The 56159-nt window shown below is 58.9% G+C and carries 54 protein-coding genes and 5 tRNA genes (2 of these 59 running past the window's edge); 40 read left to right on the top strand and 19 right to left on the bottom strand.

The genetic code is table 11. The features are described 5' to 3' along the window. The 6 genes from FHT97_RS01175 to FHT97_RS01150 form a co-directional block, all read left to right on the top strand. On the top strand, nucleotides 1-835 hold the 3' portion of the coding sequence (locus tag FHT97_RS01175) for a glycosyl transferase (RefSeq protein ID WP_183859319.1). 11 nt of this gene lie to the left of the window's left edge; 835 of the gene's 846 nt are visible here — the last part of the coding sequence; the start codon falls outside the window, past its left edge; the stop codon is at nucleotides 833-835. A 386-nt stretch (nucleotides 836-1221) separates the two neighbouring features. Continuing rightward, entirely contained in the window at nucleotides 1222-2526 is a 1305-nt protein-coding gene (locus tag FHT97_RS01170; RefSeq protein WP_114712245.1) for a L,D-transpeptidase family protein, read from the top strand. Between the two features lie 177 nt (nucleotides 2527-2703). Beyond that, nucleotides 2704-4002: a serine hydroxymethyltransferase gene (glyA, locus tag FHT97_RS01165; protein ID WP_183751450.1), complete on the top strand. Its 1299-nt coding sequence runs from the start codon at nucleotides 2704-2706 to the stop codon at nucleotides 4000-4002. 9 nt (nucleotides 4003-4011) lie between these two features. Continuing rightward, nucleotides 4012-4488 (top strand): transcriptional regulator NrdR, encoded by a 477-nt coding sequence (gene nrdR / locus FHT97_RS01160; protein ID WP_007531462.1) that lies wholly within the window; start codon nucleotides 4012-4014, stop codon nucleotides 4486-4488. Between the two features lie 3 nt (nucleotides 4489-4491). Continuing rightward, the gene (gene ribD, locus FHT97_RS01155) at nucleotides 4492-5601 is read left to right on the top strand and encodes a bifunctional diaminohydroxyphosphoribosylaminopyrimidine deaminase/5-amino-6-(5-phosphoribosylamino)uracil reductase RibD (RefSeq protein ID WP_183859317.1); all 1110 of its coding nucleotides are present in this window, start codon (nucleotides 4492-4494) and stop codon (nucleotides 5599-5601) included. Continuing rightward, nucleotides 5601-6221 (top strand): riboflavin synthase, encoded by a 621-nt coding sequence (locus tag FHT97_RS01150; protein WP_183751446.1) that lies wholly within the window; start codon nucleotides 5601-5603, stop codon nucleotides 6219-6221. The genes ribD and FHT97_RS01150 overlap by 1 nt, the downstream gene beginning before the upstream one ends. Here the strand turns inward: FHT97_RS01150 and FHT97_RS01145 are convergent. The 3 genes from FHT97_RS01145 to FHT97_RS01135 form a co-directional block, all read right to left on the bottom strand. Further along, nucleotides 6184-6720: a GNAT family N-acetyltransferase gene (locus tag FHT97_RS01145; protein ID WP_183860708.1), complete on the bottom strand. Its 537-nt coding sequence runs from the start codon at nucleotides 6718-6720 to the stop codon at nucleotides 6184-6186. The genes FHT97_RS01150 and FHT97_RS01145 overlap by 38 nt on opposite strands. 26 nt (nucleotides 6721-6746) lie before the next feature. Further along, a complete protein-coding gene (locus FHT97_RS01140) occupies nucleotides 6747-7244 on the bottom strand; it encodes a cupin domain-containing protein (protein WP_183859315.1) in 498 nt (165 codons plus the stop codon). A gap of 98 nt (nucleotides 7245-7342) precedes the next feature. Then, complete coding sequence (locus FHT97_RS01135) at nucleotides 7343-7693, bottom strand: hypothetical protein (protein ID WP_183859313.1); 351 nt, start codon at nucleotides 7691-7693, stop codon at nucleotides 7343-7345. Nucleotides 7694-8026: 333 nt separating this feature from the next. Here FHT97_RS01135 and FHT97_RS01130 point away from each other — a divergent pair, with 333 nt between their 5' ends. The 3 genes from FHT97_RS01130 to FHT97_RS01120 all read left to right on the top strand — a co-directional run bounded on the left by FHT97_RS01130 (nucleotide 8027) and on the right by FHT97_RS01120 (nucleotide 11312). Continuing rightward, on the top strand, nucleotides 8027-8482 hold the full coding sequence (locus FHT97_RS01130; protein WP_183859311.1) for a 6,7-dimethyl-8-ribityllumazine synthase: 456 nt from the start codon (nucleotides 8027-8029) through the stop codon (nucleotides 8480-8482). 3 nt (nucleotides 8483-8485) lie between these two features. Continuing rightward, nucleotides 8486-8968 (top strand): transcription antitermination factor NusB, encoded by a 483-nt coding sequence (nusB, locus tag FHT97_RS01125; RefSeq protein ID WP_183751440.1) that lies wholly within the window; start codon nucleotides 8486-8488, stop codon nucleotides 8966-8968. Between the two features lie 208 nt (nucleotides 8969-9176). Further along, nucleotides 9177-11312: a sodium-translocating pyrophosphatase gene (locus tag FHT97_RS01120; RefSeq protein ID WP_183859309.1), complete on the top strand. Its 2136-nt coding sequence runs from the start codon at nucleotides 9177-9179 to the stop codon at nucleotides 11310-11312. 69 nt (nucleotides 11313-11381) lie between these two features. On the opposite strand, the gene FHT97_RS01115 is transcribed toward FHT97_RS01120, so the two are convergent. Continuing rightward, a complete protein-coding gene (locus FHT97_RS01115; RefSeq protein ID WP_114712253.1) occupies nucleotides 11382-11918 on the bottom strand; it encodes an outer membrane protein assembly factor BamE in 537 nt (178 codons plus the stop codon). A 178-nt stretch (nucleotides 11919-12096) separates the two neighbouring features. Between FHT97_RS01115 and FHT97_RS01110 the strand changes: the two genes are divergently transcribed. The 7 genes from FHT97_RS01110 (at nucleotide 12097) to FHT97_RS01080 (ending at nucleotide 17386) form a co-directional block, all read left to right on the top strand. Next, on the top strand, nucleotides 12097-12687 hold the full coding sequence (locus FHT97_RS01110; RefSeq protein ID WP_183751433.1) for a ubiquinol-cytochrome C chaperone family protein: 591 nt from the start codon (nucleotides 12097-12099) through the stop codon (nucleotides 12685-12687). 11 nt (nucleotides 12688-12698) lie between these two features. After that, the gene (locus FHT97_RS01105; protein ID WP_114712255.1) at nucleotides 12699-13253 is read left to right on the top strand and encodes a DUF177 domain-containing protein; all 555 of its coding nucleotides are present in this window, start codon (nucleotides 12699-12701) and stop codon (nucleotides 13251-13253) included. A 103-nt stretch (nucleotides 13254-13356) separates the two neighbouring features. Beyond that, nucleotides 13357-14403 carry a phosphate acyltransferase PlsX gene (gene plsX, locus FHT97_RS01100; RefSeq protein WP_183859307.1) on the top strand — a complete coding sequence of 349 codons (1047 nt, stop codon included), beginning with the start codon at nucleotides 13357-13359 and terminating at the stop codon, nucleotides 14401-14403. 19 nt (nucleotides 14404-14422) lie between these two features. Continuing rightward, the gene (locus FHT97_RS01095; RefSeq protein WP_016553512.1) at nucleotides 14423-15394 is read left to right on the top strand and encodes a beta-ketoacyl-ACP synthase III; all 972 of its coding nucleotides are present in this window, start codon (nucleotides 14423-14425) and stop codon (nucleotides 15392-15394) included. A gap of 107 nt (nucleotides 15395-15501) precedes the next feature. Next, nucleotides 15502-15840 (top strand): integration host factor subunit alpha, encoded by a 339-nt coding sequence (locus FHT97_RS01090; protein ID WP_007531489.1) that lies wholly within the window; start codon nucleotides 15502-15504, stop codon nucleotides 15838-15840. 215 nt (nucleotides 15841-16055) lie between these two features. Further along, on the top strand, nucleotides 16056-16598 hold the full coding sequence (locus FHT97_RS01085; RefSeq protein ID WP_183859305.1) for a MerR family transcriptional regulator: 543 nt from the start codon (nucleotides 16056-16058) through the stop codon (nucleotides 16596-16598). Nucleotides 16599-16720: 122 nt separating this feature from the next. Then, a complete protein-coding gene (locus FHT97_RS01080) occupies nucleotides 16721-17386 on the top strand; it encodes an HAD family hydrolase (RefSeq protein WP_348649612.1) in 666 nt (221 codons plus the stop codon). A 6-nt stretch (nucleotides 17387-17392) separates the two neighbouring features. On the opposite strand, the gene FHT97_RS01075 is transcribed toward FHT97_RS01080, so the two are convergent. The 3 genes from FHT97_RS01075 to FHT97_RS01065 form a co-directional block, all read right to left on the bottom strand. Next, the gene (locus FHT97_RS01075; protein WP_183751429.1) at nucleotides 17393-17542 is read right to left on the bottom strand and encodes a hypothetical protein; all 150 of its coding nucleotides are present in this window, start codon (nucleotides 17540-17542) and stop codon (nucleotides 17393-17395) included. A gap of 170 nt (nucleotides 17543-17712) precedes the next feature. Beyond that, complete coding sequence (locus tag FHT97_RS01070; RefSeq protein WP_246712561.1) at nucleotides 17713-18141, bottom strand: CAP domain-containing protein; 429 nt, start codon at nucleotides 18139-18141, stop codon at nucleotides 17713-17715. A 184-nt stretch (nucleotides 18142-18325) separates the two neighbouring features. Further along, nucleotides 18326-18709: a hypothetical protein gene (locus tag FHT97_RS01065; RefSeq protein ID WP_246712543.1), complete on the bottom strand. Its 384-nt coding sequence runs from the start codon at nucleotides 18707-18709 to the stop codon at nucleotides 18326-18328. Between the two features lie 616 nt (nucleotides 18710-19325). Here FHT97_RS01065 and FHT97_RS01060 point away from each other — a divergent pair. The 3 genes from FHT97_RS01060 to FHT97_RS01050 all read left to right on the top strand — a co-directional run bounded on the left by FHT97_RS01060 (nucleotide 19326) and on the right by FHT97_RS01050 (nucleotide 20225). Then, a tRNA-Pro gene (locus FHT97_RS01060) sits at nucleotides 19326-19402 on the top strand. Nucleotides 19403-19619: 217 nt separating this feature from the next. Next, entirely contained in the window at nucleotides 19620-19835 is a 216-nt protein-coding gene (locus FHT97_RS01055; RefSeq protein WP_183751425.1) for a hypothetical protein, read from the top strand. A 177-nt stretch (nucleotides 19836-20012) separates the two neighbouring features. Beyond that, complete coding sequence (locus FHT97_RS01050) at nucleotides 20013-20225, top strand: hypothetical protein (protein WP_183751423.1); 213 nt, start codon at nucleotides 20013-20015, stop codon at nucleotides 20223-20225. A gap of 25 nt (nucleotides 20226-20250) precedes the next feature. On the opposite strand, the gene FHT97_RS01045 is transcribed toward FHT97_RS01050, so the two are convergent. The 5 genes from FHT97_RS01045 to FHT97_RS01025 are packed head-to-tail and all read right to left on the bottom strand — an operon-like array spanning nucleotide 20251 to nucleotide 25191. Continuing rightward, nucleotides 20251-20544 (bottom strand): helix-turn-helix transcriptional regulator, encoded by a 294-nt coding sequence (locus FHT97_RS01045; protein WP_183859302.1) that lies wholly within the window; start codon nucleotides 20542-20544, stop codon nucleotides 20251-20253. Further along, nucleotides 20541-21827 (bottom strand): O-antigen ligase family protein, encoded by a 1287-nt coding sequence (locus FHT97_RS01040; RefSeq protein ID WP_183859300.1) that lies wholly within the window; start codon nucleotides 21825-21827, stop codon nucleotides 20541-20543. Before FHT97_RS01040 ends, FHT97_RS01045 begins: the two co-directional genes overlap by 4 nt. After that, a complete protein-coding gene (locus FHT97_RS01035; protein ID WP_183859298.1) occupies nucleotides 21824-23383 on the bottom strand; it encodes an undecaprenyl-phosphate glucose phosphotransferase in 1560 nt (519 codons plus the stop codon). Before FHT97_RS01035 ends, FHT97_RS01040 begins: the two co-directional genes overlap by 4 nt. 56 nt (nucleotides 23384-23439) lie before the next feature. Further along, nucleotides 23440-24609: a glycosyltransferase family 4 protein gene (locus FHT97_RS01030; protein WP_183859296.1), complete on the bottom strand. Its 1170-nt coding sequence runs from the start codon at nucleotides 24607-24609 to the stop codon at nucleotides 23440-23442. A gap of 6 nt (nucleotides 24610-24615) precedes the next feature. Further along, nucleotides 24616-25191, bottom strand: a complete 576-nt coding sequence (locus tag FHT97_RS01025; protein WP_183859295.1) for a polysaccharide biosynthesis/export family protein — start codon at nucleotides 25189-25191, stop codon at nucleotides 24616-24618. A 193-nt stretch (nucleotides 25192-25384) separates the two neighbouring features. Here FHT97_RS01025 and FHT97_RS01020 point away from each other — a divergent pair, with 193 nt between their 5' ends. Next, nucleotides 25385-27529: a Wzz/FepE/Etk N-terminal domain-containing protein gene (locus tag FHT97_RS01020; protein ID WP_183859293.1), complete on the top strand. Its 2145-nt coding sequence runs from the start codon at nucleotides 25385-25387 to the stop codon at nucleotides 27527-27529. Here the strand turns inward: FHT97_RS01020 and FHT97_RS01015 are convergent, their stop codons facing one another. Together FHT97_RS01015 and FHT97_RS01010 are read right to left on the bottom strand one after the other, a co-directional pair. After that, nucleotides 27530-28729, bottom strand: coding sequence for a GNAT family N-acetyltransferase (locus tag FHT97_RS01015; protein WP_183859291.1), 1200 nt, complete (start codon nucleotides 28727-28729; stop codon nucleotides 27530-27532). Between the two features lie 118 nt (nucleotides 28730-28847). Beyond that, nucleotides 28848-29057 carry a DUF2842 domain-containing protein gene (locus FHT97_RS01010; protein WP_007801121.1) on the bottom strand — a complete coding sequence of 70 codons (210 nt, stop codon included), beginning with the start codon at nucleotides 29055-29057 and terminating at the stop codon, nucleotides 28848-28850. A gap of 113 nt (nucleotides 29058-29170) precedes the next feature. Between FHT97_RS01010 and FHT97_RS01005 the strand changes: the two genes are divergently transcribed. Both FHT97_RS01005 and FHT97_RS01000 read left to right on the top strand, forming a co-directional pair. Further along, nucleotides 29171-30274: a COX15/CtaA family protein gene (locus FHT97_RS01005; protein WP_183859289.1), complete on the top strand. Its 1104-nt coding sequence runs from the start codon at nucleotides 29171-29173 to the stop codon at nucleotides 30272-30274. A 186-nt stretch (nucleotides 30275-30460) separates the two neighbouring features. Next, on the top strand, nucleotides 30461-31294 hold the full coding sequence (locus FHT97_RS01000; protein WP_183859287.1) for an NYN domain-containing protein: 834 nt from the start codon (nucleotides 30461-30463) through the stop codon (nucleotides 31292-31294). Nucleotides 31295-31350: 56 nt separating this feature from the next. Here FHT97_RS01000 and FHT97_RS00995 read toward each other — a convergent pair whose 3' ends face one another. Further along, nucleotides 31351-34197 carry a ribonuclease E/G gene (locus FHT97_RS00995; RefSeq protein WP_183859285.1) on the bottom strand — a complete coding sequence of 949 codons (2847 nt, stop codon included), beginning with the start codon at nucleotides 34195-34197 and terminating at the stop codon, nucleotides 31351-31353. A gap of 636 nt (nucleotides 34198-34833) precedes the next feature. Between FHT97_RS00995 and FHT97_RS00990 the strand changes: the two genes are divergently transcribed. From FHT97_RS00990 to prfB, 3 genes are all read left to right on the top strand, one after another. Further along, a complete protein-coding gene (locus tag FHT97_RS00990) occupies nucleotides 34834-36099 on the top strand; it encodes an N-acetylmuramoyl-L-alanine amidase (RefSeq protein WP_183859283.1) in 1266 nt (421 codons plus the stop codon). Between the two features lie 242 nt (nucleotides 36100-36341). Then, nucleotides 36342-38789, top strand: a complete 2448-nt coding sequence (locus FHT97_RS00985; RefSeq protein WP_114712272.1) for a penicillin-binding protein 1A — start codon at nucleotides 36342-36344, stop codon at nucleotides 38787-38789. 99 nt (nucleotides 38790-38888) lie between these two features. Further along, nucleotides 38889-40020, top strand: a protein-coding gene (gene prfB, locus FHT97_RS00980; protein ID WP_141652299.1) for a peptide chain release factor 2 whose coding sequence is annotated in 2 segments (ribosomal slippage) — nucleotides 38889-38957 and nucleotides 38959-40020 — 1131 coding nt in all. Because the reading frame shifts where the segments join, the coding sequence is not laid out codon by codon here. A 95-nt stretch (nucleotides 40021-40115) separates the two neighbouring features. Here prfB and FHT97_RS00975 read toward each other — a convergent pair. Together FHT97_RS00975 and FHT97_RS00970 are read right to left on the bottom strand one after the other, a co-directional pair. Beyond that, nucleotides 40116-40631: a hypothetical protein gene (locus FHT97_RS00975; protein ID WP_183859282.1), complete on the bottom strand. Its 516-nt coding sequence runs from the start codon at nucleotides 40629-40631 to the stop codon at nucleotides 40116-40118. 3 nt (nucleotides 40632-40634) lie between these two features. Further along, the gene (locus FHT97_RS00970) at nucleotides 40635-41408 is read right to left on the bottom strand and encodes an NAD kinase (protein ID WP_183859280.1); all 774 of its coding nucleotides are present in this window, start codon (nucleotides 41406-41408) and stop codon (nucleotides 40635-40637) included. 197 nt (nucleotides 41409-41605) lie between these two features. On the opposite strand from FHT97_RS00970, the gene FHT97_RS00965 reads away from it, so the two are divergent. Further along, a tRNA-Thr gene (locus tag FHT97_RS00965) sits at nucleotides 41606-41681 on the top strand. Nucleotides 41682-42423: 742 nt separating this feature from the next. Here the strand turns inward: FHT97_RS00965 and rlmB are convergent. Beyond that, entirely contained in the window at nucleotides 42424-43314 is an 891-nt protein-coding gene (gene rlmB / locus FHT97_RS00960; protein WP_183751399.1) for a 23S rRNA (guanosine(2251)-2'-O)-methyltransferase RlmB, read from the bottom strand. Between the two features lie 207 nt (nucleotides 43315-43521). Here rlmB and FHT97_RS00955 point away from each other — a divergent pair. From FHT97_RS00955 to FHT97_RS00945, 3 genes are all read left to right on the top strand, one after another. Further along, a tRNA-Tyr gene (locus tag FHT97_RS00955) sits at nucleotides 43522-43606 on the top strand. 26 nt (nucleotides 43607-43632) lie between these two features. Beyond that, nucleotides 43633-43706 (top strand) — tRNA-Gly (locus FHT97_RS00950). A gap of 265 nt (nucleotides 43707-43971) precedes the next feature. Then, nucleotides 43972-44559: a hypothetical protein gene (locus FHT97_RS00945; protein WP_183859278.1), complete on the top strand. Its 588-nt coding sequence runs from the start codon at nucleotides 43972-43974 to the stop codon at nucleotides 44557-44559. Nucleotides 44560-44668: 109 nt separating this feature from the next. On the opposite strand, the gene FHT97_RS00940 is transcribed toward FHT97_RS00945, so the two are convergent. Next, a complete protein-coding gene (locus tag FHT97_RS00940) occupies nucleotides 44669-45178 on the bottom strand; it encodes a hypothetical protein (RefSeq protein ID WP_183751395.1) in 510 nt (169 codons plus the stop codon). Nucleotides 45179-45455: 277 nt separating this feature from the next. Between FHT97_RS00940 and tuf the strand changes: the two genes are divergently transcribed. The 11 genes from tuf to rpoB all read left to right on the top strand — a co-directional run. Next, nucleotides 45456-46631, top strand: a complete 1176-nt coding sequence (gene tuf, locus FHT97_RS00935) for an elongation factor Tu (RefSeq protein WP_016558834.1) — start codon at nucleotides 45456-45458, stop codon at nucleotides 46629-46631. 180 nt (nucleotides 46632-46811) lie between these two features. After that, complete coding sequence (locus tag FHT97_RS00930; RefSeq protein ID WP_183859276.1) at nucleotides 46812-47645, top strand: glycosyltransferase family 8 protein; 834 nt, start codon at nucleotides 46812-46814, stop codon at nucleotides 47643-47645. A 106-nt stretch (nucleotides 47646-47751) separates the two neighbouring features. Further along, a complete protein-coding gene (locus FHT97_RS00925) occupies nucleotides 47752-48645 on the top strand; it encodes an NAD(P)-dependent oxidoreductase (protein WP_183859274.1) in 894 nt (297 codons plus the stop codon). Between the two features lie 140 nt (nucleotides 48646-48785). Next, nucleotides 48786-48861, top strand: a tRNA-Trp gene (locus FHT97_RS00920). Nucleotides 48862-49050: 189 nt separating this feature from the next. Beyond that, nucleotides 49051-49251 (top strand): preprotein translocase subunit SecE, encoded by a 201-nt coding sequence (secE, locus tag FHT97_RS00915; RefSeq protein WP_132592284.1) that lies wholly within the window; start codon nucleotides 49051-49053, stop codon nucleotides 49249-49251. Between the two features lie 17 nt (nucleotides 49252-49268). Continuing rightward, on the top strand, nucleotides 49269-49799 hold the full coding sequence (gene nusG / locus FHT97_RS00910) for a transcription termination/antitermination protein NusG (RefSeq protein WP_016553540.1): 531 nt from the start codon (nucleotides 49269-49271) through the stop codon (nucleotides 49797-49799). A 169-nt stretch (nucleotides 49800-49968) separates the two neighbouring features. Next, nucleotides 49969-50400 (top strand): 50S ribosomal protein L11, encoded by a 432-nt coding sequence (gene rplK / locus FHT97_RS00905; RefSeq protein ID WP_183859272.1) that lies wholly within the window; start codon nucleotides 49969-49971, stop codon nucleotides 50398-50400. Nucleotides 50401-50404: 4 nt separating this feature from the next. Continuing rightward, nucleotides 50405-51103, top strand: a complete 699-nt coding sequence (gene rplA / locus FHT97_RS00900) for a 50S ribosomal protein L1 (RefSeq protein WP_113363768.1) — start codon at nucleotides 50405-50407, stop codon at nucleotides 51101-51103. A 329-nt stretch (nucleotides 51104-51432) separates the two neighbouring features. Beyond that, a complete protein-coding gene (gene rplJ, locus FHT97_RS00895; RefSeq protein WP_016553543.1) occupies nucleotides 51433-51951 on the top strand; it encodes a 50S ribosomal protein L10 in 519 nt (172 codons plus the stop codon). Nucleotides 51952-52009: 58 nt separating this feature from the next. After that, a complete protein-coding gene (gene rplL, locus FHT97_RS00890; RefSeq protein ID WP_183759279.1) occupies nucleotides 52010-52390 on the top strand; it encodes a 50S ribosomal protein L7/L12 in 381 nt (126 codons plus the stop codon). 257 nt (nucleotides 52391-52647) lie between these two features. Beyond that, on the top strand, nucleotides 52648-56159 hold the 5' portion of the coding sequence (gene rpoB / locus FHT97_RS00885; protein ID WP_183859270.1) for a DNA-directed RNA polymerase subunit beta. The gene runs 628 nt beyond the window's last position; only the first 3512 of its 4140 coding nucleotides appear in the window; it begins with the start codon at nucleotides 52648-52650; its stop codon lies beyond the right edge, outside the window.

The following is a 56159-nucleotide window of genomic DNA, read 5'->3' as shown; positions in this document are numbered from 1 at the left end:
TGTCTTGGCGGCGAGCGGTGGGGTGAAGCAGGTCATCTGCATCAGTTGGGGGACGAAATATGGTGCCCCCTTCATCAACCGTCTTTATGCCATGGTGAAGCGCAATATCACGCCTCCCTTCACCTTCACTTGCTTCACCGACAATCGCAGCGATCTAAATCCTGAGATCCTTTGCGAGGACCTGCCGCCGCTGGATGTCGAAAACATGCCGGTGAGAACGAAGGGTATTTGGCCCAAGGGGCGACTTTGGGGGCCGAAGCTTGGAAGTTTGAGTGGTCCAGTGCTGTTCCTCGACCTCGATCTGGTCATCGTCGGTTCCCTCGACTCATTCTTCGAGGTCGGCGGTCCTGACGACGTCATCCTGTCGCGCAACCAGACGACGCCGTTTGAACGCCTCGGACAGACATCTCTCTTCCGCTTTCCTGTCGGCAAGCTGGTTTCCTTGCAAGAAAAATTCCGTGCCGATCCCCAAGGGGTTGCTGACGAATATGAATTCGAGCAGCGCTTTGTGACGAGAAATGCGCCCGGCGGCGCGAAGTTCTTTCCGCGTCGGTGGGTGCTCCATTTCAGGCAGGATTGCCGCTGGCCATTCCCGCTCAATTATTTCCTGACGCCACGCCTGCCGGGTGATGCGCGGGTGATCCTGTTTCCACGCGACTTCCATCCGCAGTTCGCGGTCGAAGGACGGTTCGGGTTGAAGGGCCGCGCGGCGCCGCCGCTGGATCATATCCGACACATGTTCGACCCCGAACGAAGACGCAACAGGCCGCTGTTTCGTTATCTGCGCCACTACATCCGACCAACGCCTTGGGTGGCCGACCACTGGCGCGAGTAGGCACCTTCCGTCAACGCTGTCGTGACATCTTTGCAACGCATGGCAGGCAAGCATAATCGCCTGTATTCAAGCCGTTTTTTAGCCGCTATTAACCGCCACATTCTGTGGATCGATATGGTTTTTCCGCGTTGTCTGCGACCGACGGTTGAGTGTGGTGCGAGGCGACACGAATTGGCCATATTAGCATGTCAGCGGAAATGCACGGCAAAATGGCGCTTCCCCAATTGAGGTCCGATAACCTCGTGCTCCCTGCTCGCAATCCTGTGATTGCCGGCAGAGAGATTGTGTAATGCGCCGTGGCGACGGGTTGGTAGGGATTTGCGCTCTCGCAGGGATAGCGAAGGTCGTCGGTCTCTCAAGCAGCGGCAATTTAGTGGTTGGGATGAATGTCGAAGAAAATCGGAACTGAAGCTCTTTCTCGTCGGGCGTTTCTGACGTCTGCGGCAATGGTGGGAGCGGGCGCATTGGCTACCCCCGCACTCGCGCAGTCGGCGATCGATTCGCTCATTAATGCTCCGCAGCGCGGCGATTGGGATGACCAATTCGATGCAAAGGCGGCATCCCGTACGGCGACGGCCGTCGTTTCGAACACGCCGATTCTCGGACCGCAGTCGGTGCCCAGTATCCAGCAGGCGATCATGCAGTATCAGCAGATCGCCTCCGCGGGCGGTTGGCCTCAAGTGAGCCCAAGCCAGCAGCGCCTGCAGATCGGCGTGACGGACCCGGCCGTCCAGGGGCTTCGCCAGCGTTTGGCCATTACCGGCGACCTGCCGCGCGAGGCGGGCATGTCTTCGGCGTTCGATTCCTATGTCGACGGCGCCGTCAAGCGCTTCCAGGCGCGTCACGGCCTTCCGGCTGACGGTGTTATCGGCGAGTTCACCTTGAAGGCGATGAACGTTCCGGCCGATGTTCGCCTGCAGCAACTGAACACCAACCTCATCCGGATTCAGACCTTCCCGGAAGAGCTGGGACGCCGCCATGTGATGGTCAACATTCCGGCGGCTTACGTCGAGGCGGTGGAAGACGGCAGCGTTGCGACGCGCCACGCCGCGGTTGTTGGCCGGCTTAGCCGTCCGACGCATCTCGTTAACTCGAAGATCTACGAAGTTATTCTCAATCCTTATTGGACGGCACCGCGCTCGATCGTCGAAAAAGACATCGTGCCACTGATGCGCAAGGACCCGACCTACCTCGAGAAGAATGCCATTCGCCTGATCGATGGCAAGGGCAACGAGGTGGCGCCGGAAACGGTCGACTGGAATGCGGAGAAGGCGCCGAATTTCATGTTCCGCCAGGATCCGGGCAAGATCAACGCCATGGCGTCCACGAAGATCAACTTCTACAACAAGAACGGCGAGTACATGCACGACACGCCGCAGCAGGGTCTCTTCAACAAGCTGATGCGCTTTGAGTCCTCTGGCTGTGTCCGCGTCCAGAACGTTCGGGACCTGACGACCTGGCTGCTGCGCGAGACCCCGCCGTGGTCACGTCAGCAAATGGAGCAGGTCATCACGACCCGCGTCAACACACCGATCAAGCTTGCCGAAGAAGTGCCCGTTTACTTCGTCTACATTTCCGCTTGGGGCATGCCGGATGGCGTCGTGCAGTTCCGCGACGATATCTACCAGCTCGACGGCAATGCCGAGCTTGCGCTCGACACGACCGCCACCACGGAGCAGCCGGTTCAATGAGTCAGTTGGATCGCGTTTGATTTTCTCGAAACCGCGCCCCTCTGGCGCGGTTTTTTGTTGTCCTATCGAGCCTGGAACCCGCGGCGCGTAGATTGCCTAGCAAATGTCGTTCTCCGTATTGCCCTTGGCAGGGCAGGGCGCTAATACCTTCGCGCATTCCAGTTGAGGAGCCCGCCCATGACCAATGCTTCCACCCAGACCTTCTTCAATCGCTCGCTTGCCGATACCGATCCGGAAATCTTCGGCTCGATCCAAAAGGAACTCGGTCGCCAGCGTCATGAGATCGAGCTGATCGCTTCGGAAAACATTGTTTCCCGCGCGGTTCTGGAAGCCCAGGGCTCCATCATGACCAACAAGTACGCTGAAGGCTATCCGGGCAAGCGCTACTATGGCGGCTGCCAATTCGTCGATATCGCGGAAGAACTCGCGATCGAGCGCGCCAAGAAGCTCTTCGGCGTCAACTTCGCCAACGTTCAGCCGAACTCCGGTTCGCAGATGAACCAGGCTGTGTTCCTGGCGCTGCTGCAGCCGGGCGACACCTTCATGGGCCTTGATCTCAACTCGGGCGGTCACCTGACACACGGTTCGCCGGTCAACATGTCGGGCAAGTGGTTCAACGTTGTGTCCTACGGCGTGCGCGAAGGCGACAATCTGCTCGACATGGACGAAGTTGCTCGCAAGGCCGAAGAGCACAAGCCGAAGCTGATCATCGCCGGCGGCACCGCTTACTCCCGCATCTGGGACTGGAAGCGTTTCCGCGAGATCGCTGACTCGGTTGGCGCCTACCTGATGGTCGACATGGCCCACATCGCCGGTCTCGTTGCCGGTGGCCAGCATCCGTCGCCGTTCCCGCACTGCCATGTCGCGACTACCACGACCCACAAGTCGCTGCGCGGCCCGCGCGGTGGTGTCATCCTGACCAACGATGAAGATCTGGCGAAGAAGTTCAATTCGGCCGTATTCCCGGGTCTGCAGGGAGGTCCGTTGATGCACATCATCGCTGCCAAGGCCGTTGCCTTCGGCGAGGCGCTGCAGCCCGAGTTCAAGGACTACGCGGCCCAGATCGTCAAGAACGCCAAGGCGCTTGCCGAAACCCTGATCGCAGGCGGCCTCGACGTCGTTTCCGGCGGCACCGACAACCACTTGATGCTGGTTGACCTTCGCAAGAAGAACGCGACCGGCAAGCGTGCCGAAGCAGCGCTCGGGCGCGCCTACGTCACCTGCAACAAGAACGGCATCCCGTTTGACCCTGAAAAGCCTTTCGTCACGTCGGGTGTGCGCCTCGGCGCACCGGCCGGCACGACGCGCGGCTTCAAGGAAGCGGAATTCAAGGAAATCGGCAATCTCATCGTTGAGGTTCTCGACGGCCTGAAGGTCGCCAATTCCGACGAGGGGAACGCAGCAGTGGAAGCAGCCGTTCGCGGCAAGGTGGTCGACCTGACCAACCGCTTCCCAATGTACGATTACATCGGCTAAGGATAGCGCATGCGCTGCCCATTCTGCGGATCGGAAGACACACAAGTCAAGGATTCACGCCCGGCGGAGGACAATACGTCCATCCGCCGCAGGCGCATTTGTCCTGATTGCGGCGGTCGCTTCACGACCTTCGAGCGCGTGCAACTGCGCGAGCTGATGGTGTCGAAGAAGACCGGTCGCAAGGTGCCGTTCGACCGCGACAAGCTGGTGCGATCTTTCGAGATCGCACTGCGCAAGCGTCCGGTCGACCGCGACCGCATCGAGCGCGCGGTCTCCGGTATCGTTCGACGGCTTGAAAGCTCGGGCGAGGTCGAGATCAGCTCCGAGCAGATCGGCCTTCAGGTGTTGGAAGCGTTGAAGAGTCTGGATGACGTCGGCTTCGTTCGCTATGCCTCGGTCTATCGGGATTTCTCGCACGCCGAGGATTTCGAGAAGGTCATTTCCGAGATCAACGCCAAGATCGCCCGCGATCCCCTGGACAACTAGCTCATGAGCGCTTCGGAAGACGACGCGCGTTTCATGCAAGAGGCGATCCGCCTGGGTCTCCTGCATCTCGGCCAGACATCTACCAATCCTTCAGTCGGCTGCGTGATCGTGCGTGACGGTCAGATCGTCGGCCGTGCGGTGACGGCGGTCGGCGGGCGTCCCCATGCCGAACCGCAAGCCCTGGCCGAAGCCGGCGAACGGGCACGCGGCGCCACCGCCTATGTCACGCTCGAACCCTGCTCGCATTACGGCAAGACGCCGCCCTGCGCGGAGGCGCTGATTGCCTATGGTGTTGGTCGTGTCGTTATCAGCGTGACGGATCCGGATCCGCGCGTTTCGGGCAAGGGGATCTCCATGCTGCGCGACGCCGGGATTGAAGTCGAGTCCGGAATTCTCGAAGAGGAAGGCAGGCGTTCGCTCGCCGCGTACCTCACGCGCCAGACGAAGAACCGGCCCTATGTGACTCTCAAACTTGCTGTTTCTGCCGACGGTATGATCGGCAAGAGGGGTGAGGGGCAGGTTGCAATCACCGGTCCGGCCGCACGGGCCGAAGTCCAGAAGCTGCGTGCTGAAGCCGACGCGATTCTGGTCGGGATCGGTACTGCGGTCGCCGATGATCCTTTGCTCACGGTTCGCACGCCTGGCCTTGAGACGCGCTCGCCGGTTCGCGTCGTGCTCGATGAACATCTCTCTTTGCCGCTGGACAGCAAGCTGGTTGCAACTGCCAGGCAAGTGCCGTTGATCGTTGTCGCGACTGAGCCACCGCGCTTCGATAACAGCGAGGACAAGGCCTTTCTTGCGCGCCGCGACGCGCTGGATCAGGCGGGCGTCGAGGTGGTCCAATGCAATCCCAACCGTCTGGACGAGCTGCTGCCGGCGCTCGCGTCGCGCGGCATTTCCTCGCTTGTCGTTGAAGGCGGCGCGCGGACGGCGAAGCTTTTCCTCGATGCCGGCTATGTCGATCGCATCCTCCTCTATCAGGGCCCCGAGGTGATCGGGCAGGATGGTATTGAATCCCCGGTAACGAAGACCGATATGCCATCGGACCTCCTGCACAGGGGGACCTTCATATTTGGCGACGACCGCCTGGACGAATACGAAAGAGAGCTTTGATGTTTACCGGAATTGTCACCGACGTCGGCACGATCGAATCCGTTTCCGCGTTGAAGGAAGGCATCAAGCTGCGCGTCGCCACCGCCTATGATCCGGCGACGATCGACATGGGCGCCTCGATCTCGCATTCCGGCATCTGCCTGACGGTGACCGGCTTGCCTGGTGATGGTAGCAACGGCCGCTGGTTCGAGGTCGAAGCCTGGGAAGAGGCCCTGCGCCTGACGACCATCGGGACGTGGAAGGAAGGCAGCCATATCAACCTCGAGCGCTCGCTGAAGATCGGCGACGAACTCGGTGGCCACATCGTTTCCGGTCACGTTGACGGCAAGGCAGAGATCCTCTCCGTCACCGAAGAGGGCGATGCCACACGTTTTCGTCTGCGCGCGCCGCAGCATCTTGCCAAGTTCGTTGCGCCCAAGGGCTCGATCGCCCTGGATGGCACGTCGCTCACCGTCAACGCGGTCGACGGTACCGATTTCGATGTTCTGCTGATCCGTCACACGCTTGAGGTCACGACATGGGGTGAGCGCAAGGCCGGCGACTTCGTCAATTTCGAAGTCGACACCATGGCCCGCTATGCTGCTAGGCTGGCCGAGTTCCCGACCGCGAAAGCAGAATGACTTCTCCATTGTAGTTGCATCGTTGGACCTCGCGAAAGCCGAGCTTTCGCGCGAGGCGCAGCGAGGGGTCGTTCCCCGGATCGATGATGCATGTCATCGGTTTGGAGGGAAACCGTTCTTCTGCCCAGGCGATCAGGGCGGTCAGCGCCTCGCTGGCGTAGCCCCGGCCTTGCGCGAATGGCATAAGCCCCCAGCCAGTTTCCAACGTGCCTTCGGTGGAAACCGGCTGCATGTCCCGCTTCATGTCGAGGAAGCCCGCTTCCCCGATAAAACGCCGTGAGCGCTTTTCCTCGATCGCAAGAAATCCAAAGCCCATATGATGCCACATGCCTGCAACGCGCAGCAGCCGGGCCCAGGCTTGCTCACGGGTAGACGGCACGCCTCCGATAAAGCGGACGACGGCCTCGTCGCTCCACATCGTCTGGTAGGCCTCAAAATCGTCGACGGTATGTGCCCGCAGCAGCAGCCGCTTCGTCTCGATGGTCGGAATGCTGGTCATCATGAAGACGCTCTCTCGAATAGACGTCATGCGCCGGGTTCGCCGTCCCAATAGTCCAGATTACCGCTGCCTCTGCCCATGAAACGAAAACGGTTCGCTTCGTCGCGATTGGTCTTGGCGAGAAATTTTCCTGAATCGGGATACTCGACGATCTCGGTCTTCGCCTTGGTCGAGATACCGAGGTAGACGAGAGGCGTCGAACCCGTGTTGATGATCTGATGAGCGGTCTCTTGTCCTCCGGCGGGAGCGCCGAGCGTATCGCCCTTCCGGATGGGGTAGCGATCGGAGCCGAAGCGATACTCGCCGGCGCCCTCAATAATAAAAAACAGCTCGTCCTCTACATGATGATTGTGGAACGGACAGCTGGATTTGCCGGGCGGCACCTCGTTGTAGCTGATGCCGAGGCCGGCGAGACCGAGAAGCGAGCCGAACGAGGCGTCCGTGCCCTCGTACAGGTCTCCTTGCTTCCAATGCTCAAGCTTCAAATCGGCGATGTTGATCACGGGCTTCGATACGCTGGACATTGTCTTCCTCCTGTTTCCGGAGAAAAGGCACCATCCTGCGAGAAAATACAACCGCAAAGCATCATACCGGGCGACAGCTTGTGCCGCCGCCCTCGCGTTTATCGATAGTAGATGGTGAGACCGCCATCTACAGCCTGATCAACGTTGACGATGTTTCCGAGCAGCACGCCTTTGGCGTTGAGTTGATGCAGGAGCGGCTTGTTAACTGCAATGGCGGCGCGGATCATTTGGAGGTCATTGACGCTGCGTGCGGCAAAGGATTTCGGGTCACCGATATTTCCGGATCCGCCGTGATCGTAAACCTGCCGAACGTCGAGATTTGCGCCGCTGAAGGTTCGGAGGGTGCGCTCGATGCCTGATGGGGCGTTCATGTCGAGGCTTTCCGCACGGCTGGCGTCTGCGAAGGCAAGAGTAACGACTGCGGAGGCGATGGCGGCAACGCGATTCATGGAACTATCCTTTCATCTGCTCTGACGATCGGCCGTCGGCAATGGATCGTCAGCGTTACACAGCTGAAATTGGTAGCCGGATTGTCCGCCTTCAACCAATAACTATCTGGAATTTGGTTACAAATTGTTCATGCGGGTTGCCCTTCATTCGCCATTTTCGAGGCGCCGCACAACGGTGGCCTCAGGCCGATGTGTGCAGTGTCCATCATGTGCTTGTCGCGATTCCGGATTTCGCATCGGAGCCATGATCCGAATTTGCTTGCCATTCCGGTCGCGGCGTGTTTTGACCGCGGCCTGCCAAACAGTGAAGTCCTCTAGCTCCGAAGGTGAAGCATGGCGCGAGAAACCGCTCCCCACATTTTGATCGTTGAAGCACGCTTCTACGACGACATGGCCGATGCGCTGCTCGAAGGCGCGACTTTCGCCTTGAAAGAGGCCGGGGCAACCTATGAGGTGGTTACCGTCCCGGGTGCTCTCGAGATTCCAGCGGCAATTGCCATGGCGCTCGACGGAGCAGATAATGAAGGCACGCAGTACGATGGATATGTCGCTCTTGGCATGGTCATCCGCGGCGAGACCTATCATTTCGATATCGTCTCGAACGAATCTTCTCGCGCGCTGATGGATCTGGCCGTGAGCGAATCCCTTGCCATTGGCAATGGTATTCTGACTGTTGAGAATGACGATCAGGCTTGGTCTCGTGCCCGCCGTTCGGACAAGGACAAGGGCGGATTTGCCGCCCGTGCAGCTCTCGCGATGATCGAGCTGAAGAAGAAATTGGGTGCATAACGAATGAACAACGAAAACTCGGAGCGTCCCGTCAAGACTGCGAACCAGCGAGGTGCTGCGCGCCTTGCTGCCGTTCAGGCGCTCTACCAGATGGATATTGGCGGCACCGGCGTGCTGGAGATCGTGGCCGAATACGAGGCGCATCGCCTCGGCCAGGAACTCGACGGCGAGACCTACCTGAAGGCCGACCCCTCCTGGTTCCGCTCCATCGTGTCAGGCGTCGTGCGAGAGCAGCGTCGTCTGGACCCGCTGATCGCGTCCGCGCTGCAGGACGACTGGGCGCTGTCGCGTCTCGATAGCACCGTCCGCGCGATCCTGCGTGCCGGCGTGTTCGAGATCCTGGATCGCAAGGACGTTCCGGTCGCAGTCATCGTGACGGAATACGTCGAGATCGCCCAGGCCTTCTTCAGCGACGACGAGCCAAAATTGGTCAACGCTGTGCTTGACCGGATCGCGAAACAGGTTCGCGGCGAAGCCAAGAAATAGCGTTCTGGCGGGGCTGTTGCCCCGACCTCCAAAAACTCCCGGTTCCCATTGTGCTGCAAGGGCTTTTGGCGTTTGCGGGGCTTGACGCGCCGTTTTCCTCCACGCAATCTCCGCGCGGCGTTGCAGCATTTCTGTGGGAGGAAATCGAGTCGGCGTATTCGCAGCCGGAGAGGGAGTGAGCTCCGGCTCTTTTGGAGGAAAGAGCGAAATGAGCATTCTTTTAGGGGTAATAGCGTGCGGTCTGCTCTCGGTGGTGTATGCCATCTGGGCAACCCGGTCGGTGCTCGCCGCCGATCAGGGTAACAAGCGCATGCAGGAAATTGCAGGCTATATTCGTGAAGGCGCGCAGGCTTATTTGACGCGCCAATACAAGACTATCGCAATCGTCGGCATCGTCGTTTTCATTGCAGCCTGGCTGCTGCTCTCCGGCACGGCTGCAATTGGCTTCCTCATCGGCGCGGTTCTGTCCGGCGCCGCTGGTTTCATCGGCATGCACGTCTCGGTGCGCGCCAACGTCCGCACGGCGCAGGCAGCATCCCAGAGCCTGTCTGCCGGACTCGAGATCGCTTTCAAGTCGGGCGCTATCACCGGGCTTCTGGTGGCGGGTCTCGCGCTTCTTGGCGTGTCGATCTACTACTATGTGCTGACCGTCGTGCTTGGACACGATGGCAGCTCCCGCGAAGTGATCGACTCCCTCGTCGCGCTCGGCTTCGGTGCGTCGCTGATTTCGATCTTCGCCCGCCTCGGCGGCGGTATCTTCACCAAGGGCGCTGACGTCGGCGGCGACCTCGTCGGCAAGGTCGAAGCAGGTATTCCGGAAGATGATCCGCGCAATCCCGCAACGATTGCCGACAACGTCGGCGACAACGTCGGCGATTGCGCCGGCATGGCGGCCGACCTTTTCGAAACCTATGCCGTATCCGTCGTGGCGACCATGGTTCTCGCCGCAATCTTCTTTGCCGGCGCGCCCCTCCTACAATCGGCGATGCTGTATCCGCTCGCGATCTGCGGCGCTTGCATCATCACCTCGATCGTCGGCACCTTCTTCGTCAAGCTCGGCAGCAACGGCTCAATCATGGGTGCTCTCTACAAGGGCCTCATTGTCACTGGCCTGCTGTCGATCATCGGTCTTGGTGCCGCGACGTCGCTGACGATCGGCTGGGGCCCTGTCGGCACTGTCAACGGTGCGGAAATCACCGGCACGCACCTCTTTGTCTGCGGTCTGGTCGGTCTGATTGTGACGGCGCTAATCGTAGTCATCACCGAATACTACACCGGCACCAACAAGCGCCCGGTCAATTCCATCGCTCAGGCGTCGGTGACCGGCCACGGCACCAACGTCATCCAGGGGCTTGCCGTTTCGCTTGAATCGACGGCTCTACCGGCGATCGTCATCGTTGGCGGCATCCTGGCGACCTATCAGCTCGGCGGACTTTTCGGCACTGGCATTGCGGTTACCGCCATGCTCGGCATTGCCGGCATGATCGTCGCCCTCGATGCCTTCGGTCCGGTGACGGACAACGCGGGTGGCATTGCGGAAATGTCCCATCTGCCGCCTGAGGTGCGCAAGTCGACCGACGCGCTCGACGCTGTCGGCAACACGACGAAGGCTGTCACCAAGGGGTATGCGATCGGCTCGGCGGGTCTCGGCGCCCTGGTTCTGTTTGCCGCCTATTCCTACGACCTCAAGTACTTTGCCGCCAATGGCGACAAGTACCCATATTTTGCAGGCATCGGCGATATCTCATTCGACCTTTCCAATCCTTATGTCGTCGCCGGATTGATCTTCGGCGGCCTCATTCCCTACCTCTTCGGCGGCATCGCAATGACAGCCGTCGGTCGCGCGGCCGGCGCTATCGTCGAGGAGGTTCGCCTCCAGTTCAAGCAGAAGCCCGGCATCATGCAAGGAACGGAGAAGCCGGATTACGGCCGTGCCGTTGATCTACTGACCAAGGCGGCGATCCGTGAAATGATTATCCCGTCGCTGCTGCCGGTACTGGCGCCGATCGTCGTCTATTTCGGCGTGCTGCTCATTTCCGGTTCGAAGGCTTCGGCCTTTGCGGCGCTGGGTGCTTCGTTGCTTGGCGTGATCATCAACGGCTTGTTCGTTGCGATCTCGATGACCTCGGGCGGCGGCGCATGGGACAACGCCAAGAAGAGCTTCGAGGACGGCTTCGTCGACAAGGACGGGGTGCGTCACATGAAAGGCTCCGATGCCCACAAGGCCTCTGTGACCGGCGACACGGTCGGTGACCCCTACAAGGACACGGCCGGTCCGGCCGTCAACCCGGCGATCAAGATCACCAACATCGTCGCGCTGCTCCTTCTTGCCGTTCTGGCCTGAGGCTAACCGAGATCACTAAAAAACCCGCCGGAGCGATCCGGCGGGTTTTTCTTTGAGCATTCGCTCGCTCTAGCGCAAGCTGGCCGGGTTCTGAGGCGAAGCCGGCTGCGACGTGCCGCCACCGAAGAGGCCCTTGGCAGCGTTCGCGGCACTGCCGCCGGACAAAAGCTGCTGCAGGAAGGTGAAGTCCTTGCCGCCAGTCGGGGTGACACGCGTGATCGTATCAAAGACCTTGCCATCCTTGAGCGTGTAGTTCGCGCGACGCGTAACGATGCCGTCCTTGTCGAAATAGATCGCCAGAACGCTCTGGTCGACGACCTTCAGCTTTTGGAACGCCATGGAACGTTCGCGGCGCTGCGAGATGTAGTAGAAAACTTCGCCATCGAACGTTGCTGTTGTCGATGGTGTACCCAGGGACAGGAGAACCTGCTCGCGGCTCGATCCTTCCGGGACAAGATTCAACGACTGTTCGTCGGCCACATATCCGCCATTGAGGACAGTTCCTGTCTGGCAGCCTGAAAGTCCGGTGGAGGCAATCATGATGGCAATGGCGGCACTGCTGAGGAATTTTTTGTCAGACTTGAAATACCGTTTCGTCAACGACATCTACTCCTAAAAATATGAATGGCAGCCACAGGCCTCAGATCGCTGATGCAAAACCATTGTGGCCATTCCGGGGTGAGACATCCCGTTGGCTCGTGCGGACAGATGGGGTGCTGTCCCGAAAGTGGCCACCTTCGGCATTGCAATTCGCGCCTGCTTCGGTAAACCAGCTTTCAAAATCATGCAACAAGGCCGGACGCCGCTTGGCGTCCAGAATGAGGCCTTTCCGGAAAAAACGATGATCTTCGGGCTCTTTGGCAAGAAAAACAGCAACCAGGCAATCGTAGATCGGCAATATCAGGCACTGACATCCGCCGCCCGCATGCCGGAACTCTACGAGCGCCTGAATGTCCCGGATACGGTCATGGGGCGTTTCGAAATGCTCTCGGCGGTGATGATTCTCTTCTTCCGGCGCACACGAGCGTCCGGAACCAGCGGTCAGGAGATTGCCCAGGAAATCGTCGACGCCTTCTTCCAAGATATCGATTACTCCATCCGTGAGTTGGGAATTGGTGACAACAGCGTTCCCAAGCGCATGAAGAAACTGGCCGGTATGTTCTATGGCCGGCTGGAGTCCTACGCCCAGGCGATGGACAGCAGAGATGCCGAAGGACTTGCGACGGCGCTTGTTCGGAACATCCATCCCAAGGCCAAGGAGGCGGTTGATATGCGCGGCCTCGCAGATTGGATGTTTGCCGCCGAGGACTATCTTTTGTCCCAGTCGGAGGATGTGATTGCGACAGGTTCGGCGACGCTTCCGAAGGTTGCGTGAAGGAGGAGATGATGAGAAGCAAAAGAGATGATGTGCCGTTCTCCTACCTGGTAAATGTCGGCCACATATCAACCAATCCCGTCGAGGTGCGCCTGGAAGCGGACAAGCGGGAATTGGAGGATATTGCCAAGAGCTGGAATGTGCTTTCAGTCGACAGTTTCAAGGCCGAGCTCCAGATCGCGCGGTGGAAGCGCGACGGAATCCGCATCAAGGGCAGGGTTCAGGCGAACATTGTCCAATCCTGCGTCGTCACCCTTGATCCTGTGCCATCCGCAATCGACGAGACGTTCGAGCAGATCTTCGTGCCCGAGAATTCGAAGCTTGCGCGTCGCCCGGCCAATGATGCCGGTGAGATGGTGCTTGACCCCGATGGTCCGGACCTTCCCGAGAGCTTTACCGGCGATACAATCGATGCAGGTGAGGTGGTGACGGAATTCGCCGCCCTTGCGATTGATCCTTATCCGCGCAAACCCGGCGTGGAGTTCTCGGGTCACATCGAAGACACCGGCGAAAACGACAAAAAGCCCTCTGCTTTCGCCGTGCTCAAGGATTGGAAAAAGGACTGAACCCCGTTGGCTATTTGACACAATTCAGTTGTAAGCGACGGGAAAACCGGTATTTTGGCCGAAATTTCGCCCGCCGGAGGCGAAAAATAAGGATCAGGGACGCGTGATCAGAATTTCTATCGACCTCATGGGTGGCGACTTTGGTCCCCAGGTTGTCATCCCCGGCGCCGCTAAGGCACTGGAAAGACATCCCGATATTTCATTCGTGATGTATGGTTTGAAGGAACAGTGCGAGCCGGTTCTCGACAGGTTTCCGAATCTCAAGGAAAAGACCGTTTTCCACGACTGCGAGCTGGCAGTCCGCATGGATGAGAAGCCGAGCCAGGCGCTTCGCCGCGGTCGCTATGTCTCCACCATGTGGCGGACGATCGAAGCGGTGAAGACGAAGGAAGCGGACGTTGCCGTCTCGGCCGGCAATACTGGCGCCCTCATGGCAATGGCCAAGTTCTGTCTGCGTACGATGGCCAATATCGAGCGCCCGGCGATCGCCGCCATCTGGCCGACGCTGAAGGGCGAGAGCATCGTTCTCGACGTCGGCGCGACGATCGGCGCGGATTCGCAGCAGTTGATGGATTTCGCCCTGATGGGTGGGGCAATGGCCCGCGCGTTGTTCGAGATCGAACGCCCGACGGTCGGCTTGCTGAATGTCGGCGTCGAAGAGATCAAGGGGCAGGAAGAAGTCAAGGAAGCCGGGCGCTTGCTGCGCGAGGCGAACATCGACTCGCTCGAGTATTATGGCTTTGTCGAAGGAAACGACCTTGGCAAGGGAACCGTCGACGTCGTCGTGACCGAAGGCTTTTCGGGCAACATCGCGTTGAAGGCGGCCGAGGGAACGGCACGACAAATCGCTGAATATCTGCGCTCTGCCATGTCGCGCACGCTGCTCGCCAAGATCGGCTACTTCTTCGCCAAAGGCGCCTTCGATATGCTTCGCGAGAAGATGGATCCGAGTCGCGTGAATGGCGGCGTCTTCCTGGGCCTCAACGGCGTGGTCATCAAGAGTCACGGCGGCGCCAACGCCGAAGGCATCGCAGCCGCCATCGAAGTCGGCTACGACATGGCCAAGAATGGCCTCAATCAGAAAATAGAAAACGATCTTCAAAAGTATCATGCCAAGCGGCTGCCCCCGATCGGGCCGGAAGCCGCATGAGCGACGGGGTTTAAGCATTATGATCCGTTCAGTTGTTCGCGGGTTCGGAGCCGCACTTCCGAAACGCGTTATGACCAATCGCGACATGGAAGATGTCGTGGACACATCAGACGAATGGATTGTCCAGCGCACGGGCATCCGCCAGCGTTACATAGCCGGTGAGGGCGAAACAACATCGTCGCTCGGCGAAGCTGCTGCGCGCGCGGCGCTCGATAGAGCCGGTCTGACACCAGCCGACATCGATGTCATCATCTGTGCCACCTCGACGCCAGACAACACGTTCCCGGCGACCGCCGTCAACATTCAGAACCGGCTGGGCATGCACCATGGCTTTGCGTTCGACGTGCAGGCCGTTTGCACGGGCTTCGTCTATGCCGTGACGACGGCTGATGCCTACATCCGCGGTGGCCTTGCCAAGCGCGTGTTGGTGATCGGTGCCGAGACCTTCTCGCGCATTCTCGACTGGAACGACCGAACCACCTGCGTCCTGTTCGGCGACGGCGCTGGCGCGATCGTCCTCGAGGCGGCGGAAGGCGAGGGAACTACAGCCGATCGCGGCGTGCTGACGGCGCACCTGCGTTCCGATGGCTCCCACAAGGAGAAACTCTACGTGGATGGCGGCCCTTCGACGACGGGCACGGTCGGCAAGCTTCGCATGGAGGGCCGGGAGGTCTTCAAGTATGCGGTCGGCATGATCACAGACGTCATTGAGGCCGCGTTTGAGGCTACGGGCACGACTGCCGACGATCTCGACTGGCTGGTGCCGCACCAGGCCAACCGCCGTATTATCGACGGCTCCGCCAAGAAGTTGCATATCGCCCCCGAGAAGGTAGTCATTACGGTTGATCTTCACGGCAACACCTCTGCCGCGTCAATTCCGCTCGCGCTGGCAACGGCTGCTGGGGATGGCCGGATCAAGGAAGGCGATCTGGTCATGCTGGAAGCGATGGGCGGCGGCTTCACCTGGGGCGCAGCACTCCTGCGCTGGTAAGCCAAAAATCCAAAAAACTACCGACGAACAAGAGCTTGACCGTGAGGCGCAAGACAAATACTCTTTGTTCGCTTTCATAATATAATTGGCAAATGGGCGGGGAAACCATGACCGGAAAGACAGTGACGCGAGCAGACCTGGCGGAATCAGTTTTTCGTAAGGTCGGACTTTCGAGAACCGAATCTGCTGAGCTCGTGGAAACTGTCATTGACGAGATTTGTAACGCGATCGTCCGCGGCGAAACCGTCAAGCTCTCGTCCTTTGCAACTTTCCAGGTGCGCGACAAGAACGAGCGCATCGGCCGTAATCCGAAGACCGGCGAGGAAGTACCGATCTCTCCCCGCCGCGTCATGACCTTCAAGGCGTCCAATGTCTTGAAGACGCGGATTCTGAAGGCGCATACGCTGCGCAAGACCAAGCAGAAAGCTGCCAATCCGGCTTCTTGATCGAGCGCAGCACGGGGGCACTCCTCTCGTTAAGCGGCGACGAGTTCCAATATTTCCTGAACGATCTGTGCGGTATTCAAGACGTGACTTGAATTCGTGGCGTCAAACCGTTGAAATATGATGAGTCGCGGCTCGGTTCTGACGTTCGTGAGACATCAGCTGCGCTTATCAGCCGAACGGACGCGCGGCGCCCCAAGACCGCGTAGGGAGTAAGGATGTTGGATAAGAGCCCCGATGCTTTCCGCACCATCAGCGAGGTGGCGGACGACCTAGACCTTCCACAGCATGTCCTGCGCTTCTGGGAAACGCGGTTTCCGCAGATCAAGCCAATGAAGCGTGGTGGCGGTCGACGCTACTACAGGCCCGAGGATATCGATCTCCTGAAGGGCATCCGCCACTTGCTCTATGATCATGGCTACACCATCAAGGGCGTGCAGAAGCTTCTGAAGACCAATGGCAACAAGTTCGTCATTGCGATCGGCCATGGAGACCTTGCAAGCGTTCAGGCGCTGACAGGCGGTCAGCAGGACGGTGGCGATTCTGGCGAGCCACGGGTTGGAATGTCGGATGAGGATCAGGTTGTCGGTCGCGCGAAGCCGCCGATCACACGTCGCTTCTTCAATTTCGGCGCTGGCGATGAGGATTCGCCCGAAGTTTCGATCGGCAAGTCGAGCGTCGGCAAGGAGGACCGTGCTTTGCTGCAGGAGGCACTCTACGATCTTCTAGAATGCAAGCGCCTGTTGGATCAGGTTCGCTGATCGATTCGCCGCTACGCGTCAGCCACCCTACATGGGTTCGCAGCCCATTCTTTCGCGAGCAGTCCCGTATCGGAACCGCAGCGCCTCGTTCGATATTCAGTCAGCCTCAAGGAAAATCTCTCGTGACCGCGTCTCATTCAGTTCCCGGCAAGTACTATGACGCCTTCCTGTTCGATATGGATGGCACCCTCCTGAACTCTATTGCCGTAGTCGAACGTGTCTGGAGTGAGTGGGCCGTGCGGCACGGCTTCGAGCCGGAGGTTTTTCTCAAGACGATCCACGGCATTCGGGCATCCGACGTCATCCGCCAGTTGGCGCTACCAGGCGTCGATCCGGAATATGAGGCAAGCCAATTGCTGAAAGAGGAAATGGACGATGTGGGAGGCATCGTCGCGATCCCAGGTGCCGTCGATTTCCTGAACAGCATTCCGCCGTCGAAGTGGGCGATCGTAACCTCAGCGCCGATCGAACTCGCGAAGCGCCGCATGACGGCGGCTGGCATTCCGACGCCGGTGGTAATGGTGAGCGGGGAAGAAGTGGCAGCCGGAAAGCCGAGCCCCGAATGCTATTTGCTGGGCGCCAAGCGCCTCGGCGTTGATCCGACAAAGTGCCTGGTGTTCGAAGATGCCGTTGCCGGAATTCTCGCCGGCGAAGCAGCCGGAGCCGACGTGACTGTCATTACCGAAACGCACACGACGCCGTTTGCAACCCCACACTTTTCAATCCCGGACTACCGCGGCTGGCGTGTGGACGTCGGTCCCGACGGCCGCGTTGCACTGCTCGAATAGACGCTGCTACTGCTTGCGCTGCGGCGCCTGCTTTACCATGCGCTCGTAGGCGGCAAGCATCTTTGCCTTCACCGAACCCAGTGTCCCGAGTTCGTGCCCGCAAGTGAAGCAGACAAGGACGTCGGTGTCGACCGGCTCGGGTCGTTCGAATTTCATTCGGGTGTTCCTGCACTTCGGGCAGGGGATCTCAATCTGCATGTTTTCGTCCAGAGTCTCGCGTTTTGCAGGTCTCTTATTCGGGCCTGCTTATTCGAGCAAGCCTTTTCGACCGACTGCTCACACTTGCAGCTTCTCGCCTTCGTGGACCGGTCAAGGTCGATGTAACGCTACTGGCAAGCGAAGAAGGTCGAGTAGCCTGCGACAACCGACACCCCCGCATATCGCAGGTTGGGTCGAAGCAGGTTTGTGTTGTGGCCCGGCGAACGCCTCCATCCGGAAAACAGCTGCTGCGGGGTCAGATATCCATGACCGACGTTCTCTGAACATACGATGCTGAGCCCAGCGGCCCTGGCTTGCGCCGATCGCTGTCGAAAGCCGTCGTGGCTGATGTGTCGCCGCGTTGCCTGATACTGGCTGTGCTGCCGCGCCAAGGCTTTCAACGTGCCATTCGCAGCCAAGGGAGATAGGCCACGGCTCGTCCTGTAGGAATTGATCAAAGCCAGTGTCTGAGCACCGAAATCGCCTGTAGCAGACGGCGGCTGCGCCGCACCTAGGCATGCCAAACTTAGAAGCGCAACTGCTAATGCCTGTAGCATTTTCATGGTCGGATTTCTCCTGGTGGCAACGACTCGCCTTTGGCGAGCCGCTGCAAAGGAGACACAACGAGAGCGATCCTGGCAACCCGCAACAACGAATTAGGTCACGCAATGGAATTCGATCGGACATATGCAGGCAGCTGGCCGAGATCGAATGCCGTCGGAGGTATTCGAAGGATGAGCTTCAGATGATGACGCCGTTCTGTCGGCACAAATCGTTGAAGTTTGTCTTTGCGTTGCCTTGGGCGGTGAGAGTAAACGAGAAGCCGGCTCTCCCCGCCGGGCTGGTGTTTCTCAAAACGCCAGCGAAGGGCTCCCCGCCGGTAAAGGCGCCAGCCTTGTTTTTGGAGTTTACTACACCGCAAACGGAGACGACCCCCGGCTGTGTCTGCGTTGCCATTATGCTGGCGAACGTCGCAGTGGTGGGATCTTTAAGAAACTTTCGAGTTCCGTCCTGAACGGCGGCCGTCTCACCCTCTGAGAGCGTGTAGGGGATTGGTTGGTCGCGCGGAGTGACCGCCGCGCAAGAACTAAGCAGCAGTACCCCAGCCATCACGATCTTCCTCATGTCGTCCCCCAAGTGAATCGCGGAAATTTAGTGGTTTCGCTCATGGAGGATTCTATTAAGTAATTGCTAAGGCAAGCCATGATTTCGATGTATAGAGATTGTGTCTCAGCTGGAATTCCAGACGCTGTTGCGTCATCGGAATTCGTGGTTCCCTCAGCGAAGTCCTCATCCCGAAAGCCATTCATCTACGAAGGAACCGCCTCGATCGCGGGATTGCTGCTCGAATCCCAAGCCACCTCTACGGTACCTGAGGTCTGAAACATCGTGAGACGAAGGTCCGATGTTCGTCCGCTTATTAGAATCTATATTTCTCCCCACTGGCGTCAGTTTTTCTGCTGCTGGAGAACTGGAGGGCTGGGGCATCCGGTTCGCATGATCGAAGGACGGAAAGCGGAGAGCGAGCAACAACGCTCTCCGCTAGTTTGTTTGTTTTCATCGGACGCCGCATCAAACCTCCGGCCCGCCCAAATCGATTTCACAGCGATCAGAAACGAATGGCGTCAAGCATGCCCGCCTTTTTTCCACACCGCTCTTCCCGTAATATTTCCTGACGATCGATTTTTCCCTTGCACCAGAAATCCCAAAAGACTAACAGGATCAGGCCGTTTCGGCAGGTCGGGGCGTAGCGCAGCCCGGTAGCGCACTTGACTGGGGGTCAAGGGGTCGCTGGTTCGAGTCCAGTCGCCCCGACCATTTACACTAACCTTCGGCACCCCCAGAAGCCGGAAGGTATCTCTCCAACTCATGACTAGTCTTGTAGAAGAATGATGCGTCGAGCGGCACAACCGTGCTCTTCTGACTGCCTACCAATCTTTGCCAGACCTATTGCTGTCAGAAATTTGTCTTGGTAGCTCGAAAAAATATTAGTTTTCGATAATATACATCCGGCAAAAACATTGGTGGGTGACGGATGGCCAACCGCGAGACGAGCGAAACATGCAGGGAAACCCTGTCTGAGCCCTTTGCGACACTTGTCGAGAAGGCTACATCCTCGGGCTGGCCAGAGCACGAAGTTGCGCTGGCACTGAGCGATTTGGCCGAAGCCTATGTCTTCAAAGTCACCGCCAGGGTCATCATTGAGGGCTCGATCCAGTCAGAGCTTGCCTCAGAGCGGCTGAAAAACTGAGGCTGCAGCTTTTGGGACAAGCGCGTTGGTTCGCGTCATCACATATATGTTTCAAGCCGAAATGTTCGGTTGATAAATCGCCGGTCGGCGCGCATAGTGACCGCATCGTCGGCTATGGATGGGCGCCCGACGACAACGTTCCTGGTATCGACAGCCCCTGACGGGACCCGTGGCTTCATGCTTAAATCCCCAGTTCTTCCACGTGACCTGCCGCTTTTCTCGGACGATCTCGATCTTCTGTCCGGGGTGCTTGACGATGTCTGCAAAGACCGGAGGCTCGAGCGAAATACCTCGGCTGCCGAGGCCATCGGTGCGCTTCTGATCCAACTCTACCGGCAGGGGGTCAAGGATCAACGCAAGCTTGCGGCGCTCGCCAAGGCCTATTTGTAATTTGGAGCTTTGAACTACCGATGAGCTAGTCGTCGTTTGCAGCGTTGAGGTTTTCCGGGCGGATACCCTCATCGACTCCGGTTCGCGCTCTCAGCCTGACGCCCGGTCCACCTTCGTCATGATTGCCACTGGCAATGAAGATGATGCCTGCTGCCTCCAGCGCTTGCTTGATCGCGAGCAGCGCATGCGGCTCGCCGCCCTGCTCGTCGCGCTCCATCGTTTCGACTGTAGCAACAGGCAGACCGGATGCGGCTGCCAGTTCCTCGATGCTCATTCCGGTCATGGCGCGGGCGCCGCGCATTTGAGTCGCTGTTATCATAGATGAGAGACTAGCGCGCCGTCGCTTGTTCGCAAGCCCGATATGCGGCGCGCACCCGCAGGATTGCGCTTATGGCGCTCCTCCAGCGCCGCGCAACCCCACACGATGCCGAAAAGCAGGTAGACATGCCGCCAGTGGTCAATGTCGATGACGTTACCGATCGCGGCATGGCCAAGCACCCCGATCCAGGCGATCATCAAATACGGCTGCCAGGGACGATCCCTGAGAAGGTTTTTGAATCCGAGATAGATCGTGCAGCAGAGCATGGCGACATAGCTGACAAATCCGAGCCAGCCATAGCTCGTTAGCGACTTCAGCCAGATGTTATGTTCGTCCTCCGGAAACATCGTACCGAAGACCAGCGGCCCGATGCCGAGGGGACGCTCCATCATCATCGTAAAGCCGATGCGGTGACGATCGAAGCGGCCGAGGTGCTCACCATCGTATTGCTGTACCAGCTGGGCTCGCGACGAGAAGAGCGCATTGACCTTCGGGAACTGCAAAGCAACGACCAGCGACGCTACCAGCAACATGATTGCAGCGAGAGACAGGATCAGGATGCGCAGGCGGAACGCTCCGCTGCGCTCCTTGAGCAGCATACAGAAGACTAGAATGACAATGCCGAGAAGGAAGAGGCCCCAAGCCGCGCGCGAGAAAGACAGAAACACACCAAGCGCAAGGATCAGCAGCGCGAAGGCCTTGATCGGTGCCGTTCTCAACTTGCCAGCAAGAATGCCGTGGACGAGATAGAGCGACGGTGGGACCAAGAACGGACCAAAGACGTTCGGATCCTGGAAGGCGCCCTTGGCGCGATCGTAGAGCGTGAAAACCTCCGCCCCTGGAAAGGCGTGAAAGTAGCCGAGAATTCCAAGGAGTGACGTGAAAACGGCGGCGAATGCCCAGGCATTGAAGATCAGCGGCAGACGCCGATGGCTTTCCTCGACAATTGCCGCATAAAAGATAGCCGTCAGTGCGAGGAAACTCGAGACCGCGACATACATCGGTCCGGTCCCCAGATCCTTCATCTGCGTCAACGACAGCATGCCACCGACGTTGAAAGCAAGTAGCAGAGCCAGAAGCGGCGCTGTGAATCGCGAAATTCTGAGACCAAGGATGAACCATATGCCGAGAAGCGCAGCCATCCAAAGTTCGTAAGGCGCCGGCTCGTTGATAACGAAACCTGAGAGAAAGACCCCGAAGGCGACCATTGCGGAACCAATGAGGCGCAGGGTCGCCCGCTGTGGCTGAGCAACGCGCGAATGTGTCGCCTCGACCGCGCTCAATAGGCGTTTTCCGTGTTGAACAGCCGGAAAGGCGTGAGAAGGAGGATCTTCAGGTCGAACCACAGCGACCAGTTCTCGATGTAGTAGAGGTCATAGGCCGTGCGGAACTTGATCTTGTCGTCATGGTCGACCTCTCCCCGCCAGCCATTGATCTGCGCCCAGCCGGTGACGCCTGGCTTCACGCGATGGCGGGCGAAGTAGCCCTCCACGACCTCACCGAAAGGACGATCCTTCGCCTGGGCAAGCACGGCATGCGGACGCGGCCCGACAAGCGACAGATCGCCCGTCAGCACATTGAAAAGCTGGGGCAGCTCGTCGATCGAACTCTTGCGGATGAAGCGTCCGACTGGCGTGACGCGCGGATCGCCTTTGGTGACGGCGGCGCGGCCGGTGGGATCGCCCTTGTCGGCGTACATCGACCGGAATTTGAAGATGTTGATGATCTCGTTGTTGAAGCCGTGGCGCTTCTGTCTGAAAAAGACAGGCCCCTTGGACGTCAGCTTGATGGCAATTGCGGTTGCCAGCATGATTGGCCAGAGAAACGCCAACGCGAGCAGTGCAAAGAAAATGTCGAAACAGCGCTTGGCGACCGAGTCCCAGTCGCGGATCGGTTTGTTGAAGATGTCGAGCATCGGGACGGAGCCGATGCGTGAATAGGCGCGGGGACGGAAACGCAGTCGATTGGCGTGGGCGGCCAGCCGGATATCGACGGGTAGCACCCAGAGCTTTTTCAACAGTTGCAGGATACGGGCCTCCGCGCTCAGCGGAAGGGAAATGATCAGCATGTCGATGCGCGTGATGCGGACGAACTCGACGAGTTCCGCGACCGTTCCAAGCTTCGGATAGCCGGCGACCATGATCGGTGACCGTTTCTCACCGCGGTCGTCGAAGATGCCGCAGATTCGGATGTCGTTGTCGGCTTGCTGTTCGAGGACGCGGATCAACTCTTTTGCCGGTTCTCCGCCACCGACGATCACCGCCCGGCGCTCCATGACGCCGTTGCGCGACCAGTTGCGGATGCCGTAGGCAATCAGGAAGCGAGCGGCAAGCAGGAAGATTGCACCGGCAATGAACCAGGCGATGTAAGCCTGCACCTGTGGCCATCCGACATTTCCAAAGAGCACACTGGCCGCCGTGCCGATCATGAGGACCAACGTCCACACACCAAAGACGCGGGGGAGCAGTCGCATACGGGTGCGTAGCGCCGGGATGGAATAGGTATCGGCCGTCTGGAGTCCAAAGACAAGTAAAGCCGCAATAGCAGCGGCGGCGGTGGCTCGCGCTGAAAGGGTCTCCGCGCCGCTCCCGGGCCAGAGAAGATAGACAAGCAAGCCGATCAGAAACTGCGACACAAATTCGAACAGTCGGAACTGACCGATGATGATGGCCGGCGAGCGGTTTCCGGCGCTGAATTGCTCGGCGATCTGACGCGCATAGGTATTGATCGGCTCCGGCCGAACCTTCTCATCCGCGTCTTCGCCGCGCCGATTGATGTCAGAAACCTGCTTGCGCAGCGCCTCCAGATCAAACTGATCGCTCTTCTCTGCCTTGTTCATGAGGCTACCGCCGCTGGTTATCAAAACGGCATTAGCAGAAAGCCCCTAAGAAACTTTTACGAAGCAACCGCAACAGCTTGCTTGGATTCGGAATCGAGGAGGTCGTGGTACAGTTTCAGGACATCGTTGGCCATAACGGAGGCCGAAAAGACCGATTTGACTCGTTCCGTCGAGGGCATGGCCGCATCGTGCCAGCCGGGGATGCGAATTGCATCAGCCATGACGCGTGCAAGGTCGTCGGCATCCTCGGGGTTGACGAGGGCGAGGCTGTCTCTTCCCAAAGCCTCAGGAATACCGCCGACGCGCGTGGCAATGATCGTCTTGCCGGCACCCAAGCCCTCGAGGACGATGTAGGGCATGGCTTCCGCCCGAGACGGAACAACGAGATTTTGGGACATGGCGAAAGCCTGTTGAACGCGCATTGCCGGCAGCATGCTGATCCGCTTGCCCAAGCCACGCTCGATCATCATATCGCGGTACCTGTCGCGATCCGGTCCGTCGCCGATCATTACGGCCGACAGCGGACGACCGAGGATGCGCTCGGCTTTCGCGAAGGCTTCCACAAAGAGATCGGGACCCTTAAGGTCCCGAAGCATGCCGACATAGATGTAGTGGACAGCATCCGAACGGGTCGGGATGAGTTCGAAGTCCCGCTCGGCGATCCCATTGTAGATCAGTCGGGTTTCTGTTCGCGGTCGCCCGACCTTCTTCGTGTAGGAATCACGCTCGTATTCGCAGATGAAGACGAGGGCGTCGGTGAAATACTCCTGCAAGCGCTCCATGCGGAGCACGAATTGCCCGACGAACGATCTGCGGGAATAATGCAGGCTCCCGCCATGCGCAGTATAGAGGCGGGCTACGCGATACCTGTTCACCCGCAGGGCTGAGCCGGCAAGCCGCGCGAGCACACCGCCTTTGGCGCCGTGACCGTGCAGCACATCCGGCCGCAAACTTTTGATGTTCTTGTACGTATCCCAGATCACCCCGATGTCGGAGAAGCTGACGTGCCGCCGCATGGGCATGCGCGTCAATCCCATCGAAAGAAAGGGACGAATGTCATCGAACAGGCGATCTTCGTGCTCGCCGCCCGTCGAGCTGTCGCAAAGGATTCCAACCTCGTGTCCCGCTTTGCTGTGCTCCAGTACGAGGTCGCGGACATGCCGGAAAATTCCGCCGACCGGTGACCTGAAGCAATGGAGGATGCGGAGAGGGCGCTGTTCGGTCATTGAGGATCAGAACAGTCGTTCACGAACGTAGATCGTGTCACCGGCGATGATCGCCGACGAGATGTTGACGCGACCGGTGAGTACCTGCCCGTTAATCTTGCGGGTCACGTCGACGGCGCCTTGATTGGCACGCGAGCTGAAGCCGCCGGCAACGGCGACGGCGTTCTGCACCGTCATCCCGGGGACGTAGGCATATTGGCCGGACTGGCCGACTTCCCCCATAACGAAGATCGAGCGGTAGCGGTCGACATCGATCGTGACATCGGGATCACGCAGGTAGCCTTGCCGGAGTTTCTGGGCAATCTGGCCCGAAAGCTGCTGCAGCGTCCGCCCGCGGGCCGGAACCTGGCCAACAAGCGGGAAGGCGATGTAACCAGCCTGGTCGATCGTGTAGGTGTTGGTCATGCTCGGTTGATCGAACACGGTAATGCGCAGCCGGTCGCCGCTGTCCAGCGAATAGGGCTGGATCGTCGCCTGGTTGAAAGCCTGAGGCGCCGGCTTGTAGCTGTTGCAGCCGCTCAGGACCGCGGTCATGGCGGCGAGGCTCAGAGCCATCAGGAACTTGGGCTGTGCGAAAGGCATCGCGTCTGCTCGTAGAAAAACGAATTCGGTCTCAGCCGTTATCAATCCGTTAGGGTTAATGGTCGGTAAAAACCGGCGATCTTTTTTAGCATCGACGAGTGCGACGTGTCGCCGGAATGCGGGAGCAAGCATTAACCGTTGGGTTACTATAGTCATTTACCCTCGCGGCCACGTTTGTTCTTGGAGTACAAGCATGTCCGGCGTATCGGGTAATCAGGATGTGGACATCGATCTCGGGCAATTAGTCCGCGCCGTTTGGGCACGCCGGCTGAAGGTTCTGGCAATCACCGCGTTGGGGGCAGGGGTCGCCTTCACGGGCGCAAAGATGATCTCGCCGAAGTACCGAAGCGAAACGCGCATCCTGATCGAGCCGCGCGCACCGGCCTTCGCCAATGCCCAAGCAGCCGATGCCAACGCCGGTCCATTGCTGGACGAACTCAACATTGCGAGCCAGGTGCAGCTACTCCAGTCGGCGGACCTCATCAAGCAGGTTATCAATAGCCAGAAGCTATATGATCTGCCGGAATTCGATGCGGCCGCGAACGGCTCGGCGCTGACAGATATTCTGGTGGCTCTCCACCTCAAGAAAAATCCCTATGAAAATCCCCCCGAAGAGCGCGTGATCGACGCGTTCACGGAGAGGCTGCAGGTCTATCAGGTTCCGGGGTCGCGTGTAATCGGCATCACCTTCACCTCGAAGGATCCGAAGCTTGCGGCAGTGATCCCGAACGCGATGGCGGCGGTCTATCTTGCTACCCAGAGCGGCGCGAAACTAGCCTCGAACTCCGAGGCGACACGCTGGCTGGAACCAGAGATCCAAAACCTCCGCCAGAAGGTAAATGACGCCGAGCAAAAGGTCGCCGAATATCGTGCCGAGCACGGCCTGTTGCCGACCAACGGTGGGGCGAATTTTCCAACGCAACAATTGAACGATATTTCGGCGGAGCTGACTCGCGTCCGCGGAGATCGTGCCAATGCCGAGGCGCGCGCCCAGTCGGTGCGCAATGCTCTCTCGGCCGGCGAGGCATCCGATACGTTGCAGGACATCATGTCGTCTCAGTCCATGCAGCGGTTGAAGAGCACGGAGTCAGGACTGCAGTCCCAGATCTCAGACCTGCAGACATCGTTGCTCAACAACCACCCGCGTCTGAAGAGCCTTCGCGCCCAGCTTTCGGATATCAAGGCGCAGATCCGGCAGGAGACGCAGAAAATCCTGGCGAGTATTGAGAACGAAGCGAAGGTCTCCGCTGTCCGCCAAAAGGAACTGGAACAGCAGGCCGACAAGCTCAAGGCCAACAGCGCGCAGGCCGGCGAAGACGAAGTCGGTCTGAACGCCTTGACGCGGGAAGCCGCGGCTCAGCGCCAGCTTTTGGAGACCTACCTGTCTCGCTATCGCGAGGCGGCTTCGCGTGCCGACAAGAATTCGAGCCCGGCCGACGCTCGCGTTGTGTCGAAGGCCATCCAACCTGTCGACCCTTATTTCCCCAAACTTGTGCCGATCGTCATTGTCGCTGCCTTGGCAACTCTTATCATGACCTCGATCACGGTCATGCTCGCCGAACTCTTCAGCGGACGGGCACTCCGTCCGGTAGGGTCTCCTGAGGAGGACGCGCGCGAGGAAGCCGACGAACCGACAGCGACGAGTGTTCTCCCGAAGCGGATCGCTACGCCGAGCCTGCTGGCAACGCCCGCAGACGATGAGCCGCCGGCCGAAACGCAAGAGGATGAACCGGTTGTCGAGGCGAGCGAGTTCTCGATCGCATCCGTGTCCGACTACCTTCGCGGCAGCAGGGCGCCTCTGGCAATTGCCATTTCACCGACCGGTGACGACGGATCCGCGGCGACCGTATCACTTGCCCGCAAGTTGGCGGAGGATGGCTCGCGTGTCATTCTGGTCGACATGACAGGCTCTGGCCTGCCGACCGACCTAATGGCCGAAGATCGCAGCATGCTTGGCATAACCGACTTGCTATGCGGGGATGCGGCCTTTGGAGACACAATCCACGGCGATAGTCGCTCGGACGCACACTTCATTCCGCAGGGGATTAGCGATCCGCATCGGGCAATGCGCGGCGCCGCTCGTCTCTCGCTTCTGCTGGACGCTCTGGTCTCGGCCTACGATTTGGTGATCGTGGAATGCGGCGCCGCTGATGTCGCCGGCGTTTCGCGCCTGACGCAAAGCAAGGACGTCGAAATCATCCTGTCGATGCCCGAGATCGTCGAACAGGAGTTCGTCACGGCCATGACCGAGTTCGAAGCGGCAGGCTACGAACGTGTGGTGCTGATGTCCGATGGCAGCGAGCCTATCGAAAGTGCGCTGTCGCAGCGTGCCGCCTGATCAAACACGGATTGCCCGGCGTATGCGTTGCGCAACGCGGTAAATCTTCGCGCGAGACTTGATGAAGGCTTTGCCTCTCGTGATCGCGCGATGCACCACACCACCGACACTACCCCTTAGGGAAAGCGGCAGAACGAGGTCATAGTGCTCGGTCTCCACAGGCGCCCAGGAGCGCTTGTAGCCCTGGTCGCCAAGGCCGAAGTCGAACAGGCTGACACCCTTGCCGTGCTGACCGGCGATCATCTGCCAGAATAGGAACTCGCCGGGGCTTGCCTCTGCCGCCACACTCTCATCGATCGCGCTGAGCTGGCAGATGACGTGGTCTCCCTTGCGCGAAATACCGGCGATCGCGGCGATATGGCCATCATGCTCGCCCTTCAAGCGGATCGCGTGCATCTCCAATCCCACCATGGAGTTCTCGCGTTCGCGGATGTCGATTGCGCCATGCAGGAAGGTTTTCGTTGCCTGATCTGCAAACACGTCCGGCAGGCCGAGTGCCTGAAACCGCTCGCTCTTCTGTGTGAAGAAACGATCGAGCAACTTATGTTGTTCATCCGCCGTGCCGCCGGCGACATAGTCGAATCCGCCGAGCGCCTCCAGGCGTCTCAGTTGGGTTCGGAACTTCTTGCGCCGTCCCTTCGCATTCAACTGTTGGACTGTTGCTTCCATGTTCTCGAAAAGGGGAAGCTGGTAGGCATGGTTCTGGTTTTGCACCATCGGCAACAACGCCAAGGGACTACGGCGGCCCCGCCATTCCAACGGGATGTTCTGCAGCAAGAGAAGGTCGGCACGCCCAATCAGCGCCCGACGCAGCAGCCCTGCGAACTTTTCCGGCTCGAGATCCTTGGCCAGTTCGATGAAGCGCGTTGTGAAGAGACCAGTGTTGATATTGCTGTGATCGGCAGCGATGAATCTCGCGGTGCGGAACCCATGAAACCTGTTGATTTCCACTGGCAGAATGAATGCTGTTTCCGCGCCAAGCCTGCCCCAGACAATTGACAACGGGTTCACATGGGCTTTGGCCCAGGACATGCACCAGTCGATGCCCTGATGCAGCGAATTCAGATTGTCGCGATCAAGCTCCCGCCAACGCACTTCCAGTGGTGCCAGACTGTCCAAGACGGTGATTTCGAGTTCGCAACCGTCGGACTCTGCTGAATGATGCGGTCTATCTGGAACAGGAAGCGTTTGCGCCTGCACGGTCTCTCTCCGGTCTGACTTGCCGGAGCGGAGAATAGGGCGGCGGGGCATCCAATTCGTTTATGAGAGACGTGGCACCGTCCTTTCCATCGATCAGGGTTATCCCGGCGTTAACGGCTCACTGCTGCTTCGGTCCGGCCATCCATTTGATGATGACCATGGCGGGGAGCACCCATAACAGGCCGGTCAGGAAAAAGTAGAGGAGTTGCCCCCACCATGGCGCGTTGCCGAGCGTTGCAACGGCAATCGTGTTTGCGAGCACCGCATAGGCGAGTACGAGCACGACAATCAGGATCGTACCGATGAATTTGCGGAGGCGGACTGGCATCAAATATCTTTCGCAGTGGTGTTCGGATTGCCGCGACGGCATGCCGCAAAGGTTCAGGGCTTGTTTTGCATGAGCTGCTCAGGCAAATCAACTGCCGGAAGTAAGGAGCAGCCATGGCCATCGCGAACTTGAGCACTGAACAGCAGATCCTGCGCGAGATCCGCCGGCAGGACGGCAATCGCCGCGCTGTCCGCATCTGGCTGGGCTTCGTGCTCCTGGCATTGTTCTGTCTGGTAATCGTCGGGGGTGCCACTAGGCTAACGAATTCGGGCCTGTCGATCACCGAGTGGAAGCCCATCCACGGCGTCATTCCGCCTCTGAACGCCGCCGAATGGGAAGAGGAATTCAAGCTCTACCAGCGCATTCCCGAGTATCAGCAGATGAACAGCGGCATGACCGTTGACGAATTCAAGGGCATCTTTTGGTGGGAGTGGGCACACCGGCTGCTCGCGCGCGGCATTGGTGTCATCTTCGCACTGCCGTTATTGTATTTCTGGATCACGGGTAGGGTGGAGAGACGGCTGCGCTGGCCTCTTTTCGGGATCCTGATGCTGGGCGGTCTGCAGGGCGCGATCGGCTGGTGGATGGTATCGTCGGGGCTTTCGGTCCGAACCGACGTCAGCCAATACAGGCTGGCCACGCACCTTGTGATGGCCTGTCTGATCTTCGCCTCCTGCATGTGGATCATGCGGGGTCTCGCACCGCACTCCGACGACCCGGCGCCTACGCGGAGCTCGTATGTCTGGGCGGGCGCAATTGCGGCGTTTGCGCTATTCCAGATCTACCTCGGCGCACTCGTAGCGGGCCTCGATGCCGGCTTTACCTACAATACTTGGCCGTTGATGGATGGTGCCCTCGTGCCCTCCGACCTGTTGATACAGCAACCGGCCTGGATCAATTTCTTCGAGAACCCAAAGACGGTGCAGTTCGTTCATCGACTGGGGGCCTATACCCTTTTCGCGCTGACGCTTGTCAACATGATCATTGCTCTGACCGCTGCGCCGTCCACGACCCATGCTCGGCGCGCCGTCGTCCTGTTTGCACTGGTGACGATACAGGCGGCGATTGGAATCGCTACCTTGTTGCTGGAGGTCCCGCTTCATTGGGGGCTGCTGCATCAAGCAGGAGCGCTTGTGGTTTTTGGTTTCACGATCGCCAACTGGCGGGGTTTCTGCGGAGAGTATCCGCGAGAGACCATGATTTCCGAGCGCGAGTGAAACGCGCTGCCAGGATCTGCGACGACCTCACCCTAACGCTGGAAGCGGGATGGACGTGCCGCCTGCCTCGTGAGGAAGAGACAGGCGGTCGACGTGTCATTTACTAACTTTATTACTAATAGTTGCGGGCAGTAGTTGGCTGGTTGATGCTGGGCGCCGGTCTATCACGAGAGACTGGAGCTATGAATGCCCGAGCGCCGTACGCCGCGACTTGCCGTGCTTATTGATGCTGATAACACTTCTGCAAAAATCGCCGCCGGCTTGTTCGAAGCGATCGCTAAGCTTGGCGAGGCAAGCGTGCGCCGCATCTATGGCGACTTCGCCAGTTCCTGCTCAAAAGCGTGGAACGACGTGCTGGTGCGACACGCGATAATCCCTCAACAGCAATTCGCATACACCACGGGCAAGAACGCTTCCGATATTGCGCTTGTCATTGACGCCATGGATCTCCTGCATACCGGCCGCTTCGATGGGTTTTGTCTTGTTTCCTCGGACAGCGATTTCACCCGATTAGCCTTGCGGATCCGTGAGCAAGGCCTCGATGTTTTCGGGTTTGGTGCGCAGAAGGCCCCTGAGAGTTTCCGTCAGGCTTGCCGTAGATTTATCTATACTGAGAACCTAGTGCCCACGGCATCATCAAACGGCACTGAGGCGACGCAAGCGCCCTCGCTCCGCCAGCCGAGTGCAGCGACGCCCGTTATCAAGAAGGTCATTGCGCAGATGGAGAGTGAAGATGGATGGGTATCGCTCAGTGCAGTCGGAGCGCAACTCGCAAATCTGGCGTCGGACTTCGATCCGCGGACATATGGCTTCCGGAAGCTAAGCGATCTGGTCAAGAAGACGAATTCATTCGACATAGATCATGTGGATGGGAAGCCGCTCCGCATGCGGACGAAAGCAGCAGTTGCCGACAAAAAGAACGGACACTTGGGCGCAACTGTGCCGTCAAAAGGCCATGTCGCATCTCGCGATGCTCCTCGCGATAACGCAAGCAATGCATCGAGCGCGCGGTTGACATAAAAAATCCGGCTGCGTCGCCGCAGCCGGACTGTATTACTTATCACCGAATATCCATCTTAGAAAAAACCGCGGCGCTGCCACCAGCCAGCTTTCTTCGGCTTGTCGCCTTCGCCCTCCGCAGCATCGCCGCGGGTCGACTTAACCGTCGGTTCGGACGAGGAGATGTTCGACTCTCTGTTGGCGCGGACAGGCTTTGCTTCCTCTGCGGCCGGCGTTGCGAGGTCTGCGGCCGCGGCCTCGACTTCAACATCAGCCTCGACAGCCGGTGTCGTCTCCTCTGCAACTTCCACAACAGGCTCTTCGACCGGCGATGCCTTGCGGCTTCGACGTGCGCGCTTCGGCTTCACGTCCTCGGTAACCGACGCGCCCGTCTCGACGGCGGCCATCGCCGGCTGAGCCTCGACGGCTTCTTCGGCGGTAACCTCGATGACTTCGGCAGCGGTCACTTCTGTCTCGCCCTCTCCAGCATCATCACTTGCCAGCTCGGCCTCAGAGCCCGCCTGCTCGCCGCCTTCCTCGCGGTTGCGGCGACCGCCGCGCTTGCCACGACGACGGCGCTTGCGGCGCTGGGTCTCATCACCTTCTTCACGCGCCTCAGAGGTGGCAGCAATGCTCTCGTCGCCTTCATCCTCGTCATCACCGTCGGTCAGGTCGCCTTCTTCCTCAGCGTCGGCCGACGTGTTGTCAGCGGCTACCGCTTCGCCATTGCCGTTGCGGCCCCGACGCCGACGCCGACGCTTGCGCTTGCGGCCTTCGCCATCGCCCTCGGTGCGCTGTGCCGGACGTTCCGCAGCAGCCGGCTTTGCTTCCAGTTCTTCTTCTTCCTCCTCGTCGACTTCGACAACTATATCGTCGTCCTCGTCATCGGGGATGGCGGCAAAGTTGAACAGGCTCTCGATCTTGACCGGGTTCTCGACCGGCTCGCCACGGTCGATTGCAAAGTGCTGCGACCCAACCGAGCCGTCTGCATCGACGATGATCGCGACACCGAAGCGGGCTTCGTAGTCAACGATCGTCTGGCGCTTATGGTTGAGCAAATAGAGCGCGATATCAGGCGTCGTGCGAACCGTGATGTCATGCGTGGTGTTCTTCAGCAGGTATTCCTCGATACCGCGCAGGACATGCAGGGCAACGGAAGACTGCGAACGCACGTGGCCGGTACCGCCGCAATGCGAGCAGACCTGCGTCGTTGATTCGAGAACGGAAGCGCGGATGCGCTGGCGCGACATTTCCAGAAGGCCGAAGTGAGAGATGCGACCGACCTGAATGCGGGCGCGATCGTTCTTCAGGCATTCCTTCAGCTTCTTCTCGACGGCGCGGTTGTTGCGCTTTTCTTCCATGTCGATGAAGTCGATGACGATCAGACCGGCAAGGTCGCGCAGGCGAAGTTGACGGGCGATTTCTTCCGCCGCTTCGAGGTTCGTCTGCAGCGCGGTATCTTCGATCGAGTGCTCGCGCGTCGAACGGCCGGAGTTGACGTCGATCGAAACCAGCGCTTCTGTCTGGTTCATGATCAGATAGCCGCCCGACTTCAGCGTCACCTGTGGCTGCAGCATGCGATCGAGCTGCGCCTCGATGCCGGAGCGCGAGAAGATCGGATGGATGTCGCGGTACGGCTGAACCACCTTGGCGTGGCTCGGCATCAGCATCTTCATGAAGTCTTTCGCTTCACGATAACCTTCTTCGCCGGCAACGATGATCTCGCTGATATCCTTGTTGTAGAGATCGCGGATCGAACGCTTGATGAGCGATCCTTCCTCGTAGACGAGGCAGGGAGCGGTCGACTGCAGCGTCAGCGTGCGGACGTTTTCCCACAGACGCATCAGATATTCGAAGTCGCGCTTGACCTCGACCTTGGTGCGGTTTGCACCTGCGGTGCGCAGGATGACGCCCATGCCCTGCGGCACTTCGAGCATCCGAGCGATTTCCTTCAGGCGCTTGCGATCCTGCGGATTGGTGATCTTGCGGGAGATGCCGCCGCCACGCGCCGTATTCGGCATGAGGACGGAGTAACGGCCGGCCAGCGAAAGATAGGTCGTCAGGGCGGCACCCTTGTTGCCACGCTCTTCCTTTGCCACCTGTACTAGCAGGATTTGGCGGCGCTTGATGACTTCCTGGATGCGATACTGCTTGCGCGGCTTGCGCTGGACGCGATCGGGAACTTCTTCCATCGCGTCTTCGGCGCCGACGGATTCGATCACTTCCTCTTCATGGTCGTGATCGTCGTCATCGTCATCGTCGCTGCGACGGCGGGCGTCGACCTCTTCGGAGATCGAGTCGGTTTCGACCATCGCGGCCATCTGGCTACCAGAGGAGCCTTCGTCGTCGTTGTCGGCGGCCGCTTCGCTGGCAGGCTCGTCGCTTGCAGGCGCTTCAACAGCAGGCGCTGCCTTCTTGCGGCTGCGGCGGGGCTTTGCCTTCTTGGCTGGCGCTTCCTCGGCAACTTCCGCAACGGCCTCGACCGTCTCGGTTGCTGCGGCAGGGTCTACTTCAGGAGCTGCTTCGGCTGCCGGCGCTTCGGCGACCGCCGCTGCGACGCCAACGTCAGGCTGTTCCTGAGTGGAGAGATCGACCGGCGCCGTCTCGACGTGTTCTACGTCGTCGTCGCGGCGATGCTCTTCGGCTTCGGCGCGAAGCAGGGCCTGACGATCGGCAAGCGGGATTTGGTAGTAGTCGGGGTGGATTTCGGCAAAGGCCAGGAAGCCGTGCCGGTTGCCGCCGTAATCAACGAAGGCTGCCTGCAACGAGGGTTCGACCCTCGTTACCTTTGCGAGATAGATGTTGCCGCGGATCTGCTTCTTGTGCTGTGACTCGAAGTCAAATTCTTCTATGCGGTTTCCGCGAACGACAACAACGCGCGTCTCTTCCTCGTGAGACGCGTCGATAAGCATCTTGTCTGCCATGTAAGGTGTGCTCCTCGGCGCGGTCGAACGTCGGCATCCCCTCGGGTCGATGAGACAGGAGGGGTGCGGCTCGTCAATGCGGCGCCGGATAATGAAAGTCGCGATTGGTGCGGTGTGGAAAGCAGCAGCCAGACAGCAGCGGGGGAGACGTTCTCCCGGGGCCTGTAGACTTCAGATAAAACCTGCTGCGACACCATCAAAGACCAAGCGAGATCAACAAAACTAAGACCTTGTTCAGGTCCGATGAGTTTGCTCTCTCTGTAAAGAGCGGTTGGTGGCTATCCCACCGATGAAGTTCCCGCATACGCAGGAAAATTCAGGATCCAATTTCGAGTGGAAACACATAAGACGGCGGACGATTGCCGGTTGTGGCGCCAGTTCCCTTGCGGTTTGGCTGCCGTGCAGGCGACTCTATCCCGTCAGCACTTCTACCCTAAAAATCCTTGTATGTTTTCTCTGTCACAATAGCAAGGGAAAAGCCAAATGTGCCATAATATTGATGGATTTTGGAAGGCATACAAAATCGGGGATTAAGGGCGCCGATTCGGCTCCATGGCCGCGAACGGCGCCGGTACCGGCGAATTCGCGTTTACCGGGAGAACTTGATCGGAATGATATTTAAGGTGTGGCGGTCGATTGTTTAAGAGGGTACGACCCGCGTCGGTGATATCCGGATGGCGGAAAACGAGTTTTGCCGGCGCGGTGGCCGTTGCTGCGGCCGCAATGGCCTTTGCGTTTCCTCCACCGGCACGAGCAAACGAGATGACAAAGGTCGATCCGCTGCTCGCCTATGGCGCCCGCATCATCGGCGATGACGCCCGGACTCGCATCGTTATCGACTTCGATCGCGCCCCGGATTTTTCGATTCATTACATCGCCAATCCCGAACGCGTGGTGATCGATCTTCCGGCGACAGCTTTCGGCTTCCCGGCGGGCGATCTCGAGGCGAGGGGCCTTTTCAAGGACATCCGTTACGGAAAGATGGATGAGGACAGCGCCCGCATCGTGCTGACCGCCAAAAAACCGGTGAAGCTGGAAGTGGCCAAGGTTCAGGCGGATGACGACGGCAAGGGTCATCGCCTAGTCCTCGACGCCGCGATGACCGACAAGGATAAGTTCGCCGACCTCGTCAAGGCTCAATCATGGAGCGATCCTTCACCCCAACCGACCACCGGGGCAATTCCGGCGCCTGAGAAGCCGGTCAACGGCGATTTCATTATCGCTGTCGATGCCGGCCACGGAGGGATCGATACCGGCGCAATTGGCGTCGATACCAAGACGCAAGAGAAGGACGTAACGCTCGCTTTTGCCAAGGCACTGGCCGATAGACTGAATCGGGAGACTGGCATCAAGGCGTTTCTGACCAGAAGTGACGACTCGTTCCTGTCGCTATCCGAGCGCGTGGAGATTGCCCGCCAAAACCACGCAGGGCTATTCATTTCGATGCACGCTGATACCTTGAAGCAGAAGGACATTCGCGGCGCGACGGTCTACACGATTTCCGACAAGGCCTCGGACAAGCTCGCAGCCGATCTCGCCGACCGCGAAAATCTTTCAGACCAGATTGCCGGCAAGGAGACCGTGGCCGAACCTCCTGAGGTCGCGGATATTCTGCTGGATCTGACGCGCCGCGAAACGCAGGCTTTTTCGATTTCCTTGGCGGAGAGTGTACTCACGTCGTTCAAGGATCAGGTGGGGACAATCAACAATCCTCATCGCCATGCCGGTTTCCGCGTTCTGCAGGCGCCGGATGTCCCGTCTATCCTGTTGGAATTGGGCTTCCTTTCGAACAAGGACGACGAAAAGCTCCTGCTTGATGATGCATGGCGGGGAAGGATGGCAGATCTGCTGACGGAGGCAGTCAAACACTACCGCACGGCGATGGTTGCAAATGGTGGCTGATTGCGGCCGTGGCGCAGATGTGACACTTGCTGGGGTAACGCGATTTCAATGTGGGAATAGCGCTTCAAGGCCCTATTTTACTCACATTCACGCCGTTACTCAGCCTTGTGTTTCCATCGATGAAACTGAATTGGCTTGTGGCGAAAACGCTCATGGAGTAAGTCGCCCAACGTGCAAGATGCCCGATCCCTGCGATTGTTACGCTCGCGCCGATCGATGATTGAGATACCGGTAGCTTAAATATGATTAGACTTCTTGGATATTTCTTCGGAGTGGCTTGCGTCCTGTTCCTGGGCGTAGCGGCTATTGTTGCCGTTTATTTGGCAACCGTCACGAAGGATCTTCCGGACTACGCAGTGCTGAGTAGCTACGAGCCACCGGTAACGACCCGCGTCCATGCAGGCAACGGCGCGCTGATGGCGGAGTATGCCAAGGAGCGCAGACTGTTCCTGCCGATCCAGGCAGTCCCGGATCGCGTCAAGGCTGCCTTCCTGTCTGCTGAAGACAAGAATTTCTATCAGCATCCCGGCATCGACGTGACTGGCTTCGCTCGCGCAGTGGTCGCCTATCTGACCGGCGGCCCGACCCAGGGCGGCTCGACCATCACCCAACAGGTCGCCAAGAACTTTCTGCTTTCCAGCGAGCAGACGATGGAGCGCAAGGCGAAGGAAGCGATCCTCTCCTTCCGTATCGAGCAGGCCTACAGCAAGGACAAGATCCTCGAGCTGTACCTGAACGAGATCTTCTTCGGTCTGAACTCCTACGGCATCGCCAGCGCGTCGCTCACCTATTTCAATAAGTCGGTGAACGAACTGACGATCGCTGATGCGGCCTATCTTGCGTCGCTGCCAAAGGGGCCGGCCAATTATCATCCCTTCCGTCATCCCGAAGCAGCGGTCACCCGCCGCAACTGGGTCATCGATCGCATGGTCGAGAATGGCTATGTCAGCCAGTCCGATGGCGCCGAAGCCAAGAAGCAGCCCCTTGGCGTGACCGGTCGCAGCAGCGGTCCCTCGCTCTTCGCATCCGGCTATTTTGCCGAGGCAGTCCGTCGCCAGCTGATCGAGCAGTACGGCGAGAAGATGCTGTACGAAGGCGGTCTGTCAGTCCGCACGTCGTTTGATCCCGAGCTACAGGTCTTCGCCCGCAAAGCCCTTCAGGATGGTCTGACGAATTATGACGAGCGCCGTGGCTTCCATGGTCCGATCAAGCAGATCGACACTGCGGCCGATTGGGGCAAGGCGCTTGCCGATATTCCGGCACTGACGGATGTCCCCGAATGGCAATTGGCTGTTGTGCTGGCTGTCTCGGACGACAGCGTCGACATCGGCCTGCAGCCGCCCAAGGACGGCGCGGGCAAGATTCCGTCCGAGCGCGAGCGCGGGATCATCGAGGCCAAGAACCTGCAGTGGGCATATCGCTCCGCTACTGGCCGGAAGACGGCGAAGTCGCCCGAAGGGGTCCTCTCCGCCGGTGACGTCGTCTATGTAGAGCGGCTGGGTGCTGAGGGCTCCAATTCTTACCGGCTTCGCCAGCCGCCAAAGGTCGAGGGCGGCCTGGTGGCGATGGATCCGAAAACGGGTCGCGTGCTTGCCATGGTCGGCGGCTTCTCCTATGCGCAATCGGAATTCAACCGTGCCACCCAGGCGATGCGCCAGCCGGGATCGTCCTTCAAGCCGTTCGTATACGCGGCGGCCATGGACAACGGCTACACACCGGCCTCGGTCGTTAGCGACGATCCGCTCTCGATCCAGACGGGCAATGGCCAGGTTTGGGCGCCAGATAACTACGAAGGCGAGGGTGGTGGCGCCAACACGCTTCGCTTCGCTATCGAGCACTCGCGCAACCGCATGACCGTTCGCCTCGCCAACGACCTCGGCATGAATGTCGTTGCTGAATATGCCGAGCGCTTTGGCATCTACGATCACATGATGCCGGTTCTCGCCATGTCCTTGGGTTCCGGCGAGACGACGGTGTTGCGCATGGTGTCGGCCTATTCCGTCATCGCCAATGGCGGCAAGCAGATCAAGCCGACACTGGTTGACCGCATCCAGGACCGCTACGGACGCACGATCTTTAAGCACGAAGAGCGCGTTTGCGAGGGCTGCAACGCCAGCGACTGGCAAAACCAGGACGAACCGAACGTCGTCGACAATCGCGAAACCGTTCTCGATCCGATGACCTCGTACCAGATCACCTCGATGCTGCAGGGCGTCATCCAGCGTGGCACTGCAGCCGGCAAGATTGATCTCGGCGGTCGTGATGTCGCGGGCAAGACCGGGACGACCAACGACGAGAAGGATGCGTGGTTCGTCGGGTTCACGCCGGACCTCGTCGCCGGTCTCTACATCGGGTTCGACTCGCCCTCGACCCTTGGCCGTGGCGGCACCGGCGGCTCGCTGTCGGCGCCGATCTTCAATGAATTCATGCAGACGGCCGTCAAGGACATGCCCGAGTCGAAATTCGTTATTCCTGCCGGGATGAACCTCATCCCGATCGACCGCAAGACCGGTATGGCAGCCGCGCAGGGTGATCCGAACACGATTATCGAAGCCTTCAAGCCCGGCACCGGTCCTGCCGACAGTCTGTCGGTCATCGGGATGGACAACGCTATGGCACCTGAGGAGATTCTGCGGACCTCTCCCCAGGCCAATCAGGCAGTTCAGTCCGGCGCCGGCGGCCTTTACTAAGTCTTCCCCGAACTCTTGTGGCGGCTGCGGCTCTTTACATCCGCAGCCGCCACAATTATCTGACGGGCAATCTTCGTAGCAACGCAAAGAAGCAGGAAAATGCGAGCGGAAATCCAGAACGTGGTCGATGAAACCAAGCAGGCTATCACCCTGCTGAGGAGGCATCTTTGACTGGGACCAGGCGGTAAGGCGACTGGACTGGTTGAACAACAAGGCAGAGGATCCGACCCTCTGGAACGATGCGCAGGAAGCACAGAAGCTGATGCGCGAACGCCAGCAGCTGGACGACGGCATCAATGGCGTGAAGCAGCTCGAGCAGGAGCTGACCGACAATATCGAGCTCATCGAAATGGGCGAGGAAGAGGGTGACGAAAGCGTCGTCAAGGACGCCGAAGATGCCCTCAAGGGATTGAAGGCCGAGGCTGCCCGGCGTCAGGTCGAAGCGATGCTTTCGGGCGAAGCCGACAGCAACGACAGCTATCTGGAAGTTCACTCCGGCGCAGGCGGCACGGAAAGCCAGGACTGGGCCAACATGCTTCTGCGCATGTACACGCGCTGGGCCGAGCGTTCGAAGTTCAAGGTCGAGCTTCTCGAAGTCCACGACGGCGAAGAAGCGGGCATCAAGTCCGCGACGCTGCTGGTGAAGGGTCACAACGCTTATGGTTGGCTGAAGACCGAGTCGGGCGTTCACCGCCTCGTGCGCATCTCGCCCTATGACAGCAATGCACGTCGCCACACCTCCTTCTCGTCGATCTGGGTTTATCCCGTGGTCGACGACTCGATCAACATCGAGATCAATGAAAGCGATTGCCGCATCGATACCTACCGTTCATCGGGAGCGGGTGGTCAGCACGTTAACACGACCGACTCGGCCGTGCGTATCACGCACATTCCGACCGGTATCGTCGTCGCCTGCCAGCAGGAGCGCTCGCAGCACAAGAACCGCGCCAAGGCCTGGGATATGCTGCGTGCCCGCATGTACGAGGCGGAGTTGAAGAAGCGCGAAGAAGCGGCAAACGCAGAAGCGGCGTCCAAAACCGACATTGGCTGGGGACACCAGATCCGTTCGTACGTCTTGCAACCATATCAGTTGGTCAAGGACCTGCGGACCGGCGTGGCGAGCACAGCACCAGGCGACGTGTTGGACGGTGAACTCGACGAGTTCATGGAAGCAGCTCTTGCGCACCGCATCAGCGGCAAGCCGGACGCGGTCGTCGACGACGTTGACTGACTACTGTCAACCGGATTTGAGAAGGCCTCGAAAGAGGCCTTTTTCATCGGCAAAGCCAGTTGGCTTAGGGGTGCGCGACGTTCAGCGGCAAAGTGTTAGTTGCTTGCCTTCCCGACAGTGACCTCACCAAATTCGTCGATGACGACCGTCCAGGTCTCCGATTCCGCATCCGGATCGGTCTTCAGATAAACCATAGCGAAAAGGCCGGGCTCCTTGAGCATTCCGGAGGAGTTTTCTGGCCGGATGTCGGTGACATATGGCTTTAGCTCGTTGAGTTCTTGCAATTCAACCGTCGAGGCGATCGCCGGCCCGCCGTCCCCCTGCTCGATCTGTTGTAGGTAGATCTTGGCCGTGCGGTCGGATTGCCGGACCGCAAACAGTTTGTAGTAACCATGGCGCGGCTTGGCTGTCGCGGGACTCGATGCCGTCGGCTGAGGTGCCGATGGTGCCCGTTGAACGGCAGGTGCGGTGCCGTCGTCTTCCCAGTAACCCGTGCTGGTCGCAAATATGATCGAAGCCGGCAGGATCGGATCATCCGCCGCCGCGGTTTGAGCGTAGAGCGAGGATGCTGTGAGCAGCATTGCACAAAGCGCCGTTGGTCGCAGCCCCATTTCTCAGTCCTCAAACTGTTCGGCAAGAATACGATCGGACCATGAGCGATCAGGATCGGAAAGAATGCGTGCCGTGGTATGTTCCGACTGAGCGATGCGAATGTGAAGCACCGATTTCACTTCGGTATTGTCGGCAACGGCGTTCACCGGGCGCTTCTCCGCCTCGAGAATATGGATATCGACGGTCACCTTATTCGGCAAAAGCGCACCGCGCCAACGCCGCGGCCGAAACGCGCTGACGGGTGTCATCGCCAGCAGCGGCGCGTCAAGCGGCAGGATTGGGCCATGGGCGGAGAGGTTGTACGCCGTCGAACCCGCTGGCGTTGCCACCATCAGGCCGTCACAGATGAGCTCGTCAAGGCGAACGACGCCATCGACCTCAACCCGAAGCTTGGCGGCCTGGTAAGACTGACGGAACAACGACACTTCGTTGATGGCAAGTGCTGTCGAATTCGAGCCGTCCGAATTCGCGGTCGTCATCTGTAAGGGGTGAAATGCGTTTTCGACGGCCGCACAGATCCGATCCTGAAGTTTCTCCGTTCGGTATTCGTTCATCAGGAAGCCGATCGAACCGCGATTCATGCCGTAGACAAGCTTGCCCGAGTTCATCGTACCGTGCAGCGTCTGCAGCATGAAGCCGTCGCCACCAAGGGCGACGATGACATCGGACTCGTCGGGGGGCACGTCGCCATAAATGCGAATCAGCTCTTCCCGCGCCGCCAGCGCCTCGGTCGCCGAGGAGGCAAGGAAGGAAAGCGTCTGAAATGAACGGCCCATGGAGTTCCCTTTTCTGATCTCGGCCTAGCTAAATGATTGCAAGCCCGACCGACAAGGCGTTTTATGCCAATAACCGTTCGCCGGAGCGCCCGAGCACGTTCGGACGTCAACACCCATGGTGACACCGCGCCGATGAAATGAGGATGGCGCCGATTTCTTCTTTACAGGACCGCAGAATCTGGTACTTGGCAGGCATCGCCCTTGTAGCTCAGTTGGTAGAGCACCTGATTTGTAATCAGGGGGTCGCGGGTTCGAACCCTGCCGGGGGCACCATCCTTCTCCAATTGAGCATAGTTGTTGCCCGTTGACGTAGACGGTGGCGCTTTCGCAGCTTTAGTTTTGAGCTGTCTGTCGCACGCTGGCCTGCAACTTCGCGCCGGGGCGTTCTCCAGCTCGTGAGGGCGTGACGACGATGTTCAGAACGGAGGCAATCATCAAAACAATGACGGCGATCATCACTCGCACGTGTTTCTCCTTGAAAATCGTGCGTGGCAAACGCCTCAGATTGATCTCAGTTCCGCGGGCGATCGATCCAGCCGTTATTCCGCGGGCGGAGGAATAGGGCGTTCGGGCGCCGGTGCAAGCGGAGCGGGTTGGTGGATTGGTTGCGACTTGTCGATCCAAGCAATGCTGAGGATGAGGGCTACGAATGCAGCGACGAAGAGAGTGCCGACAATGAGGGAGCGGACAGCCATATGGGATACGTTCCTCCTGTTCGAGTGCGGGAAGCTATAGAGGATGACAGAGCTAAATCCGAGGCGTGCGGAAGTTTTTTCTGACCACGAGCAACGGTTTACCGGCTCCTTCCCTGCGTTGCCGAGGCTGCCGTCTTCCCGTAAGTCGAATGAAATGGTCGGTCGTTCGTGCTTATCAGTACGAGAAGCGCTCGTCGGGCCGTTGCGCGGTCTCCGGAGGGTGACATGGCGAAAGTCGTTCGCACTTGCAGTCACTCCCGGGGCAAGGTGGGTCGATTGAGGCAGGAGCGGCATACCTTCGCCGCTCCGCCGCTATCGCATCATGCTTTCAGATGCAGCCGCGCCGCATAGAGCGCGATCGCCGCTGCATTCGAGACATTTAAAGATTTGATAGCGCCTGGCATGTCTAGCCGCGCAAGTGCGCTCACGGTTTCGCGCGTCTTTTGCCTTAGCCCCTTGCCTTCGGAGCCCAATACCAACGCCACCTTGTCACCCGAGAATGTACCCTCGAGCGGAGCCGGGCCCTCCGAATCAAGGCCGATCGTGAAGAAGCCGAGCTTGTGTAGTTCGCCGAGCGCGTCTGCAAGGTTGGTGATTTGGATATAGGGGATGAGTTCCAGCGCGCCTGAAGCTGACTTCGCCAATACGCCCGATTCGGTCGGGCTGTGGCGCTGCGTGGTGATGACGGCACCGGCATTGAAGGCCACTGCGGAGCGCATGATGGCGCCGACATTGTGCGGATCGGTCACCTGGTCGAGCACGAGCAGTAGCGGGCTGTCCTTCAGCGCTTCCAGCCGGCGAACGGGCAGAGGCCGGGTTTCCAGCATGACGCCCTGGTGGATCGCGTCCGGGCCAAGGAACTTGTCGATATCATGCGGGGCGACGATCTCAACAGGGATACCGAGTGAATCGGCATCGACCTCAAGACGGGCGAGCGCGTTCTGGGTCACCGAGAGCCTGACGTTCTTGCGCTCCTTGTTGTCGAGCGCGGCACGAACCGTATGAAGACCGTAAAGGTAGACCTGTTCAGGTGCGAGTGCCGGTGGCTTCCAGTCCTCGGCGCCGCGCCGGCGCTTCTGCGGCGGCGGTGTCGGGATCTCGCCGCGTTCACGCTTGCTGTCGCGATGCGCGCGGCGCAGGGTTGCGTAATGTGTGTCCTTGGCGGACTTCTCGTTTGTGGGCTTGCCACCGCTTTTGTTGTCTTTGCTCATGCGGCTTTATATCCGGGGCGCTTCTTTCCGCATAGGATTTCTTTCAGGAGCCCACCTTTCCCCGGGCGATGAAATTTTTCACATTTTTTCCACCGTCATCGTGTTGACATGCGGAAATCGTCCGGTCATATACGCGGCGCAGACCGAGGGGCGGCAACGCTTCGAAAGTCTGACGAGCTTGGTCTCACGATCCGGACGAAAAAAACTGGAGAGATGCCCGAGTGGTTAAAGGGGACGGACTGTAAATCCGTTGGCTCAGCCTACGTTGGTTCAAATCCAACTCTCTCCACCATTCGTCATTGGATCGGATACCACCCCGCGGGTATAGCTCAATGGTAGAGCAGCAGCCTTCCAAGCTGAATACGCGGGTTCGATTCCCGCTACCCGCTCCAAGTTTTTCCGGCCACTCAGCAATACCGCGTGTCGCTCCGTGTCACCTCATTTCACTTGCGCTCTTCGGCGCGCGAGGGCTGCCGAACCTTGCCCTGCTTAAGGCGAAAGCTATTCCGCTATCTCCGACGCATTCCGAGGCGCGAGGATGCCGGCTCAGTCTTGCTTTCGACTGAAGTACCACCAAAGACGAACTTGGCGTGCGGAGCGGAAACCGCGAACAATGAACCTGGATGAAGTGCTTCGCACGCATCGTGGGGATCGCGAGTGGCAGAGATTTTTAATTGGCAACCCAGCATCGGCGACCCCACGATCGGTGGCTGGATTACCGTCGCCTTATACTTGCTTGCTGGCATAAGCTGCTGGAAAACAAAGGGCGTCGTCTTTCGACAAGATCCGAACCAGCAATCCGACGGCTCCATCTGGCGTGCGATCTCCGTGGTATTTTTCCTTCTCGGGATAAATAAGCAACTCGATCTTCAGTCAGCAATGACCGAACTCGGCCGTGTGGTAGCCCATTCCGGCGGGTGGTATGAGATGCGTCGGACTGTGCAGGTTTACTTTATCATCGGCATCGTGGCCGCATGCGCAGCCGCGGTACCTGCTTTACTTTTTTGGGCAAGAAAATCACCACGTGAGACTTGGCTGGCGCTTGTCGGTTCAACGTTCGTGCTGGGCTACGTACTAATTCGCGCTGCATCTTTTCATCATTTCGACCACTTCCTCAGTAGCCGCCTCTTTGGCTTCAAGTGGCTCTGGTTCTTCGAAATGACGGGGATCACGATCGTGTTGCTTGCTAGCGAGTGGCGTCGAGCAAGCCTTGTTTATCGAATGGCACGACCTATTGCCCGTTGACGCCTGCGACCGCATCGGATGATTAGTAATTCACCCAAAGCCTTCCCAGCTGAATACGCGGGTTCGAATCCCGCTACCCACCAAGCTGCGCTGTCGCAAATGCGTACCTCTAGCCCCACAGCAGCACAAACGGCGAAGCCAGCGCGATGATTCCGGCAATCGTCCAGCGCCTCTGTCCGCTGGCGCTCAGGTCTTCCCTTGAAAGCCACATGCGGACGGCAATGAAGCCGATGGCGATGATCGCGCTGTAGATGACCGCGCGCAGCAGGATCGACCAGCCGCCGCCGAAAAGGCCGATGGCGATGCCGAAGCCGGCCAGGGCGCCGAGGATGCCATATCCCACGTCGAACATCAGGGCTGTGGTGGCCGAAAGCGGCGTCAGCATTTTTGGGAAGGCGATCGCGAATGCGGCGGTGAGCAGCCATATGGCAACGATTGCCTGCAGTGTTGATGAGTTGACGATAGAGGTTGCCAGAGCCGGAAGACGCTCAGGCGAGGACAGGCGCAATACCTGTGCGACCCAGTCAATCGAAGCCGCAAGAATCCACAAGATGAATGCACAGCCTGCAAAGATCAGAAAGTTGCCTGCGGATCGTTTTGCAATTTCCTTAGGTTCCATGCCCAATCTCCAGATAGTGCTTCCCCGCCAGGACGGCAAATGAAGTAGTATCATATCCTTGGCTGCACTGCGCCCGCTCTTCGCGAATATCTCCTCACTGCCATCTGCAGTAGATATTGCCGAATGCATGCCCGCTTCCCATATGCGCCGGCATACGGGGAATCGGGCTAGGAATACGGTCCGCAATTAGGTCTTGCGCAATTTCCCCGAAAGCCTTAAACGGCGGCACTAAACCGGTTCGCCGGGGTCATCCATTTCGTTCACAGGAAGCATTCAAATGGCAAAGAGTAAGTTTGAGCGCAACAAGCCGCACGTTAACATCGGCACGATCGGCCACGTTGACCACGGCAAGACGTCTCTGACGGCAGCGATCACGAAGTACTTCGGCGAGTTCAAGGCGTACGACCAGATCGACGCTGCTCCGGAAGAAAAGGCGCGCGGCATCACCATTTCGACGGCACACGTCGAGTACGAGACCCCGAACCGTCACTATGCTCACGTTGACTGCCCCGGCCACGCCGACTACGTCAAGAACATGATCACCGGTGCCGCTCAGATGGACGGCGCGATCCTGGTTTGCTCGGCTGCTGACGGCCCGATGCCGCAGACCCGCGAGCACATCCTGCTCGCTCGTCAGGTTGGCGTTCCGGCGATCGTCGTGTTCCTCAACAAGGTTGACCAGGTTGACGACGCCGAGCTCCTCGAGCTCGTCGAACTGGAAGTTCGCGAACTGCTGTCGTCCTACGACTTCCCGGGCGACGACATTCCGGTCATCAAGGGCTCGGCTCTTGCTGCTCTGGAAGACTCTGACAAGAAGATCGGCGAAGACGCGATCCGCGAGCTGATGGCTGCTGTTGACGCCTACATCCCGACGCCTGAGCGTCCGATCGACCAGCCGTTCCTGATGCCGATCGAAGACGTGTTCTCGATCTCGGGCCGTGGTACGGTTGTGACCGGCCGCGTCGAGCGTGGCATCGTCAAGGTTGGCGAAGAAGTCGAAATCGTCGGCATCCGCCCGACCTCGAAGACGACGGTTACCGGCGTTGAAATGTTCCGCAAGCTGCTCGACCAGGGCCAGGCTGGCGACAACATCGGCGCTCTGGTTCGCGGTGTGAACCGTGACGGCGTTGAGCGTGGTCAGATCCTGTGCAAGCCGGGCTCTGTCAAGCCGCACAAGAAGTTCATGGCAGAAGCCTACATCCTGACGAAGGAAGAAGGCGGCCGTCATACGCCGTTTTTCACGAACTACCGTCCGCAGTTCTACTTCCGTACGACTGACGTGACCGGCATTGTTTCGCTTCCGGAAGGCACGGAAATGGTTATGCCTGGCGACAACGTCACGGTTGCCGTCGAGCTGATCGTTCCGATCGCGATGGAAGAGAAGCTGCGCTTCGCGATCCGCGAAGGCGGCCGTACCGTCGGCGCCGGCATCGTCGCCTCGATCGTCGAGTAAGCTTCGGATTATCCGGATCTAGAAGCTCCGCCGGAAGCAGCGGGGCCTATGCGTTGGGGCTGGGACATTGTCATGATGTTCCAGCCCCCTTGCGTTTGTGGGACGGCTCAAACTAAGTGATGGAAGGCATGGCTGGCTGCTTAGGGCCGCGCCGTGCGCTGACTTGGGGTATTCAGGTAAGTGATTATTGCATGCGCTATTGATCGCCGCTTCGCCGAGTTGGCTGGCGTGATGCTTTATTCCCTGGAGGTAAATGGTGACGTTCCAGATGCAGAGCTATGGGTCATCGGGGATGGCCTGAGGCAATCCGACAAGAACAAGATCCAGGCGTGCGCCTCGCGTCAGATCAATTTCTACGATCTAGACGACAGCACTGTTCAGCATATCGATGGGCTAAAGACAACGTCGAATTGGAGCAGGGTCGTCTATGCGCGCCTCTTCCTGCCGGCGCTGCTGCCATCGGATCGGGGCAATCTTCTCTATCTCGACGCTGACACTATGATTAAGGGTAGCCTGCGACCGCTGCAGGATATGGATATGTCGAGTGCGGTCGCTGCGGCTCTCGGTGGGCCATCCCGGCACAATCGGCAACTCGGTCGCCCGGAAACTGCCTTCTATCTTAATTCCGGCGTGGTTCTGCTGAACGTCGGTGAATGGCAGAAGCAAAACCTTACAAGGCGGGCCGTCGAACTCCTTCGCGGCGGTACTTTCGGCTTTCCGGACCAAGACGTGCTCAATCTTCTGGCTGAGGGCCAAACCATTGCCTTGGAGCCGAAGTGGAATCATCAGCACGCCAAGAGTATTCCGAGTGATGTCCGCATCATTCACTTCACCCACGCGAAACCGAACACGACCTATTGCATTCATCCTGAGAAGGCAACGTTCCTGGAATATCGCTCCAAGACACCTTGGGCCAATGCTCGGCTGCGGACCAGAATGGATCGACGCCTCAACCGCATCGCCCATTCGGTCAAGAGAAAATGGGATCGTCTGAACAAGGCGCTTCGAAGCTAGGCTGCAATATCGACTTGAACCTGTGTGAGAACGCGACACCAGCGATGGCCTTGCGCTTGATTGCAAAGGCTTTATCTATCCTTCCGATTTCGTATGGGAGGACATGATGAAAAAGCGCATTCTCTTCACTGGCGGTTCGGGCAAGGCAGGGCGTCATGCAGTGCCGTGGTTGGTCAACGCAGGTTATGAGGTTCACAACGTCGACCTGGTGCCGCTTGATAGCCCCGGCGTGACCAATCTGATCGCCGACATCACCGACAGCGGCCAGGTCTTCAATGCGCTTTCTATGCATCGGGACTTTCCTGATCTCGATGCGGGCAGGGGCGTCCAGCCATTTGATGCCGTCGTGCATTTCGCGGCGATCCCGCGCATCCTCATCAAGCCCGACAACGAGACCTTCCGCATCAACACGATGGGCACCTATAATGTCATCGAGGCGGCGGTGAAGCTCGGCGTCCGGAAGATCATCGTCGCTTCCAGCGAGACGACCTACGGCGTCTGTTTTGCCGAAGGTCATCGTGACTTCCACCAGTTTCCATTGGAGGAGGACTACGACGTCAACCCGATGGATTCCTACGGCCTCTCCAAAGTGGTGAATGAGAAGACGGCCCGTGCCTTTGCGGAGCGCTCTGGCTTCGACATTTACGCCTTGCGCATTGGCAACGTTATCGAGCCACACGAGTACGAACGGTTTCCGACCTACTTTGCCAATCCGGAGATGCGCAAGCGAATCGCCTGGAGCTATATCGATGCCCGCGATCTGGGGCAGATTTGCCATCTCTGCATCGAGAAGGACGGGCTCGGCTATCAGGTGTTCAACGCGGCGAACGACACCGTTTCGGCCAATACCCCGTCGAAGGAACTCGCCAGGCGATTCTATCCTGATGTGCCGTTCACGCGGGAGATCGGCGAATATGAAGGCCTGCTCTCCAACCGAAAGATCCGCGAAGTACTTGGCTTCAAGGAAGAGCACGACTGGCGCAAATACGTGAAGGCCTGATCGGAAGCCTTGCCGGTGATGCAGGATTGGAAAAATCGAAAAACGCACTTGCCAATCCTGCGCTCTCGCCTTAAAGGGAGCGCCATGCTTGCAATTGTGCTTCGCGGCCGGTCGGCCAAGAAGCTGAATGTAAAGCGTAAAGGGGTATAGCTCAGTTGGTAGAGCGGCGGTCTCCAAAACCGCAGGTCGTGGGTTCGAGCCCCTCTGCCCCTGCCATCTTTCTTGAACGAGTAGCGCGGATATTGCGCAGCCGCTCGGACGGAAAGGCGACGTATGGCTAAGTTCGCTAAACTTCGGTTTCCCTCTTGTGCAATTGGGAATCGATGTTTATGTAGGGTTCAACAGACACGCGGTGCGTGGGGCTGATATGTTCAGCTTTACGCGCCGTAATTGCGTGGGCAGTCGATGGCATCCAAATCTAATCCGTTTGCGTTTCTACAGCAGGTTCGCTCCGAGACGTCGAAAGTTACCTGGCCGTCGCGCCGCGAGACGATGATCTCGACGGTCATGGTGCTTGTAATGGTGATCTTTGCCGCGCTGTTCTTTTTTGCCGCTGACCAGCTGATTGGCTGGCTGTTGAGCTTCGTGCTTAACGTCGGCAATTGATCGGGTGGAGTAGTAACATGGCGGCACGTTGGTACATCGTCCACGCGTATTCGAATTTTGAGAAGAAGGTCGCGGAAGACATCGAGAATAAGGCTCGCCAGAAGGGCCTCGAGCATTTGTTCGAACGGATTCTCGTCCCGACTGAGAAGGTGGTTGAAGTGCGTCGCGGTCGCAAGGTCGATTCCGAACGCAAGTTCTTCCCGGGTTACGTTCTTGTTCGTGCCAATCTCACGGATGAAGCCTATCACCTGATCAAGAACACGCCGAAGGTCACTGGTTTCCTGGGCTCCGATAACAAGCCCGTTCCGATTCCGGATCATGAGGCCGAGCGCATTCTCGGTCAGGTTCAGGAAGGCGTCGAGCGGCCGAAGGCATCCGTTACCTTCGAGATCGGCGAGCAGGTTCGCGTTTCCGATGGCCCGTTCGCTTCGTTCAATGGCACGGTTCAGGATGTGGACGAAGAGCGTTCGCGCCTGAAGGTTGAAGTGTCTATCTTCGGCCGCGCTACGCCGGTCGAACTGGAATACGCTCAGGTCGAGAAGGTCTGAGCTCGGAAGTAAGTCACTAGTGACTTATTTCCTTGCGGCGGAAGCCGCAAACCGCGTGGAAGGTGAGGGGTCTTAGCCGGGCCTGTGATCCGCACCACGCAACCGCAGCCGCCGGAGAAATCCGGCATCACTGGCCGGGCAACCGGTCACCAATGAAAGGCAGAGAGATATGGCTAAGAAAGTTGCAGGCCAGCTCAAGCTTCAGGTCAAGGCAGGATCGGCAAACCCGTCCCCGCCGATCGGCCCGGCGCTTGGTCAGCGTGGCATTAACATCATGGAATTCTGCAAGGCGTTCAACGCCGCTACGCAGGAAATGGAAAAGGGTATGCCGATCCCGGTCGTCATCACCTATTACCAGGACAAGTCCTTCACCTTCGCGATGAAGCAGCCTCCGGTCAGCTACTGGCTGAAGAAGGAAGCGAAGATCACGTCTGGTTCGAAGACGCCTGGCAAGGGCGCTACCGTCGGCAAGCTCACCAAGGCTCAGATCAAGACGATCGCAGAAGCCAAGATGAAGGATCTGAACGCAGCGGATATCGAAGGTGCAATGGCGATGATCGAGGGCTCTGCCCGCGCCATGGGCCTGGAAGTGGTAGGATAAGACCATGGCTGGCAAGCGCACCAAGAAGATCAACGAAGGTGTTGATCCCACAAAGCTCTACGCTCTGAACCTTGCTATCGGCATGGTCAAGGAACGTGCTGTCGCGAAGTTCGATGAAACCATCGAAGTCGCCATGAACCTCGGCGTTGACCCGCGTCACGCAGACCAGATGGTCCGCGGCGTTGTCAACCTGCCGAACGGCACCGGCCGTGACGTTCGCGTCGCTGTCTTCGCTCGTGGCGCCAAGGCTGATGAAGCCAAGGCAGCTGGCGCAGATATCGTCGGCGCTGAAGAGCTCGTCGAAATCGTCCAGGGCGGCAAGATCGATTTCGATCGTTGCATCGCGACCCCGGACATGATGCCGCTCGTCGGCCGCCTCGGTAAGGTTCTCGGCCCGCGTGGCATGATGCCGAACCCGAAGGTTGGTACGGTTACGATGGACGTTGCTGGTGCCGTTAAGGCTTCCAAGGGCGGCGCTGTCGAGTTCCGCGTCGAAAAGGCTGGTATCGTCCACGCTGGTATCGGCAAGGCATCCTTCGATGCAAAGGCTCTGGAAGAAAACATCCGCGCCTTCGCTGACGCCGTCATCAAGGCAAAGCCGACTGGCGCCAAGGGCAACTACGTCAAGCGCGTAGCGATTTCTTCGACCATGGGCCCGGGCGTCAAGATCGACCCATCGTCCGTTACGGCCCCGGCCGCTTAATAAATTCGCCGGGCTTCGGCCCGGTTCAAGAATTCCGGCCTCGCAAGGGGCCGGAATATTCCGGAGAAATCCGGAATCCTGTCCGAGATTGCAGGTGGTTTTCCCTTAATCACTTGGCCTGCATGAGACGGGTAAGACCCGAATTGCATGAAGTTTTGCTTCTAGGAATTTGGTTCGAGCCTTGGATGCCTTGTGCCTTCGGCCTTTCTTTGGCGCGAAGCGCGAGGGGACAGGATCCTCAAGCGTCGCTTGGGATCGCTTCTGATCCCAGGAGGCAAAAGGCAACCCGGTAGGGCCCGTGAAAAGGTCCTGCCAACTGGAGATAGGCAGTGGAAAGAGCGGAAAAACGCGAATTCGTCACGGAACTGAACGAAGTCTTCAAGGCTTCGGGCTCGGTTGTCGTGGCCCACTATGCTGGTGCTACAGTCGCGCAGATGAACGACTTCCGTTCCAAGATGCGCGCAGCTGGCGGTACCGTCAAAGTCGCGAAGAACCGCCTGGCCAAAATCGCCCTTCAGGGTACGGAAGCGGAAGGGATCTCTGGTCTCTTCACCGGTCAGACGCTCATTGCATACAGCAATGACCCGATCACCGCTCCGAAAGTCGTCGTGGATTTCGCCAAGACCAACGATAAGATCGTTGTTTTGGGCGGCGCCATGGGAACAACGACGCTCAACGCTGACGCAGTCAAGTCGCTTGCGACCCTGCCTTCGTTGGACGAACTGCGCGCGAAGCTGCTGGGCATGATCCAGACACCGGCTACCCGCATCGCAGGCGTTGTTGCAGCACCGGCAAGCCAGCTTGCTCGCGTGTTTTCGGCTTACGCCAAGAAGGACGAAGCCGCATAAGGCGGTTTTTTGCTGTTTATAAACAACCGGTTCGAACCGAACAAAAGGAACTGATAACATGGCTGATCTCGCAAAGATCGTAGACGACCTCTCCTCGCTGACCGTTCTGGAAGCAGCAGAGCTTTCCAAGCTTCTCGAAGAAAAGTGGGGCGTTTCCGCTGCTGCTCCGGTAGCTGTTGCTGCCGTTGCTGGCGGTGCAGGCGCTGCTGCTGCTGCTGAAGAAGAAAAGACCGAGTTTGACGTTATCCTGGCTGACGCCGGCGCTAACAAGATCAACGTCATCAAGGAAGTCCGCGCCATCACCGGTCTCGGCCTGAAGGAAGCTAAGGACCTCGTTGAGGCCGCTCCGAAGGCTGTCAAGGAAGGCGTTTCCAAGGCTGAAGCCGCTGACATCAAGAAGAAGCTTGAAGACGCTGGCGCTAAGGCCGACGTTAAGTAATCTTCGACTGCATCTGGGAGGTGGGGTTTCCCGCCTCCCATTTGCCGTTTTGTAGAACAAATTACCCAAAAGCCGCGTGAAAACGGCTTTTGGGTAATGGGTTCTTCAAGAGGATGGTCTCGAACCGAGACGCGAAGGCAATCCGGCCTCGTGATTTTGGGAAGTGAGACGAGATTGAATTACTCATGATTGACGGGGTCGACTGGCCATCGGTTCCCGTCCGTTGCAGGCCCGGATGCAATTTTGAAGGAGCGACGATGGCTCAGACCCTTTCGTTCAATGGTCGTAGGCGCGTACGCAAGTTTTTCGGTAAGATCCCAGAAGTCGCAGAAATGCCGAACCTCATCGAGGTTCAGAAGGCATCGTATGATCAATTCCTGATGGTTGAAGAGCCCAAGGGCGGTCGCCCTGACGAGGGCCTTCAGGCTGTCTTCAAGTCCGTTTTCCCGATCACGGATTTCTCCGGCGCTTCTATGCTGGAATTCGTGTCCTACGAATTCGAGCCGCCGAAGTTCGACGTCGACGAATGCCGCCAGCGCGACCTGACCTACGCCGCGCCGCTGAAGGTTACTCTCCGTCTGATCGTGTTCGATATCGACGAGGATACGGGCGCGAAGTCCATCAAGGACATCAAGGAACAGTCCGTCTACATGGGCGACATGCCGCTCATGACCAACAACGGTACGTTCATCGTCAACGGCACCGAGCGCGTTATCGTGTCCCAGATGCACCGTTCGCCGGGCGTGTTCTTCGATCACGACAAGGGCAAGAGCCACTCGTCCGGCAAGCTTCTGTTTGCCGCTCGTGTTATCCCGTATCGCGGTTCCTGGCTCGACATCGAGTTCGACGCCAAGGACATCGTCTATGCCCGTATCGACCGTCGCCGCAAGATCCCTGTGACCTCGCTGCTGATGGCGCTCGGCATGGACGGCGAAGAGATTCTGTCGACCTTCTACACGAAGTCCGACTATAAGCGCGACGGCAAGGGCTGGCGTATTCCGTTTACGCCTGAGACCCTCAAGGGTGCCAAGGCGATTACCGAAATGGTCGACGCCGACACCGGCGAAGTCGTTGTCGAAGCCGGCAAGAAGCTGACCCCGCGTCTGCTCCGCCAGCTCGCCGACAAGGGCCTCAAGGCTCTGAAGGCAGCCGACGAAGACCTGTACGGCAACTACCTTGCCGAAGACATCGTCAACTACTCGACGGGTGAAATCTACCTCGAGGCCGGCGATGAAATCGACGAGAAGACGCTCGCTGTCATCCTGTCGCACGGCTTCGAAGAGATCCCGGTTCTCGGCATCGACCACATCAATGTCGGCGCCTACATCCGCAACACGCTGAACGCCGACAAGAACGAGAACCGTCAGGACGCTCTGTTCGACATCTACCGCGTCATGCGTCCGGGTGAACCGCCGACCATGGACTCGGCCGAAGCCATGTTCAACTCGCTGTTCTTCGATGCGGAGCGTTACGATCTCTCCGCCGTTGGCCGCGTCAAGATGAACATGCGTCTCGACCTCAGCGTCGAAGACACTGTCCGCATCCTGCGCAAGGACGACATCCTGGCCGTGGTCAAGATGCTGGTCGAACTGCGCGACGGCAAGGGCGAGATCGACGACATCGACAACCTCGGCAACCGCCGCGTTCGCTCCGTCGGCGAGCTGATGGAAAACCAGTACCGTCTCGGCCTGCTCCGCATGGAGCGCGCGATCAAGGAACGTATGTCCTCGATCGAAATCGACACGGTCATGCCGCAGGATCTGATCAACGCGAAGCCGGCAGCAGCTGCCGTCCGTGAATTCTTCGGCTCGTCGCAGCTGTCGCAGTTCATGGACCAGGTAAACCCGCTTTCGGAAATCACCCACAAGCGCCGTCTCTCGGCTCTTGGCCCGGGCGGTCTTACCCGCGAGCGCGCAGGCTTCGAAGTCCGCGACGTTCACCCGACCCACTACGGCCGTATTTGCCCGATCGAAACGCCGGAAGGCCCGAACATCGGTCTGATCAACTCTCTTGCGACCTTCGCGCGCGTCAACAAGTACGGTTTCATCGAAAGCCCGTACCGCCGCATCGTCGATGGCAAGGTAACGAACGACGTTCTTTATCTCTCCGCCATGGAGGAAGCGAAGTACTACGTCGCACAGGCGAACGCCGAGCTCGGCGCCGACGGTTCCTTCACCGACGAATTCGTCGTTTGCCGTCACGCTGGCGAAGTTATGCTCGCTCCGCGCGACAGCATGAACCTGATGGACGTTTCGCCGAAGCAGGTCGTTTCGGTCGCTGCGGCGCTCATCCCGTTCCTGGAAAACGACGACGCCAACCGCGCTCTCATGGGCTCGAACATGCAGCGTCAGGCCGTTCCGTTGCTACGCGCTGAAGCTCCGTTCGTCGGCACCGGCATGGAGCCGGTCGTCGCTCGCGACTCCGGTGCTGCTATCGGCGCCCGCCGCGGCGGCGTAGTCGACCAGGTCGACGCGACGCGTATCGTTATCCGTGCGACGGAAGACCTCGAAGCTGGCAAGTCCGGCGTCGATATCTACCGCCTGCAGAAGTTCCAGCGTTCGAACCAGAACACCTGCGTCAACCAGCGTCCGCTGGTCACCGTCGGTGACGTTGTCAACCGCGGCGACATCCTCGCCGACGGCCCGTCGACGGATCTGGGCGATCTCGCACTCGGCCGCAACGCGCTCGTCGCGTTCATGCCGTGGAACGGTTATAACTACGAAGACTCGATCCTGCTCTCCGAGCGTATCGTTGCTGACGACGTGTTCACCTCCATCCACATCGAAGAGTTCGAAGTGATGGCCCGTGACACCAAGCTTGGTCCGGAAGAAATCACGCGCGACATTCCGAACGTTTCGGAAGAAGCGCTGAAGAACCTCGACGAAGCAGGTATCGTCTACATCGGTGCCGAAGTTCAGCCGGGCGATATCCTCGTCGGCAAGATCACGCCGAAGGGCGAAAGCCCGATGACGCCGGAAGAAAAGCTCCTGCGCGCCATCTTCGGTGAAAAGGCTTCCGACGTCCGCGACACGTCGATGCGCATGCCGCCCGGCACCTACGGCACGATCGTCGAAGTCCGCGTCTTCAATCGCCACGGCGTTGAGAAGGACGAGCGCGCGATGGCTATCGAGCGCGAAGAGATCGAGCGTCTTGCAAAGGACCGCGACGACGAGCAGGCGATCCTCGACCGTAACGTCTACGGTCGTCTGGTCGACATGCTGCGCGGTCAGGTCGCGATTGCCGGCCCGAAGGGCTTCAAGAAGGGCACGGAACTGGCGAACAACGTCGTTTCCGAATATCCCCGCTCGCAGTGGTGGATGTTTGCCGTCGAAGACGAAAAGGTCCAGGGCGAACTCGAAGCGCTCCGCGGCCAGTACGACGAATCCAAGTCGCGCCTTGAACAGCGCTTCATGGACAAGGTCGAGAAGGTCCAGCGCGGCGACGAAATGCCTCCGGGCGTCATGAAGATGGTCAAGGTCTTCGTTGCTGTTAAGCGCAAGATCCAGCCAGGCGACAAGATGGCCGGCCGTCACGGCAACAAGGGTGTCGTGTCGCGCATTGTTCCGGTCGAAGATATGCCGTTCCTGGAAGATGGCACGCATGTTGACGTCGTTCTGAACCCGCTGGGCGTGCCTTCGCGCATGAACGTCGGTCAGATCCTCGAGACGCATCTCGGCTGGGCTTGCGCCGGCATGGGCCGCCAGATCGGCGACATGCTGGAAGCCTACAGGGCGAGCGGCAACATCGAGCCTCTGCGCAAGACGATCGG

The organism is Rhizobium sp. BK399 (assembly GCF_014194695.1).
Lineage (GTDB): Bacteria > Pseudomonadota > Alphaproteobacteria > Rhizobiales > Rhizobiaceae > Rhizobium.
Note: the sequence above shows the minus strand (reverse complement) of the source record. Positions and strands in the feature narration are given on the sequence as shown.

What these genes read in the sequence shown, in the direction of transcription:
- nusG (WP_016553540.1), top strand. Translation starts at nt 49,269, where the DNA reads ATGGCGGCACGTTGGTACATCGTCCACGCGTATTCGAATTTTGAGAAG.
- nusB (WP_183751440.1), top strand. Translation starts at nt 8,486, where the DNA reads ATGAACAACGAAAACTCGGAGCGTCCCGTCAAGACTGCGAACCAGCGA.
- FHT97_RS01090 (WP_007531489.1), top strand. Translation starts at nt 15,502, where the DNA reads ATGACCGGAAAGACAGTGACGCGAGCAGACCTGGCGGAATCAGTTTTT.
- tuf (WP_016558834.1), top strand. Translation starts at nt 45,456, where the DNA reads ATGGCAAAGAGTAAGTTTGAGCGCAACAAGCCGCACGTTAACATCGGC.
- FHT97_RS01025 (WP_183859295.1), bottom strand. Translation starts at nt 25,191, where the DNA reads ATGCCTTTCGCACAGCCCAAGTTCCTGATGGCTCTGAGCCTCGCCGCC.
- FHT97_RS01135 (WP_183859313.1), bottom strand. Translation starts at nt 7,693, where the DNA reads ATGAATCGCGTTGCCGCCATCGCCTCCGCAGTCGTTACTCTTGCCTTC.
- FHT97_RS01020 (WP_183859293.1), top strand. Translation starts at nt 25,385, where the DNA reads ATGTCCGGCGTATCGGGTAATCAGGATGTGGACATCGATCTCGGGCAA.
- FHT97_RS00975 (WP_183859282.1), bottom strand. Translation starts at nt 40,631, where the DNA reads ATGGGGCTGCGACCAACGGCGCTTTGTGCAATGCTGCTCACAGCATCC.
- FHT97_RS01150 (WP_183751446.1), top strand. Translation starts at nt 5,601, where the DNA reads ATGTTTACCGGAATTGTCACCGACGTCGGCACGATCGAATCCGTTTCC.
- rplA (WP_113363768.1), top strand. Translation starts at nt 50,405, where the DNA reads ATGGCTGGCAAGCGCACCAAGAAGATCAACGAAGGTGTTGATCCCACA.
- FHT97_RS01005 (WP_183859289.1), top strand. Translation starts at nt 29,171, where the DNA reads ATGGCCATCGCGAACTTGAGCACTGAACAGCAGATCCTGCGCGAGATC.
- glyA (WP_183751450.1), top strand. Translation starts at nt 2,704, where the DNA reads ATGACCAATGCTTCCACCCAGACCTTCTTCAATCGCTCGCTTGCCGAT.
- FHT97_RS01050 (WP_183751423.1), top strand. Translation starts at nt 20,013, where the DNA reads ATGCTTAAATCCCCAGTTCTTCCACGTGACCTGCCGCTTTTCTCGGAC.
- FHT97_RS01075 (WP_183751429.1), bottom strand. Translation starts at nt 17,542, where the DNA reads ATGAAATTCGAACGACCCGAGCCGGTCGACACCGACGTCCTTGTCTGC.
- FHT97_RS01065 (WP_246712543.1), bottom strand. Translation starts at nt 18,709, where the DNA reads ATGAGGAAGATCGTGATGGCTGGGGTACTGCTGCTTAGTTCTTGCGCG.
- FHT97_RS01035 (WP_183859298.1), bottom strand. Translation starts at nt 23,383, where the DNA reads ATGAACAAGGCAGAGAAGAGCGATCAGTTTGATCTGGAGGCGCTGCGC.
- FHT97_RS01110 (WP_183751433.1), top strand. Translation starts at nt 12,097, where the DNA reads ATGCAACAAGGCCGGACGCCGCTTGGCGTCCAGAATGAGGCCTTTCCG.
- FHT97_RS01055 (WP_183751425.1), top strand. Translation starts at nt 19,620, where the DNA reads ATGGCCAACCGCGAGACGAGCGAAACATGCAGGGAAACCCTGTCTGAG.
- FHT97_RS01140 (WP_183859315.1), bottom strand. Translation starts at nt 7,244, where the DNA reads ATGTCCAGCGTATCGAAGCCCGTGATCAACATCGCCGATTTGAAGCTT.
- rplL (WP_183759279.1), top strand. Translation starts at nt 52,010, where the DNA reads ATGGCTGATCTCGCAAAGATCGTAGACGACCTCTCCTCGCTGACCGTT.
- FHT97_RS01030 (WP_183859296.1), bottom strand. Translation starts at nt 24,609, where the DNA reads ATGACCGAACAGCGCCCTCTCCGCATCCTCCATTGCTTCAGGTCACCG.
- ribD (WP_183859317.1), top strand. Translation starts at nt 4,492, where the DNA reads ATGAGCGCTTCGGAAGACGACGCGCGTTTCATGCAAGAGGCGATCCGC.
- FHT97_RS01120 (WP_183859309.1), top strand. Translation starts at nt 9,177, where the DNA reads ATGAGCATTCTTTTAGGGGTAATAGCGTGCGGTCTGCTCTCGGTGGTG.
- FHT97_RS01130 (WP_183859311.1), top strand. Translation starts at nt 8,027, where the DNA reads ATGGCGCGAGAAACCGCTCCCCACATTTTGATCGTTGAAGCACGCTTC.
- FHT97_RS01095 (WP_016553512.1), top strand. Translation starts at nt 14,423, where the DNA reads ATGATCCGTTCAGTTGTTCGCGGGTTCGGAGCCGCACTTCCGAAACGC.
- FHT97_RS01145 (WP_183860708.1), bottom strand. Translation starts at nt 6,720, where the DNA reads ATGACCAGCATTCCGACCATCGAGACGAAGCGGCTGCTGCTGCGGGCA.
- FHT97_RS01085 (WP_183859305.1), top strand. Translation starts at nt 16,056, where the DNA reads ATGTTGGATAAGAGCCCCGATGCTTTCCGCACCATCAGCGAGGTGGCG.
- secE (WP_132592284.1), top strand. Translation starts at nt 49,051, where the DNA reads ATGGCATCCAAATCTAATCCGTTTGCGTTTCTACAGCAGGTTCGCTCC.
- FHT97_RS01115 (WP_114712253.1), bottom strand. Translation starts at nt 11,918, where the DNA reads ATGTCGTTGACGAAACGGTATTTCAAGTCTGACAAAAAATTCCTCAGC.
- FHT97_RS00995 (WP_183859285.1), bottom strand. Translation starts at nt 34,197, where the DNA reads ATGGCAGACAAGATGCTTATCGACGCGTCTCACGAGGAAGAGACGCGC.
- FHT97_RS01170 (WP_114712245.1), top strand. Translation starts at nt 1,222, where the DNA reads ATGTCGAAGAAAATCGGAACTGAAGCTCTTTCTCGTCGGGCGTTTCTG.
- FHT97_RS01000 (WP_183859287.1), top strand. Translation starts at nt 30,461, where the DNA reads ATGCCCGAGCGCCGTACGCCGCGACTTGCCGTGCTTATTGATGCTGAT.
- FHT97_RS01045 (WP_183859302.1), bottom strand. Translation starts at nt 20,544, where the DNA reads ATGATAACAGCGACTCAAATGCGCGGCGCCCGCGCCATGACCGGAATG.
- FHT97_RS00940 (WP_183751395.1), bottom strand. Translation starts at nt 45,178, where the DNA reads ATGGAACCTAAGGAAATTGCAAAACGATCCGCAGGCAACTTTCTGATC.
- nrdR (WP_007531462.1), top strand. Translation starts at nt 4,012, where the DNA reads ATGCGCTGCCCATTCTGCGGATCGGAAGACACACAAGTCAAGGATTCA.
- FHT97_RS01105 (WP_114712255.1), top strand. Translation starts at nt 12,699, where the DNA reads ATGAGAAGCAAAAGAGATGATGTGCCGTTCTCCTACCTGGTAAATGTC.
- rplK (WP_183859272.1), top strand. Translation starts at nt 49,969, where the DNA reads ATGGCTAAGAAAGTTGCAGGCCAGCTCAAGCTTCAGGTCAAGGCAGGA.
- FHT97_RS01070 (WP_246712561.1), bottom strand. Translation starts at nt 18,141, where the DNA reads ATGCTACAGGCATTAGCAGTTGCGCTTCTAAGTTTGGCATGCCTAGGT.
- FHT97_RS00970 (WP_183859280.1), bottom strand. Translation starts at nt 41,408, where the DNA reads ATGGGCCGTTCATTTCAGACGCTTTCCTTCCTTGCCTCCTCGGCGACC.
- FHT97_RS00925 (WP_183859274.1), top strand. Translation starts at nt 47,752, where the DNA reads ATGAAAAAGCGCATTCTCTTCACTGGCGGTTCGGGCAAGGCAGGGCGT.
- rlmB (WP_183751399.1), bottom strand. Translation starts at nt 43,314, where the DNA reads ATGAGCAAAGACAACAAAAGCGGTGGCAAGCCCACAAACGAGAAGTCC.
- FHT97_RS00985 (WP_114712272.1), top strand. Translation starts at nt 36,342, where the DNA reads ATGATTAGACTTCTTGGATATTTCTTCGGAGTGGCTTGCGTCCTGTTC.
- FHT97_RS01010 (WP_007801121.1), bottom strand. Translation starts at nt 29,057, where the DNA reads ATGCCAGTCCGCCTCCGCAAATTCATCGGTACGATCCTGATTGTCGTG.